General features: G+C 55.4%; 53 protein-coding genes (1 of these 53 running past the window's edge). 22 read left to right on the top strand and 31 right to left on the bottom strand.

What is annotated here, in order from left to right:
• From RDV48_23690 to RDV48_23675, 4 genes are all read left to right on the top strand, one after another.
• Positions 1–2,101: the final stretch of a hypothetical protein gene (locus RDV48_23690; GenBank protein MDQ7825825.1), read on the top strand. Its footprint begins 3,605 nt before the window's first position; 2,101 of the gene's 5,706 nt are visible here — the last part of the coding sequence; its start codon lies off the left edge, out of view; it ends in the stop codon at positions 2,099–2,101.
• Between the two features lie 18 nt (positions 2,102–2,119).
• A complete protein-coding gene (locus RDV48_23685; GenBank protein MDQ7825824.1) occupies positions 2,120–2,269 on the top strand; it encodes a hypothetical protein in 150 nt (49 codons plus the stop codon).
• Positions 2,269–2,445 (top strand): hypothetical protein, encoded by a 177-nt coding sequence (locus RDV48_23680; GenBank protein MDQ7825823.1) that lies wholly within the window; start codon positions 2,269–2,271, stop codon positions 2,443–2,445. The genes RDV48_23685 and RDV48_23680 overlap by 1 nt, the downstream gene beginning before the upstream one ends.
• Before the next feature lie 243 nt (positions 2,446–2,688).
• Positions 2,689–5,229, top strand: coding sequence for an HNH endonuclease signature motif containing protein (locus RDV48_23675; GenBank protein MDQ7825822.1), 2,541 nt, complete (start codon positions 2,689–2,691; stop codon positions 5,227–5,229).
• 88 nt (positions 5,230–5,317) lie between these two features.
• On the opposite strand, the gene RDV48_23670 is transcribed toward RDV48_23675, so the two are convergent.
• Entirely contained in the window at positions 5,318–5,998 is a 681-nt protein-coding gene (locus RDV48_23670) for a hypothetical protein (GenBank protein MDQ7825821.1), read from the bottom strand.
• 208 nt (positions 5,999–6,206) lie between these two features.
• On the opposite strand from RDV48_23670, the gene RDV48_23665 reads away from it, so the two are divergent.
• Positions 6,207–8,441, top strand: a complete 2,235-nt coding sequence (locus tag RDV48_23665) for a tetratricopeptide repeat protein (GenBank protein ID MDQ7825820.1) — start codon at positions 6,207–6,209, stop codon at positions 8,439–8,441.
• Here RDV48_23665 and RDV48_23660 read toward each other — a convergent pair.
• The 5 genes from RDV48_23660 to RDV48_23640 form a co-directional block, all read right to left on the bottom strand.
• The gene (locus RDV48_23660) at positions 8,404–8,949 is read right to left on the bottom strand and encodes a hypothetical protein (protein MDQ7825819.1); all 546 of its coding nucleotides are present in this window, start codon (positions 8,947–8,949) and stop codon (positions 8,404–8,406) included. The genes RDV48_23665 and RDV48_23660 overlap by 38 nt on opposite strands.
• A gap of 67 nt (positions 8,950–9,016) precedes the next feature.
• Positions 9,017–9,400, bottom strand: a complete 384-nt coding sequence (locus RDV48_23655) for a NifB/NifX family molybdenum-iron cluster-binding protein (GenBank protein MDQ7825818.1) — start codon at positions 9,398–9,400, stop codon at positions 9,017–9,019.
• 103 nt (positions 9,401–9,503) lie between these two features.
• Positions 9,504–9,914, bottom strand: coding sequence for a PadR family transcriptional regulator (locus RDV48_23650; protein ID MDQ7825817.1), 411 nt, complete (start codon positions 9,912–9,914; stop codon positions 9,504–9,506).
• A gap of 224 nt (positions 9,915–10,138) precedes the next feature.
• A complete protein-coding gene (locus RDV48_23645; GenBank protein MDQ7825816.1) occupies positions 10,139–10,402 on the bottom strand; it encodes a hypothetical protein in 264 nt (87 codons plus the stop codon).
• Between the two features lie 119 nt (positions 10,403–10,521).
• Positions 10,522–11,142, bottom strand: coding sequence for a hypothetical protein (locus RDV48_23640; GenBank protein ID MDQ7825815.1), 621 nt, complete (start codon positions 11,140–11,142; stop codon positions 10,522–10,524).
• Between the two features lie 307 nt (positions 11,143–11,449).
• On the opposite strand from RDV48_23640, the gene RDV48_23635 reads away from it, so the two are divergent.
• On the top strand, positions 11,450–12,067 hold the full coding sequence (locus RDV48_23635) for a hypothetical protein (protein MDQ7825814.1): 618 nt from the start codon (positions 11,450–11,452) through the stop codon (positions 12,065–12,067).
• Positions 12,068–12,124: 57 nt separating this feature from the next.
• Positions 12,125–12,652 carry a hypothetical protein gene (locus RDV48_23630; protein ID MDQ7825813.1) on the top strand — a complete coding sequence of 176 codons (528 nt, stop codon included), beginning with the start codon at positions 12,125–12,127 and terminating at the stop codon, positions 12,650–12,652.
• On the opposite strand, the gene RDV48_23625 is transcribed toward RDV48_23630, so the two are convergent.
• The 20 genes from RDV48_23625 to RDV48_23530 all read right to left on the bottom strand — a co-directional run bounded on the left by RDV48_23625 (position 12,637) and on the right by RDV48_23530 (position 35,034).
• On the bottom strand, positions 12,637–13,008 hold the full coding sequence (locus RDV48_23625) for a hypothetical protein (GenBank protein MDQ7825812.1): 372 nt from the start codon (positions 13,006–13,008) through the stop codon (positions 12,637–12,639). The two genes, RDV48_23630 and RDV48_23625, sit on opposite strands and share 16 nt — an antisense overlap.
• 63 nt (positions 13,009–13,071) lie before the next feature.
• Positions 13,072–13,875, bottom strand: coding sequence for an NlpC/P60 family protein (locus RDV48_23620; protein MDQ7825811.1), 804 nt, complete (start codon positions 13,873–13,875; stop codon positions 13,072–13,074).
• Between the two features lie 128 nt (positions 13,876–14,003).
• Positions 14,004–16,550 (bottom strand): response regulator, encoded by a 2,547-nt coding sequence (locus tag RDV48_23615; protein ID MDQ7825810.1) that lies wholly within the window; start codon positions 16,548–16,550, stop codon positions 14,004–14,006.
• 8 nt (positions 16,551–16,558) lie between these two features.
• The gene (locus RDV48_23610) at positions 16,559–17,143 is read right to left on the bottom strand and encodes a hypothetical protein (GenBank protein MDQ7825809.1); all 585 of its coding nucleotides are present in this window, start codon (positions 17,141–17,143) and stop codon (positions 16,559–16,561) included.
• A 14-nt stretch (positions 17,144–17,157) separates the two neighbouring features.
• Positions 17,158–19,227 (bottom strand): elongation factor G, encoded by a 2,070-nt coding sequence (gene fusA, locus RDV48_23605; protein MDQ7825808.1) that lies wholly within the window; start codon positions 19,225–19,227, stop codon positions 17,158–17,160.
• 98 nt (positions 19,228–19,325) lie between these two features.
• On the bottom strand, positions 19,326–21,296 hold the full coding sequence (locus RDV48_23600; protein ID MDQ7825807.1) for a tetratricopeptide repeat protein: 1,971 nt from the start codon (positions 21,294–21,296) through the stop codon (positions 19,326–19,328).
• A gap of 119 nt (positions 21,297–21,415) precedes the next feature.
• Positions 21,416–22,234: a hypothetical protein gene (locus RDV48_23595; protein ID MDQ7825806.1), complete on the bottom strand. Its 819-nt coding sequence runs from the start codon at positions 22,232–22,234 to the stop codon at positions 21,416–21,418.
• Positions 22,235–22,293: 59 nt separating this feature from the next.
• On the bottom strand, positions 22,294–24,147 hold the full coding sequence (locus RDV48_23590) for a radical SAM protein (GenBank protein MDQ7825805.1): 1,854 nt from the start codon (positions 24,145–24,147) through the stop codon (positions 22,294–22,296).
• A 5-nt stretch (positions 24,148–24,152) separates the two neighbouring features.
• Positions 24,153–24,437, bottom strand: coding sequence for a hypothetical protein (locus RDV48_23585; GenBank protein MDQ7825804.1), 285 nt, complete (start codon positions 24,435–24,437; stop codon positions 24,153–24,155).
• A gap of 126 nt (positions 24,438–24,563) precedes the next feature.
• Positions 24,564–25,700: a hypothetical protein gene (locus RDV48_23580; protein MDQ7825803.1), complete on the bottom strand. Its 1,137-nt coding sequence runs from the start codon at positions 25,698–25,700 to the stop codon at positions 24,564–24,566.
• A gap of 217 nt (positions 25,701–25,917) precedes the next feature.
• Entirely contained in the window at positions 25,918–26,349 is a 432-nt protein-coding gene (locus tag RDV48_23575) for a hypothetical protein (protein MDQ7825802.1), read from the bottom strand.
• 271 nt (positions 26,350–26,620) lie between these two features.
• Positions 26,621–26,887, bottom strand: a complete 267-nt coding sequence (locus RDV48_23570; protein ID MDQ7825801.1) for a hypothetical protein — start codon at positions 26,885–26,887, stop codon at positions 26,621–26,623.
• A gap of 208 nt (positions 26,888–27,095) precedes the next feature.
• The gene (locus tag RDV48_23565) at positions 27,096–27,626 is read right to left on the bottom strand and encodes a hypothetical protein (protein ID MDQ7825800.1); all 531 of its coding nucleotides are present in this window, start codon (positions 27,624–27,626) and stop codon (positions 27,096–27,098) included.
• A 198-nt stretch (positions 27,627–27,824) separates the two neighbouring features.
• Positions 27,825–28,256 carry a hypothetical protein gene (locus RDV48_23560; protein ID MDQ7825799.1) on the bottom strand — a complete coding sequence of 144 codons (432 nt, stop codon included), beginning with the start codon at positions 28,254–28,256 and terminating at the stop codon, positions 27,825–27,827.
• 133 nt (positions 28,257–28,389) lie between these two features.
• On the bottom strand, positions 28,390–29,160 hold the full coding sequence (locus RDV48_23555; GenBank protein ID MDQ7825798.1) for a hypothetical protein: 771 nt from the start codon (positions 29,158–29,160) through the stop codon (positions 28,390–28,392).
• Between the two features lie 523 nt (positions 29,161–29,683).
• On the bottom strand, positions 29,684–30,211 hold the full coding sequence (locus tag RDV48_23550; GenBank protein ID MDQ7825797.1) for a hypothetical protein: 528 nt from the start codon (positions 30,209–30,211) through the stop codon (positions 29,684–29,686).
• A gap of 153 nt (positions 30,212–30,364) precedes the next feature.
• Positions 30,365–31,507, bottom strand: coding sequence for a hypothetical protein (locus RDV48_23545; GenBank protein MDQ7825796.1), 1,143 nt, complete (start codon positions 31,505–31,507; stop codon positions 30,365–30,367).
• 188 nt (positions 31,508–31,695) lie between these two features.
• Positions 31,696–33,048, bottom strand: a complete 1,353-nt coding sequence (locus RDV48_23540; protein ID MDQ7825795.1) for a hypothetical protein — start codon at positions 33,046–33,048, stop codon at positions 31,696–31,698.
• 48 nt (positions 33,049–33,096) lie between these two features.
• Complete coding sequence (locus tag RDV48_23535; GenBank protein ID MDQ7825794.1) at positions 33,097–34,335, bottom strand: ankyrin repeat domain-containing protein; 1,239 nt, start codon at positions 34,333–34,335, stop codon at positions 33,097–33,099.
• A 174-nt stretch (positions 34,336–34,509) separates the two neighbouring features.
• A complete protein-coding gene (locus RDV48_23530) occupies positions 34,510–35,034 on the bottom strand; it encodes a hypothetical protein (GenBank protein ID MDQ7825793.1) in 525 nt (174 codons plus the stop codon).
• Between the two features lie 171 nt (positions 35,035–35,205).
• Here RDV48_23530 and RDV48_23525 point away from each other — a divergent pair, with 171 nt between their 5' ends.
• Complete coding sequence (locus RDV48_23525; protein MDQ7825792.1) at positions 35,206–37,347, top strand: protein kinase; 2,142 nt, start codon at positions 35,206–35,208, stop codon at positions 37,345–37,347.
• Here the strand turns inward: RDV48_23525 and RDV48_23520 are convergent.
• From RDV48_23520 to RDV48_23510, 3 genes are all read right to left on the bottom strand, one after another.
• A complete protein-coding gene (locus RDV48_23520) occupies positions 37,344–38,393 on the bottom strand; it encodes a zinc ribbon domain-containing protein (protein ID MDQ7825791.1) in 1,050 nt (349 codons plus the stop codon). The two genes, RDV48_23525 and RDV48_23520, sit on opposite strands and share 4 nt — an antisense overlap.
• An 83-nt stretch (positions 38,394–38,476) precedes the next feature.
• Entirely contained in the window at positions 38,477–40,558 is a 2,082-nt protein-coding gene (locus tag RDV48_23515) for a S9 family peptidase (GenBank protein ID MDQ7825790.1), read from the bottom strand.
• Positions 40,559–40,576: 18 nt separating this feature from the next.
• The gene (locus RDV48_23510) at positions 40,577–41,380 is read right to left on the bottom strand and encodes a helix-turn-helix domain-containing protein (GenBank protein MDQ7825789.1); all 804 of its coding nucleotides are present in this window, start codon (positions 41,378–41,380) and stop codon (positions 40,577–40,579) included.
• 134 nt (positions 41,381–41,514) lie between these two features.
• Here RDV48_23510 and RDV48_23505 point away from each other — a divergent pair, with 134 nt between their 5' ends.
• The 4 genes from RDV48_23505 (at position 41,515) to RDV48_23490 (ending at position 45,102) form a co-directional block, all read left to right on the top strand.
• Positions 41,515–41,823 (top strand): helix-turn-helix transcriptional regulator, encoded by a 309-nt coding sequence (locus RDV48_23505; protein MDQ7825788.1) that lies wholly within the window; start codon positions 41,515–41,517, stop codon positions 41,821–41,823.
• Positions 41,813–42,577, top strand: coding sequence for a PilN domain-containing protein (locus RDV48_23500; protein MDQ7825787.1), 765 nt, complete (start codon positions 41,813–41,815; stop codon positions 42,575–42,577). The genes RDV48_23505 and RDV48_23500 overlap by 11 nt, the downstream gene beginning before the upstream one ends.
• Positions 42,578–42,582: 5 nt before the next feature.
• Entirely contained in the window at positions 42,583–43,188 is a 606-nt protein-coding gene (locus RDV48_23495) for a hypothetical protein (GenBank protein MDQ7825786.1), read from the top strand.
• A 216-nt stretch (positions 43,189–43,404) separates the two neighbouring features.
• A complete protein-coding gene (locus RDV48_23490) occupies positions 43,405–45,102 on the top strand; it encodes a diguanylate cyclase (GenBank protein ID MDQ7825785.1) in 1,698 nt (565 codons plus the stop codon).
• 10 nt (positions 45,103–45,112) lie between these two features.
• Here the strand turns inward: RDV48_23490 and RDV48_23485 are convergent, their stop codons facing one another.
• Positions 45,113–46,072, bottom strand: coding sequence for a sugar ABC transporter substrate-binding protein (locus tag RDV48_23485; protein ID MDQ7825784.1), 960 nt, complete (start codon positions 46,070–46,072; stop codon positions 45,113–45,115).
• 149 nt (positions 46,073–46,221) lie between these two features.
• Here RDV48_23485 and RDV48_23480 point away from each other — a divergent pair, with 149 nt between their 5' ends.
• The 5 genes from RDV48_23480 to RDV48_23460 all read left to right on the top strand — a co-directional run bounded on the left by RDV48_23480 (position 46,222) and on the right by RDV48_23460 (position 52,342).
• A complete protein-coding gene (locus RDV48_23480) occupies positions 46,222–46,914 on the top strand; it encodes an ankyrin repeat domain-containing protein (protein ID MDQ7825783.1) in 693 nt (230 codons plus the stop codon).
• Positions 46,915–47,107: 193 nt separating this feature from the next.
• The gene (locus RDV48_23475) at positions 47,108–48,976 is read left to right on the top strand and encodes a hypothetical protein (protein MDQ7825782.1); all 1,869 of its coding nucleotides are present in this window, start codon (positions 47,108–47,110) and stop codon (positions 48,974–48,976) included.
• Positions 48,977–49,083: 107 nt separating this feature from the next.
• Positions 49,084–50,133: an isochorismatase gene (locus RDV48_23470; protein MDQ7825781.1), complete on the top strand. Its 1,050-nt coding sequence runs from the start codon at positions 49,084–49,086 to the stop codon at positions 50,131–50,133.
• 74 nt (positions 50,134–50,207) lie between these two features.
• Positions 50,208–50,996: a hypothetical protein gene (locus tag RDV48_23465; protein MDQ7825780.1), complete on the top strand. Its 789-nt coding sequence runs from the start codon at positions 50,208–50,210 to the stop codon at positions 50,994–50,996.
• A gap of 218 nt (positions 50,997–51,214) precedes the next feature.
• Positions 51,215–52,342 (top strand): ATP-binding protein, encoded by a 1,128-nt coding sequence (locus tag RDV48_23460; GenBank protein MDQ7825779.1) that lies wholly within the window; start codon positions 51,215–51,217, stop codon positions 52,340–52,342.
• A gap of 521 nt (positions 52,343–52,863) precedes the next feature.
• Here RDV48_23460 and RDV48_23455 read toward each other — a convergent pair.
• Positions 52,864–53,757 carry a hypothetical protein gene (locus tag RDV48_23455; GenBank protein MDQ7825778.1) on the bottom strand — a complete coding sequence of 298 codons (894 nt, stop codon included), beginning with the start codon at positions 53,755–53,757 and terminating at the stop codon, positions 52,864–52,866.
• Between the two features lie 184 nt (positions 53,758–53,941).
• Here RDV48_23455 and RDV48_23450 point away from each other — a divergent pair, with 184 nt between their 5' ends.
• From RDV48_23450 to RDV48_23430, 5 genes are all read left to right on the top strand, one after another.
• The gene (locus RDV48_23450; protein MDQ7825777.1) at positions 53,942–54,238 is read left to right on the top strand and encodes a Uma2 family endonuclease; all 297 of its coding nucleotides are present in this window, start codon (positions 53,942–53,944) and stop codon (positions 54,236–54,238) included.
• 231 nt (positions 54,239–54,469) lie between these two features.
• Positions 54,470–54,652, top strand: a complete 183-nt coding sequence (locus RDV48_23445) for a type II toxin-antitoxin system HicA family toxin (protein MDQ7825776.1) — start codon at positions 54,470–54,472, stop codon at positions 54,650–54,652.
• Positions 54,653–55,078 (top strand): type II toxin-antitoxin system HicB family antitoxin, encoded by a 426-nt coding sequence (locus RDV48_23440; protein MDQ7825775.1) that lies wholly within the window; start codon positions 54,653–54,655, stop codon positions 55,076–55,078.
• A gap of 152 nt (positions 55,079–55,230) precedes the next feature.
• Positions 55,231–55,791 carry a Uma2 family endonuclease gene (locus RDV48_23435; GenBank protein ID MDQ7825774.1) on the top strand — a complete coding sequence of 187 codons (561 nt, stop codon included), beginning with the start codon at positions 55,231–55,233 and terminating at the stop codon, positions 55,789–55,791.
• A gap of 527 nt (positions 55,792–56,318) precedes the next feature.
• Entirely contained in the window at positions 56,319–57,491 is a 1,173-nt protein-coding gene (locus RDV48_23430; protein ID MDQ7825773.1) for a hypothetical protein, read from the top strand.
• Positions 57,492–57,671: the final 180 nt, after the last annotated feature.

The following is a 57,671-nucleotide window of genomic DNA, read 5'->3' as shown; positions in this document are numbered from 1 at the left end:
CGGCGGGAACATGACAGCGACTTCCGTCACCACCGCAGGGGCGGGAAGCGACATCGACCTCACCACCACCGCAGGCGGCACCATGAACGCCACCAGCGTCACCACGGCCGACGGCAATATCACTCTCAATTCGGCTGGGCAGGCCGACCTTGCCACCGTCACGGCAGGCTCACCCGGAGGAAGCGGCGACGGCAACATCTCTGTCACCACCGCCTCTGGCGACATCAACGTGAACGGCATGGTCACCGCCGAAAATGACGGCGTGTGCCTGAACGCCGCGGGCTCCATCACCAACGGCGGCGGCCAGGTCACCTCGTCCATCCTGGGCGCCACGGCAGGTACCGGCGTGGGAAGCGGCATCGCGCCTCTCATAGTGGACATCACCACCCTTGCCGCTGATGGCGGCACTGGCGGCGTCTTTGTCAATGACATCGATCTCGCGGGCAACGGCCTCACGATAACGGCCACGACCTGCATCCCCGCAGGCGGCGTCACGGCAGGTACCGACATCGAGATCGCCACGGGCGGCACACTCACCATCGACACCGCAGTGTCGGCAGGGAACGCGGTGCCCGGAGGAAACGGCGATGTCACCCTTACGACCAACGCAGGCGGCGACATTGACGTGAACAACTCTATCACCGCAGGAGCAGGCGGAGGAACCGGCAACGTGACCCTGAACTCCGATGCGAACGTGACCCTGGGCGGCAGCATCACCGCCGAAGGCGACACCGTCACCATCAACGCCGATGACTCCATCACCCAGGACAATGCCGCCGCTGCTATCACAACAGACACGGTGCACCTTAACGCCACCAACGGCGATGTCGGCACGGTAGCGAACCATATCAACACCAACGTGAACATCCTCACGGCAAACGCAAACGGCGTCCCCGGAACCCCCGGCACCGTCTTTGTCGATGAAGCCGACGGCCTTACCATCGGCGACGGTAGCACCGGCATCACCGCCAGCGGGGACGTGGGCATCAACTGCACCTTGGGCGATATCACGCTCACCAACGAGATAAGCGCCGCAGGGCAGACCGTGAGCCTCCACGCCTTCGGCGGTTCGATTGTTGACGGGAACGGCGACGCGGTGAACGTGACGGCCGCCGATGTGACCTTCGAGGCGCAGAACGATATAGGCACTCCCGGCGATGACGTCACGCCCGCTGATCCTATCGAGACCGATGTGACCAACATGGCGGCTGTGGCCACGACAGGGAGCGTCTACACCAACGAGCTGGACACCACGACCGGTGACGGCCTCACCGTAGGCCCTGTGGTCATGACCTCCTGGAACTACCCTCTGGGCGGTGTCACCGCCGGCACCGACATCAACCTTGCGGCGGAAAGCGGAGATCTCACGATAAGCGACCTCAACGCCAATCACGACGTGACGGTGACGACGCAGAACGGCTCCATCCTGAACGCCACGCCGGGCCAGATAGCCATCAATTCCGATCATCACGTGAACAATATCACCCTCGAGGCCAATGGCGGCTCAGTGGGCACGGCAGCACAGCCCATGATCGTCTATATCCCCGGCGGCACTGTCACGGCCACGTCAGACGGCGGAACAGGCAATGTCTATCTCGTGATTGTCGCACCAGGCCCAGGGCCGGGACCCATTCCTCCCGAGCCGCCGACGCCCACCCCGCCGGTGCCTCCCACTCCGAACCCGCCGGAGCCCACTCCGCCGGTACCGCCCACTCCGAACCCGCCGGAGCCCATCCCGCCGGTGCCGCCCACGCCTGTGCCCGACAACGGGAACCTGAACCCGTTCCCCTACCCGCTTGAGCAGCTCATCATCACGCTCTCGACGATTGAGTACGAGATCAACCAGCTCCTCTACCCGACCGATCTCCTCAACACCGGCGACTACGTCCAGTATATGATAACGACCCTCTACGGCAGCGAGGCCAATTACAGCGCCTATGCAGGGACGGTCCTCTCGGCGGGAAACATGCCCTTCGTGATTATCCCGCTTGTCGATAAGTCGCAGGTCCACGACGGTGACTACTCGATCTACAAAGACTTCCTCCTCAGGAAGAGAACAATCCCCAAGGAAGCGGAGAACACGCAGACCTCGGGGAGGTAAGGAGCGAAGAAAAGATACATGAAGAGGAGCCCGGGAGGCTCTTCTTTTTTTTTGCCGCCGCACCAGGCATCTTCCGCCAGGGAGCAGCGTCTTTCACTCACCCTCCGGCATGAGAAGCGGGGCGGGAAAAGCGGCGCCTTTACCAGCGCGAGGGAGGTTGAGTTCTGATGGGCCGGGGGAAAGTGGTATCGGTGAATATCAGTGAAGCCAAGGTGCTTGCCGTGGGCCCCGGGGAGAAAGCCCTTTTTGATGACATAGCAATTGACGTGAATTATGCCTGCGTAACTCACGGGAAACGCTGGCATGCCGGGGGCAGGTTAAAGATATCTGACATCTCCACGTAGATTAAAAGATATCGGAAGTTTTAGCATGGAGGCTCCCGGCGGCAGACGGGAGCTGAAGCCCATGGAAAGGGGCCCGGTCCTTCGCTGGCTTGAGCCTAAGGGCCTTCAGAGTCATTTTTACCCTCTTCGCCCCTTCCAGGCCCTCAGGAGGCCATCCTGCGACGTCGTTTTATCTTTGCGGTGAATGGGTTTTTGATGGGTGACCTGTTTGATATTTTTTCTTTGATATGATACAATGGGGTTATGGATACACATGAGACCCAAACAATCTGTGATCTGTTTCTCCCCGATGAAGAGGAGCTTCTTTACTTCAATGATTCTTTGTCTTCTCAGGACTGCGAGGATATGCTCCTCCTCCCGGAGCCTTATGAGTTCCCCGAGAAAACCTCATGCAGGCCGGAGCACCTGGTCAAGATCACAAGGGAAGGCCTCATCCCCGAAGCCGAAAAGCTCACGGAGGAGATCTCCTTCGGCTCCATCGACAGGGATGAGCGGGCAGAGCGCATCGATTTTCTACTTTGTGAGGCAGTCCGCGGCCGCCTGGCGCTTGACCTTACACTCGGTGGCCTTCTCGTCACTCTGAAAACGAAAGGGGTTGGGGAGTTGGGATACCGCTCCATGGGGACCTTCGCCACGGAGCATCTCTCGTTCTCGGGGCGCACCGCGTCGGAGCTGATGCACAATTATGAGCTTCTTCGGAACCTGCCTCTCACCCGGGAGGCTTATCTGCAGGGAAAAATCGCGAAGAGCGCCTTAAGGCAGCTCTCAAGGGTCATCACCCCTGAGAATGAGTCCTGGTGGCTCGCCATTGCAGAGGGGCGCTCACTCTGCGGCCTCGAGAGGGAGGTGAAGAAGTCGCTCGCCGAAGGGAAAGCCGGCTCGACTGCCCCTTCCGGCGTGAGCATGGCGGGCGGGCAGGCCTTCGAGGCCGGTGAGAATACTGCAGCGGCTCATGGCTCTTGTGCTGAGGGAGCGATGGATTCAGCATCAGGCGCGGCGGATTCCGCTTGCGGCCCACTGAGCGATGAATCGCAATGCACCGGGGACGAGGGCACGATGATGCATTTCAGCGTGTCACCATCACTTGCCCTCACCTGGGACTTCGCCCTCTCGCTTTTCCGGGACAGGGAGCACTATGACGGGCCCCTTTCTGGGTTTGTCGAGGCGCTCCTCGCGAACTTCATGGCCTCAGGGAAAATCGCTCCAGAGCTTCCGGCGCTTGATGCCGAGGGGAGCCGCCCCCTCTTCTCCCGGGTGCCTCTTTTAAAGAAGCGGATGGGCAACCGCCGCATCAGCGATCCCGACGAGATCACCGGGCAGGGCGGCGAGGGAGGGGCCGGTGAGACTCCGTGGTCATCACCCTGGAGCATCTTCTTCCCGTCGTGGCTGGAAGAGGCCCGGCCGGGAAGAGGCGCCGGGGTCTCCGCCAGGGCTGTTGCGGACCGCCTCATCAAGGCCGCCTCAATCCGCCAGAGGCTCGACGTGGCCACGGGGATGCTCCTGCGGGCGATGGATGCGAGGCAGCTCCAACGCCTTCTCGGCTATGAGTTCATCGAGGACTACGCCGGGGAGCGGTGCGGCTTCTCGATGGCCCAGACCCGCCAGCTCATTAAGCTCGCCGAGGGCTTCCGCCGCCATTCCCTCACCGAGGATGCCTTCAAGCAAGGCGTCATCACCAGGGAGCAGGCCCGCCTCATCCTCCCCGTGGTGGACTCCAGAAACGAATCCCAGTGGATTGCCTATGCGGCGAGCGTCCCCACCGTTGACCTCAGGGAAGAGGCGGGGCGCATCGCCAGGATCCTGGAGTATGACTGCCTTGCCTCACACAATTATAAGATTCTTCCCGGATTCCGCTATGTCACCGACGAGAGATTCCATGACCTCTCTTCGGAGGTGCAGGTCCTCATAATGAGCGGGTCCTGGTACACAGGCCCCTCGCTCAATCCTTCGTGGCCTCTTCGGGCAGACGATGAGGAGCTCGTCGCTTCCCGGGACAGGCGCTTTGAGAAGCCCTGGAAATATTTCGGCGATGTGGAAGAGATGATGGCCTCCGAGGCCCAGATGAAAATTGAAAAAAATTCGCGCCTGTGTGCGGGCCTCGGAGACCAGGCGGGGAGTGATCATCGGTATGCAGGGGCATGCAATGGGAAGGAGCAGGCACCCCATGGGTGCCAGAATCCCATGTGCTCCTGCCATCAGTCACTGGAAAAAGCCCTGCGGATCTGCACCATTCCTCGCGGCGAGAGCCCCGAGGAGGTATTTCTCAGGGACGTCATCTCTTCACTGGACCCCTCCCGTGCAGTGAAGGGCGCCATGACGATCAAGTTCTTCCTCCCCCGGGAGCTCTATGAGGTCTGGAACCTCGCGGCCCATGCCTTTCTCAGCCGCCTCTCCCAGGCGGAAGGCGCCGGGAGCCTCATCAGCCCTGAAGAGAAATTTCTTGCCGCCCTCCTGGCGGACTACCTTGTCACTGAGGGAAGCTTGAAAAAAGCGGCACATCATCACAGGATCCTCAAGCGTGACCGGTTCCGCTGCCAGGCCCCGGGCTGCCGCTGCCGCAAAAACCTCCATGTGCACCATATCATCAGGCGCTCCCAGGGGGGCACCGATGACGAGTGGAACCTCATCGTGCTCTGCGAGGCCTGCCACCTCCACCTTCTCCACGGCCTTCGGACCCTCACCGTGCGGGGCAGGGCGCCCCATGACCTTACCTTCACCTTCGGCTCCCCCTCGGAAGGGACGCCCTTCCTGGTGTATGGGAACGGCACAAGAAAGCGGCTCTGAGCAAAAGCCCGTATTGCATGGGACTATGCCGCGCTCTTGAGGAAGGCTTCCCAGCAGGAGGCCAGGGGAAAAGGGGAGCGGTCACTCTTCACAGGCCTTCGGCGAGGGCCCTTATCGCTTTCCTGGCGCACTCACTCTGCGAGGACCTTATTGCCACGCGGCTCCGTGAGCGCCTCATTATCTCCTCGGCTTCCTCTATGTTCTTCGCGGCGCCCTTCAGGACCATGATGACGGCGGCGCACATCGCTGAGCGGCCGTAGCCTTCCGCGCAGTGGACCAGCATGGCCCCCCCGGCCGGCAGGACATGCCTCATGGCTGCCACGAAATGATCGGTCCCCGGCGCAGAGCCGTCAAGCGTGGGTATCAGAATATACTCTCTTCCCTTCATCACCTCGGCATGCTCATAATGCTCCGCCGTCATATCGACGATGACCCTGACCTCCTCAGGCACCTCGCCGGGGAGCGGAAGCCTCCCCAGGAACAGGCCGGGAGCCACCTCGTGGCAGGGCGGCTCGGGCCGCAGTGCCCTGAGGATATGCCACATGAGCCAGATAGTGAGCAGAAAGGGAAGAAGCACGATAACCCTGAAAGCACCGAGCCTCCCGTCGCGCCTCTTGCCGAATATGAAGCCGTTTCTCGTGAAATATGCCACTGCGACGGTCATGAACGATGCGGAAGGCCACAGGAGAAGCATCGAGACGCCGCCGGGATTGAAGGCATAGACTGCGCAGAGAAGAGAGACCGCGGCGAAAAAGACTCCGTAAAGCATGGCACCGCCACCCCAAAGGTCATGTTTCATGGAGTGTTCGACAGAAAACCGGCCTTACCTGGAACGAGGCTCCCGCCGTATTCACAAAAATGCATCTTTCTGCTACAATATACTCCGGAGCAGAAATGACCCATCATTATATCCCCCGGTATAAGGTGCGTCGTGCTCCCGTTGGAATGCAAGCAATCCCTCACGCTTCCAGGAGGCCATGAAACACCGCGGAATAGTGCTCGCCCTTCTGCTCCTCGTCCTTGTGAACTTCATCGCCTTTTCGCCGTCGCTGGGCAACGGGTTCATCAACTGGGACGACGAGTTCCTTGTCACCGAGAACCCCCTCATCAGGGATCTCTCCCTGAAAAACATCACCGCCCTCTTCACTCCCATGGCAGGGCAGCACTACATCCCCATGATCCTTCTCTCTTTCTCTGTTGAGCATCATTTTTTCGGGCTGAATCCCTTTTATTACCATCTCACGAACGTGATCCTGCACCTGATCAACATCGTGCTCGTCTTTTTCCTGATCTGGCTGCTCGACGGCAGAGTCCTCACGGCTTTCCTTGCCGCCATGCTCTTCGGCATCCATCCCCTCCGCGTCGAGTCGGTAGCCTGGGTCTCGGAGAGAAAGGACCTCCTTTACGGCCTGTTTTTCCTGGCCTCCCTGATCTGGTACGTCCTCTGGCTGAAGGAGCAGAAAGGGATCTGGTATGCCCTCTCGCTGGTATTTTTTCTTTTCTCCCTTCTTTCCAAGACCATGAGCGTCACGCTCCCTTTCCTGCTGCTGCTGCTGGATTACCTGTTCCAGAGAAAGATCGGGAGAAAAACCCTTGTGGAGAAAATCCCCTACCTCGTGCTGGCAGGGGCCCTGGCGGCACTTCTGGTCCATTCCCTCTATTCCGGCAGTGCGGTGAAGGAGAAAATGGTCTTTAACGCGGCCCATAATATGCTGCTTGCCGGCTACCTTCTGCTTTTCTATCTCGGGAAGATCATGCTCCCCCTGGGGCTCTCCCCCGTGTATCCCTATCATGAAAGCATAGAGCAGATTCTTCCCCCTCACTGCGGCCTTTATTTCGCCATCTCATTGTCAGCCACCGTGCTGATCCTCATCGCGGCGGGACGTTCCAGGCGCCTGGTCTTCGGGTGGCTCTTTTTCCTCATCACCATCTTTCCCGTCCTCCAGCTCGTGCCCACCCTGGGCCGCGAGCTCACGGCCGACAGGAATACCTATATCCCCTCAATCGGGATTATCTACCTTGCATGCGAGGGCCTTACATGGCTTTATGCCACCGCAGCTCCACGGGGCAGAGCCCTCAGGGCGGCCCTTACGATTGCGGTACTCGCGGTGATTTGCCTCTTCGGATCCATGACCTGGCACATGTGCGCGGTCTGGAAGAACGGCCTCACCCTCTGGTCCGAAGTGGTGCGCTGCTATCCCCGGAGCTTCATAGGCCATCACTTCCGCGGTACCTGGCATGTGAACCAGGGGAACCTCGATGAGGCGCTGAAAGATTTCGATAATGCCGTGGCGGTGGCACCTGCCAACCCTGAGCCGTTCCTTGCCCGCGGGAAGGTATACGTGATGAAGGGAGACAGCGCCAGGGCCCTCGCGGACTTCAATGAGGCAATAACGCTCAGGCCGGATTTCGCCGAGGCATATTTCGAGAGGGGGAATCTCCTCTCACGGCAGGGAGAAGGGGAAAAGGCCCTGGAGGACTTCAGCAGGATCATCGCCATTGCCCCCCGCAGGCCCGAGGGATACTGCATCCGGGGCGACTGCCTGAGAAGCCTGGCGAGGCATGATGAAGCCCTCGTCGATTACGGGAAAGCCCTTGAGCTTGACCCGTCATTCCCTGCAGCCCTCAAGAGCCGCGGGAATCTCTTCTATGGGAGGGGCGAATATGACAGGGCCCTCTCTGACTACGAAAAGGCCATAGCCTTGGGAAAAGATGAAGCGGAGGTGCATTTCAACTGCGGGAATATCTGCCTTGCAGGAGGCAGGCCTGAAAAAGCTCTCAGCCACTATTCCGCCGTGATAAAACTGGAACCGGAGTCCGCCATTGCCTTTACAAGGCGCGGTGATGCGTGGAGAGCGGCAGGCGACGCCGAAGCTGCCCTTACAGACTATGCGAGGGCCCTCGCACTTGATCCCCGTAGGGCCGAGGCATACAACGGCAGGGGTACAGTCCATGGCGCCCGGAAGAACTATCGCCCGGCTATCGATGACTTCAGCAAAGCCCTGGAGCTCAATCCCCGCCTGGCCGATGCCTTCAGGAACCGCGCCATCACCTATTTCCAGGTCGGGGATTTTACGCGGGCCCATGAGGATATCGCCGCATTCATAAAGCTTGGCGGCAAGGCGGACCCCCGTCTCCTCAGAGACATTGAAAGCAACCTGAAGAAAAGCCGCCCTACTTTGGAGGCACCACCAGGTAAACATGGCCCGTGATCGCGGTGAACATCACGTAAGTCCCTGCAGGGAAGGTCTCGGGAACCCATCTCCTGGCCGGGTTGGGAAGTGACAGGCTCTCAGCCAGCGTGCCGCAGAGGAGGCCCGAATCGCCGAATATGACCTTGCAGCCCCCCTTGAACCTGATGGACTGACCGGTCCCTTCCACCTTGAGCACCGCGTCATCAGCGAGGGTCCCCTCTTTCACAATACCCTGCCAGGCGAAAGTGACCTTGGTGCCCTTTTTGAAGGTAGGGCCCGGGGCTATCCCGGGAACACCGAGGGCCGTATCCTGTGCAATTACTCCCTGTTCGACCTGCCTCTCCCCATTGAGTTTCACTTTCGTGCCGCCGGCGAACATCAGCTTCGTGCCTTTCCCCGCTATGGGAAGGGCCGTGTCCTTGTCAAGCTTGAGATCCTCTGCAGCGGCGGGACAGGCACGGGCAAGTCCAAGCCATAACAATGCAAAGGAAAGTGCCACAAAGAGAAAAAAGGTTCTGCTCCTCATCTCACACCTCCCGTTTATCCTTTTATTCGGCGGTCCCCCGGGAGGTCCTCCAGTGGTGATTATGTCGTCAGTTATGCTCTGGCGTATGATGATGGCCGCAGCCATGGTGATTATGGCCGCCACATCCGAGACCGGAATCCTCGGCCTTGCCCTGGAGCCAGGCTTCCGTCACATGGCGCACGTCGCCTGAGAGACCCCGCACCACGCTGATCCCATGGCGCTCGAGGATCATGCGGGCTCCTTCTCCCATGTTGCCTGCCAGCATGACTTTAACGCCCCTTTCGACAAGATGAGGCACAAGCTCGCTCTTGCAGCCGCACCCCGGCGGGGGAACAAGATTCTCCTCGCCCGTGATGACTTTCTTTTCGTCAATAGTGAAAATGGTGAATTGCTCGCAGTGGCCGAAATGGCTGTCCACCTCGTGTCCTGCAGTGGGAAGTGCTATTTTCATTACAGTGCTCCTTTCATGTGCTTTGCTGATTCAATGGAATCACCCGTCGGACTTTTCATAACCTGCATTCTTCTCCTTGCCTTCGCACCAGCCTGTCCTCAGGTCAGGCACCTCTCTCGGCCCGGCCCCGGCAGGCAGCAGCACAGCCTGACTGTAACCTTTTCAGTGAGAGGGCAATATCTGAAAGAAGGGCGCTCCACTCGGCAAGGTGCTCCCACCCTGACTCGGTGAGCCGGTAGATATGCCGTGCCGGGCCCGTACCCTCCATATCCCATGACGAATCTATCCTGCCGGCGGCCTCAAGCCTCTGGAGCGTCCTGTACACTACCGCCACATCCAGACCGCCATGGGTCACCGCATGCTTCTGTGACTCCCTCGCGATGACATATCCATGAGCTTCACCCAGCGTAGCCAGCGAGAGAAGTATGATGGGCTCGGCATACCGGTAAAGGTTCCCCATCTCGCACGAACAGTGACGGCCTTCATTTCTTGCCCTGCACTGGCGCCTGCCCATCAATCTTTTTCTCCATATATATGTTAGTTGCATATATTTTACCACAAGAGCATCGTCATGTCAAGAAAAAGACAGATACCCTCGATGCCCTTCAGGAAAGCCTTTAAAGCCGGGCCCTCTGCAGGAATGAAAACAGGAAGGCCCTTCAATATTTCTTGAGAAGGACCTTCCTTCGCTGCACTCTCCGGTTCTCCGCCTTGTGTCAAGGCGGCACCCGCCTGTTCCTAGCCCTGGCCCCCATTCTGTGCCGGGTTCTGCTGTGCCTGCTGGAGAAGTTGCATAATCACCATGAGAAGTTCCGCTGTCTGAGAATCCGAGCCTCCTGAAGAGGACTTGCTTCCGCCCGTAAGCGAATCAATGCCATTTGTGCCTCCCAGGCCTGAGAGGGCCGAGGCAGAACCGCATGAACTCCCGGCGCAGCTTCCTGCGCTGCACCCTCCGGAGCCCATTGCCCCGATTTCACCAATCCCGTCAAATAATCCTGACATTTCCATGCCTCCCTTTCTGGCTGTTAAACTTCACTCCTTATTGCGCCAATCGTTGAAATCTGCAGACTCAAAAAGGGTCCGAGGAACCCAAAGCCGGTAAACCTCGAACCCCTGAAGCCTTAATCCTTCTTCGGCGGAGGAGGGGGTCCGCCACCGGGGCCGCCCTTAGGGCCAGGAGGGTTGCCATGGCCGGGACCGCCCTTGGGGCCCGGAGGATTGCCGTGGCCGGGGCCGCCTGCGGGACCCGGAGGATTGCCGTGGCCGGGGCCTCCCGCGGGACCCGGAGGATTGCCGTGGCCGGGGCCTCCCGCGGGACCCGGAGGATTACCGCGCCCGGGACCTTCGCCGGGTTTGTCTCCGGCGGGGCCAGGAGGGCCGTCATCGCCTGCAGGACCCTGCGGGCCATTATCACCAGGCCGCGAGCACTCGGGCGGCTGTGAGCCTGCTTCCCCCACCGGCGCCGCGCCGCCCGACTCTCCGCCGCCTCCTCCGCCTGATTCCCCGCCGCCTCCGCCTGAGCCTGAAGGCTGCTGCTGCTGCATCTGCATAAGCATCTGGAGCAGCATCATGAGAAGCTCGTTCTCGCTGCCGCCCTGCTTCCCCGAGGAGCCGAGAAGTGAATCGAGGCCGCTCATTCCGCCTCCCATCCCCATGGAGCCCATGCCTGAGAGGGAGCCGAGGCCTGAAGGCATGCCGCTCGTGAACCCGCCGCCCGAACCTACCAGTTTGATTGCATCCATTTTACCATTACCTCCTTATTTTAAAGCTTGCTTGTCCTCTATCCACCTCAATAATACCAGGGTCTGCTTACAAAAAGCCCAAAAAGAGCCCATATAATTCTCAAAAATGTGTCCGGGAGAGAAACTTTTTTGCCATTCTGTTAAATTTCTCCCTCCAGGGGGGATACCCCAGGGAGAAACAGAATGGCAACATTTTTTACACACCAGTGCAATATTTTTGAGAAATGTTTGAGATCGCTTTGAGATCGTTATGGTCCCGCTCCGCTACAATAGGTACAAGAGACATATAAGGAGGAGAAGGGTATTCATGGAGAGCCACCACATCGATCTTACCTATTCCTATCACCCGTCGTACGGCACAGAGACGCCTGACCAGAAAAAAAAGGCAGGCACCAGGAAAAAGCATCTCAAGACTTACTGTGCCGCCGACTTCTTCGAGCCTGAAGAAAGCCCGCCAGGCAGCATGCACTCTTCACCGAAGCCTCATCTCTGCAGGAGCCGCAGCCTCTGGGCAGGTACTGACAGAGGCCAGGCAGATCCAAGGCACTCCACAATCATGCCGGCGTATGACAGTACTGCACAATGCGACGCGTACTTCCTCACGACGAAAAACCCTGAAAAACATAAGAATATCGGTGCCGCACCCCTTCCGAAAAGCACCTTGAGATGCATGGAGCTCATGAAGAGCCTGAAGAAAATGATGAGCATCGAATTTCGCCAGTATAAATCCCGCGAGGGACTCTATTCCAAGGCTCACCTTGCCGGAATCCTCGGTCTAATTGAGGAATCTGAAAAAAACGCCGAGCAGTTGAGCCTTATGGCCAGGGGCGAAGAAAACGGGGCTTCACCGGCGGTAAGCCAGGAAACGCCCGAGATGAGGAAGCTCAGTGAGCTCATAAGGTGCATGAACCACTTCCTGTCATAAGAACTGCCATTGATTGCCGGCCTTGCCCTGCCGGTCCCTGAAGGTATAACGGGATGCATGGAGAAAAGCTTCCGTGAGATTGATCAGGCGGAGGGCAGGATGATCTGTATCAGGTGCGGCACTGAAAACCCCGGCGATCGCCGCTTCTGTTCCTGCTGCAACTGCCGTCTCCCCCAGGTCATCGAAGAAGTTATAGTAAAGCCCGCCACAGCCCTTCTCACCTTTCTCAGGAGCGTGAGATCAGGAATTCTTACAGGAGTGATTGCCGGCGAGAACATTGAGCTCTCTTTCAGCAAGGTGACAGGCCATCTTGAAGGTATCAGGGAGAAGTTTCTCGCCCAGAGCCAGGTCCAGGCTGCTCCGGGCGCCGAGGATCAGCAGAAGGGAACTCTCGAGGCCATTGACGAGTTCCTTGAGGGCGTCTATGAAATGAAGCGCTTCCTGGAAGACGGGGACCCCTCTCACCTTGAGAGAGGAATGGAAATCGCAGAAGGTGCGGATATTAAATTCCAGGCTGCCCTCAGCGATGTGGAAAACAAAATAGTCCACGTTTACAAAAAGATAGACTTCTACGTGGACCCCTGATGATGCCTCATTGACTCATAGCCTCTCAGGGTGAGATCGACATTGTCAGTGACGGCAAGAACGAAATGCTGCCTTATCATATCCTCTACGGTCTCCGGATCGTTTATATCGTGAGGCCTGAGGGGAGCCAGGGCATACTCAAGGGTCTGGTCGTCATAGGTGCTTTCCCTTATGGAGGTTTTCCCGTCTCTCATCATGTCCGGCACAAGGGTGTACTCGACGTAATCAAGGCCCTCCCTGCTCCATGCCCCGGGCGTCCCCTTACTGCCCTCTTCGACATTGACACGGGAGAAAAACTCCTCGACTATCTTGAAACCGTTCACCGCGAGGTTTTCTGCCGATATCCCTGTATTCATTGTTTTCTCCCCTGCATGCACTTTTCCATAAGGCTTCACTCCTGAAAGGGGCTGCCCCGGGCGTCACTGGAGGCGCCGCCCCCCGGAGAAACGGCTCGCATAGTAGCGGTCGCTTATGTTGTCTATTCTCACAGGCTTATTGGCAGTGGGGCGGTGCACGAACTGCCCGTTCCCCAGGTAGATGCCCGTGTGGGTGTACTTTCCGCGCCGGTAGGTGTTCCCGAAAAAGACCACGTCGCCTGGCCTCAACTCCGACCTCCCCACGGGCGCTCCAAACTTCTGGAGCTGATCGCAGCTCGTGGGGTGGTTGAATCCTCTTGGCGCCATCCCTGACTGCTCTATCATGGTGCTTACGAAATCAGCGCAGCGTTTGGTCTGCCCCGGCTTGAAGCTTCTTCCGCCCCAGCGTGCCGCAGTGTCCGCGAGGCCTGACGTACCCTGGCTGGAAGGATCGCTCATTCCCGAAGCCTGGGGACCACCGAATCCACCGGACTCTCCCGGGGCACATCCCTGCCCCCCTCCTGCTCCAGGGCAGCCCATTCCCTGGCCGCCGCCCATGCCGCATTGCTGCAGCATCTGCATCATCTGCTGCAGCATCTGCATCATCATCTGGAGAAGCGGTGCCATCATGGCCTGCTGATTCCCCGTCATAGAAGGATTCATTCCGGCAGGGCCGCCGGGGCCGCCAAAATCGGCAAGCTCCCGCATGAGGTTATAGGGCTCCAGGCCGGCGCTTCCCTGGCCTTCACACCCTGCGCCCTGCCGCTGGTTGAACTGTAATGCCGGCTGCATCACAGGGGCGGGGAGCGGGGCATTCACCGCGCCGTTTATGACAATCCTTATGGCTGTGAGGTTCACGTTTCCCATGGATCATGCTCCTTTCAGGCTTCTCTCTTTATGATAACCCACAGGAACCATCAAAGGCTCAAAAAGCGCTCAGGGAAAAGTCAAGAAAGTAACATTATTGTGAACCGGAAAGGCCGAAGCGGGATCGCTCACATCGTGAGGGGCACCGTCTGCCCCTCCATGAGGTGGAGGTAAATCTCGGCAGCCTTTGCAGGCACAGGGAGGTCCAGCTCCGCCTGGAGGGTCCTGGCGCACTGGCGGTATGCTCTTACCGCCTCATTCTTCCTGTCCATGGCCACATAGCAGAGCATGAGGCCGATATAGGCATCTTCGCAGCAGTTGTCACAGGCAAGGAGCTTTTTCCAATAGTCGATACTCACCTCGTGCTTGCCCTTCCTGAAGAAATACTTGCCCAGGAGCGTGAGAAGCTCGATATAACGGTTCCTCAGGGCCAGGCGGAGCTCGTCGCTCCATTCATCATAAGAGCCCTCCATGAAATCACCCATATAGAGCCGCTCGGCATTCTGCAGGCTCGCAAGGCCCTCGTCCCACCTGTTCTGCTCAAAAAAAGTCCTCCCCCTGTGGAAGAGCTCTTCAAAATCCGCCACGTCCACCTGGCAGCCCAGAGCGCTGTTGAAATAATAGCTGGCTTTCCTGTGAAGGACGATATTCTTTGCCAGTGGCCCCAGAAAGGGAGTGAGTATCTTTCTTATGACAGAAACGCTGTTATGGAGGGAATGGAGGGCTTTCTGCCCCCCCTTGAGCCAGAAGATATCCATCAGTCTCTCCTCGCTCACCTCCTCGCCGCCGCGGCTCACGAGATAGGCAAAAAGGCTCTTTGCCTTCCTGGTGACCCACGCCTCCTCGTCAACAGGAGTCTCACCGGCCATTACCCTGAACTTGCCGAAGAAAAATATCCTGACGGGAGGCGCCGCCCCGGGTGCTTCGGCCGGAGCCTCATCGGCAGAGTCCTTCCTGCCTTCGGCGGCGGGGATCCTGGCTTCCCTTCCCCTCGCCTCATTGAGAATATCAAGGACCCGGAGCCTCACGGCGCGGTCCTCGTCGTTGGCAAGTCCCTCGAGAATTGAAAGGGGCGCCCTTTTCTGGTCCCTGAAAAGGGCCGTGATCTCCCCGATGAGAAGCCCATGTTCTATGGAGTGCCTGATGAGCCTCCTGACAAAAACCGTGGAAAAATCAGGGTATTTCTGAAGGATGTCAAAAAAGCGCCTCGAGAGGATCGCCTGGAGAAAAGAATTGAAGGCCGCGATTGACCCTGGTGAGCGGTCATCTCCCCTGAGGCAGTGAAGATTCGAGAGAAGAAAGTCCGCCTCGCACATATGATATGCCGACTCCCAGACTTCAAAGATCTCCCTCGCCGAGAGAATCTCTCCCTCCACCCCTTCATACTGCCCCAGCACCATTGCTGAATAGCCTGCCTGAAGGGCGGCCTGGGCCCTCACGAAAGAGAGCGCATGGCTTTTTGCATATTCTATCAGGTCACGGGCCTTCCGGAGAGCCTCTTCGTGCAATCCCCTCCCTGAAAGGACCTGCACCTTGCCGAGCTCCCCGCGGGCTTTCAGCTCGTGGGCTTCACTTCCTTCGAGGAGCTCAAGGGCTTTTTCGTAAGCTTCCCAGGCCACATCGAGGTTTTTCTGCTCCCTCTGGATGTCGGCAAGGTTGAGAAGCACCGACGTTCTTCTTTCCCGGTCATCAGTTTCTGAGGCAGCAGGGGAAAAGGGCTTCTCCTCATAGACTTCTATCACCGAGGGAAGGAGCTTCACAATCCGCGGATCGAAATATGAGCCGCTGCCGCTTTCAATCCGGCCGAGGGCTTCTTTCACTGCCTTCCTTGAGCGGTGGGGACGGTCGCTCACAAGGCTGTCATAAGCTTCCGCCACGGCGATTATCCTCGACTCGAGGGGAATCATGTCGCCGCCGAGAGCCGAAGGATAGCCGGTACCATCCCAGCGCTCGTGGTGGTATGAGATCACCGTGGCGATTTCCTTAAGCTCCTTGAAGGGCTCAAGGAGATCGCGGGCAAGGGCAGGGTGGTTCTTCACAAGGTCAAAATCCTCGGGCCTGAACTCCTTCTTCTCCATGAGCTGTGCGGGAAGATCAAAATAGCCCACGTCGTGGAGGAGCGCCGCGATATAGAGGTTCTGGAGGCGCACCGGCGAAAGCCCCAGGCTCCTGCCGACCTGAAGAGCGAGATGGGCCACCCTCTCGGAATGCCCGATGAGGTGGGAGACCTTCCCTTCGAATAGAATCCCCGTGATGAGCTTCAGGAAATTCCTCCGGTACCGTGCCACGCCCTCGCTTTGAGAGACACTCTGCCTGAGTCTCACCAGCGTCGAGCGTATGCTCCGGAGAAGCTCCTCGCCGGAAAAGGGCTTCATGAGATAGTCATCAACCCTGAGCCTGAGAGCTGCAATGGGAGTATCATGGCTTGCATAGCCCGTGATGATGATGCTCCGCGTGCCCGGCTGCACATCCCTGATGGCGGAGATGGTTTCAATGCCGCTCAACCCCGGCATCCGCACATCGCAGAGAATGAGGTCGAAGGCGCTGTTTTTTGCCATCTCTATGGCCTGCGTGCCGTTTTCCGCGACAGAGACCTCAAAACCGTCGGATTCCAGCTCTATCTGCAGACTACTCCGCATGTACTCGTCATCATCAACGATGAGAATGCGCTCCATGGCATCCCTCACTTTGTCTTGAGCTCAAGTGTCTGCAGCGTCTTGCTGATTTCAGGATTTTGAAAGACTTTCTGAATTTCCGGCTCGGTATCCCTCATCGAAGCCGCCACGCCGCAGAAGATTACCATCGATGCGAGACCTTCACCTTCGGCAGGGATCGGTATCGCGATCCAGTTCCCCCTGGCAGGGCCGGTGCCGGCAATGAAGGGTAAAGCCATATACTGGCTCCCCTTCAGGTCTATGTCCCGGATTCTCCCCATGATGAGGGGTGTCGTGCTGTGTGCCTTAAAGCGGGATTCTATGGCGCTTTTCAGGGATGCTTCGGTTTCCCCATTGTCCCGGTAAGGTATGAAAGCAATGTTCAGCACTCCTCCCGGGGGGCCGCTCAGCATCAAGTACGTCGCTTTATCGGGAAACCTGCTGGCGATGAAGGCACCTCCCTGAGGGGTGATGCTGAAGCTGACAGGTGGAAGCTTGTGGACCTTGCAGGCCTGGGCAGTGATGGTAATCTTCCCCTCAGCTGACACTGGCGGACCACTCCAGGCCATCATAAGGATTATCATGATGCTGCAGAACAGGACAGTGCGTTCCATTCCGTGCTCTCCTTTCAAGCGACGTCTTCCAGGCGCCTCCTGTGCTCGCTCAGGATCTGCTCCTCTGTCTCAGCGGGGAGGCGCGCATAGCTCATGAACTCCATCGAGAAGTTGGCCCTCCCGCTCGACTGGGTGCGCAGCATCGTGGCATACCCGAACATCTCCCTCAGGGGCACCAGGCCCTCAATCTTCTGCGAGCCTTTCCTGAAGCGCCGCATGGCGTGTATCTTGCCGCGCCTCCTTGATATGTCGCCCAGGATATCCCCCAGGTACTCGTCAGGAGAGTTGACTTCAAGCTTCATCATCGGCTCAAGCAGCACAGGGCCCGCTTTGCGGAAAGCCTCCTTGAAAGCCATGGATCCTGCAATCCTGAAGGCCATCTCCGAGGAGTCAACATCGTGGGCAGACCCGTCCAGCAGCGTGCAGCGCACGTCCACCACGGGGAACCGGGCCAGCACTCCTTCCTCGATGGCGTCGCGCACCCCTTTTTCTATGGCAGGAATGTATTCGCGCGGGATGGCGCCGCCCTTGACGCGCTCTCCGAACTCGAAGCCTCCGCCGGGATTCGGCTCAATCCGGAGCACGCAGTGGGCATAGTGGCCCTTCCCTCCCGACTGTTTCACATACCTCATGTCGGAAGAAGCCGCACTCGTGATGGTCTCACGGTACGAGATGGAAGGGGCGCCTGTCTCGGCCCTCACGCCGAACTCTGTCCTGAGCCTGTCAACGGCTATCTCGAGGTGAAGCTCCCCCATACCGGAGATGATGACCTCCCGCGTCTCCTCGTCAGTGCGGAAGCGCATCGAGGGATCTTCCATGGAGAGCTTCTTGAGGGAGATCATGAGCTTGTCGCGCTCATCGCGTGAGGACACCGTGGCCTTGAGACTGATGACCGACTCCGGCACTCTTATCTTTTCGAGGAGAACGGGGCCATCGGGGGCACAGAGCGTGTCGCCGGTGGTAGTGTACTTCATCCCTATCAGGGCCACGATATCGCCTGCCGAGGCCTCGGAGATATCGGTCCGCTCCTTGGCGTGAATGCGCAGGATTCTTCCTGCGCGCTCCTTTTTCTCCTTGATGGAGTTGAAGACATGATCCCCGCTCCTGAGGGTCCCCGAATAGATCCTCACGAAGGTCTGCTGTCCCACGTACGGGTCATGGATGATCTTGAAGGCAAGGCTGGAAAAGGGCTCGCCAGGCGAGGCACTTCTCACTATGGGCTCGCCTTCGGGAGAGAGTCCTTCCACGGAGCCCCTGTCAAGCGGCGAAGGGAGATAATGGACTACGGCGTCAAGGAGAGCCTCGATTCCCTTGTTTTTATAGGCAGCGCCGCAGAACACCGGCGTGATGAGTGTCTTCAGGACAGCACCGCGGGCCGCCTTATAGAGCCTTCCGGCGTCAATCTCCCTGTCGCTCAGGTAATCTTCAAGAAGGCTCTCATCGCATTCCGCCAGGGCCTCCAGGAGCTTTCCCCTTGCTCCGGTAAACTCTTCCATGGAGGAGGGAGGGATGGGCGCCTCTTCGAGTCCGCTTTCAGCGAAAAGCCAGGCTTTGGCAGTGATGAGATCGACCACGCCGACAAATTCATCATCACGGAAAAGGGGGACCTGGAATTTCACCGGCCTTGCATCAAGGCGCTCCGCCATGGTATCGACACATGCGGAAAAATCTGCGCCGGCCATATCCATCTTGTTCACGAAGGCTATCCGCGGGACGTTGTGGCGCTCGGCCTGGTTCCACACGGTCTCCGACTGGGGCTCGACGCCGTTCACGGCGCAGAAGACTGCCACCACGCCGTCAAGGACTCTGAGGGAGCGCTCCACTTCCACCATGAAGTCCACGTGGCCCGGCGTATCAATGAGGTTAATCCGGTGGTCTCTCCATTGGCATGAGATAGCAGCCGAGGCGATGGTGATCCCCCGCTCCTGCTCCTGCTTCATGAAGTCCATGGTCGCCTCGCCATCGTGGACCTCGCCCATGGTCCTGATGTTTCCCGTGTAAAAGAGGATTCTCTCTGTCACCGTGGTCTTGCCGGCGTCAATATGGGCAATGATGCCTATGTTCCTGAGTTTCTGTAGCTCCATGTGAGTCTCCTTGCGCCTTCACCGCGGATTCAGACTATTGCTGCGTGTGATGAAGTGCTTCATTATAAGGGATGAAGGGGCACTCTGTCAAGGGGGTCTCACTCCCTTGCCGATATGAAAAGGCCGCCCACGATGACAAGAGCGCCGGGAAGTGCCAGGAGCAGGGCACCCCAGTTCAGGCCGCGCAGAAATTCACCGGCAAGGTCATTTTCCTTGATATAGGCAGCCCGTGAAGAAGCCGCCATGATCACCAGGGGTTTCTGCAGAGGCCCTTTGAAATAGTTGATATCAGGCAAAAGCTCACTGATGCCGTTTATGGGGCCCATGCTTCCCTTGTAAAGGCCGCTCAGAGCCCGGGGTGCCGTCCCTGAAGTCGCAAGTCCCCTGTATGCCAGCCACAGTGTTTTCCCCGTGCCCTTCACGGGGACCCAGGTCTCGATGCGCTGCGGCTTCTTTGTCTCCACGGCCGGGCTTTTATCGGGAATGATCGCCACGCCCATATAGGGAAGGTTCATGCCATACCTGGAGCTGTACCAGCGCCCCATGTCGGCAGTGGCGAAAGAGATTACCAGGAGACCCCGGTAATTTTCCTGGGCGAGGAACTCCTTGAGAGGAGGATCGAGCGGGGAAGTGACGGGCTTTGACAGCACCCATACCCTGCCATTGGCCTCGGGAACGGCGGCAAAGTAGCGTTTTTCATAGTCCTTTTCCTTTGTCCCCTTGTCAGTGAATGAATATTCGAGCTGGCTCCCTTCAATCACCGTCGGTGAGACCCTGACGGCCGCAAGCGTCACAATCTTCCCTGCAAGCTCCTCCCGGCGCTCCCAGAGCTCATCGGCCTTGCTGATGACAATACCCATCTCAGGGTTATAACGGGTAAACTCGTAATGGTCCTTGTATACCAGGCGGTAAATCGCCCATTCCCACTCAAGCGAGTCATTCTCCAGGGTCACGTAAGAATCATATCCCATGCTGCGGGTGATGAGCTGGTCCGCCTTCACTTTCTTCTCGCTCCCCATGGCTGCGGTGAGCTCTGAAAGTGCAGTCCATGGGATGAGCATATGGGCGCCTGTCATGAAGACAAGCCCTCCTCCCATCAGGAGCATTGCCACCAGGTTGGAGTATCCGAGGAATATCCCGCAGGGTATCTTCTGATATCTCAATATGAGGAGAAGGGCCGAAGCTGCAAGGGCAATGAGGATAATAATGGTGGCAACCGTTGAGCGCAGGGCAAAGAGAAGAATTATGAATCCGTCAACGGCAAGGAGCACGAAGTCAATTCTTCCCCACCTTTTGGCCGTGATGAAGTTGATGAGAAGGGAAGGCACCATGACGGGAAGGGAGAGGAAGAGCAGGATGACCTCGAGAGGGATGGAGAAGAGGGAGGTTTTCCCCCGGGGCCGGGGCTCCAGAGGGACTCCCTGGGCTTTCAGCCTTTCGGCGGCATCGATGAATGCCCTGGCGTCCTGTGCATCTCCGTGGGCCAGGCGCCCGAGCCACGTCTCCGATTCGGTTCCCGGCGGGCCTGCCGGGGGAAGGGCCGATCCCCGGGCTCGGCCGAGGCGCTGCCTCGCGTAGTCGGCCTGGGGCTTGAGCTCAGGCCCGGGATTAAGATCAATGAAAGCCTTCCATGAGCGCATTGCCTCGTCAATGAGGCCAAGCTTTTCCTCCACGAGGGCTTTATGAAACCATGTGAGAGGGAAATCCTTCTTTATCTCCAGGGATTTCTGATAACACTGGAGTGATTCCCTGAGGCTTCTCTCTTCAGGAGATCCCTTGGCAGCGGGAGGATCGGGATTGAGGGCATCGAGGGCATTGGCCTTGAGAAACCAGATGATATGATTCTTTCCTCCGCTGCGGGCAGCCTTCTCAAGCAGCGCAAGGCTTTCATTCCACAGGCTGTATTGCTGTAGGAGCGCCACGGCCGTCTCGCAGGCTTTATCCCCGTCATCGGATTTTTCCACAGAGTCCCCGATGAACTGCACTGCCCTCTCAACCTGTCCTTGCTCAAGAAGGGCTTCGGCTTCATGTATCCACTTTTCAGGAGAGCCCCCGTTCATTGATTCCACCCCTCATTCCTCATATAATAATCCTCTTTTCCATTATAGCATATTATTAAATATTGTCAACACAACACTATCTATGGCTATTCTTTTATCGCCATCGCTCATTGGGTTGATGATGCCTCTCAGTACTTGAGGTGGCGGATCAGCTTTCCGTCCCTGTCATACCAGCGCTCCTCGAGGACATTCCCCACCTCGTCGCGGAAAAACTCCTGCCTGGAGCGGATCTTCCCTTCCCCGTCCTGGATGGTCACCCTGGTGACCTCTTCCGCATCATCATATTCGTAGAGATAGGTGCTGCTGGTAATTCCCCTGCTGTTCTGCCACTTCCGCTCCACAAGGAGTCCCCTGTCATCATAGGCAAAACGGTTTATCCCCTTGAAGATCCCCCCGCTTCCGAAGAGGCGCTCCTCCGTCATCCTCCCCTGCCCGTCATACTGGTAGAGCATGTCCTTGAGCACCGTTCCCTTTAGATCATTCCAGATTTCCTGGACGAGGAGGGGAGGATCGGACCTGTCGTATTTCGAGGTGATGGTATAGAATATCCGGCCTTCCTTGGTATACTCGGCCCTGCCGACCATGAGGCCCGCGGCCTTGTCGTAAAGATAGCGGTGAATGTTGTCTATCCTGTCGTAACGGTCAAACCATACCGACTCCGCCACATGGGGATCATCGCCGGCATAAAAGTAAATCCTCTTTGTGGGCTTGGAAAAATCGTTCTCATATTTTTCCATCTTGATGACCCGGCCTTTTTCGTCATAAAAATGGTCCTGGTGCACAAAAGGCACCTTCCCCTCGGGGCACTCCTTTATTCCCACCACATGGCCGTAGTAGTCCATCTTTCCCGTCCTGAAATGGCGGACCTTCACGGTGAGCCTCTCGATTTCCCTGAAAAGATCCTCGATGCTTTCAATGTGAACGCTTGATTTAAGATTGCTGTCCATACGCTGCGCCGGGCGTGCTCCCGGCTCCCTCCCTTCTCTTGCAGAAATATTGCTCGCGGTTACCAGGCCTCCACTTCCGTGCCCCTTGGAGCCTCCAGGCTGAAATCTCTCACGTATTCAAGGCCATGCCTTGCCAGGTAGAGGTGAATATTCTCCCTCAGGCGGAGATAATACCACAGGGTATAGCCGTAACTGGCGGCACAGATGCTGGTGCACCGCTTCATCAGGGCATGTATCTCGTCGCTCTCCATTCCCCCTCTGCTCCTGTAAGTCGTGAAGGTTGAAAGCTCCTCCCCCTCCTCAGTCACGTCGAATATGCCGTATTTTTCTGCATCAAGGTAGAGAAGGCTGTGTCTCCCAAGCGTGAAGACTGACCGTCCGTATGAATGGATAATGTCCTTGTGATCGCATATGGCCCTGATGGTCTCCATGGCCTCTTCCTCTGTCTCAGTAGGAAAGCCGAAGAAGAGGTAGGCGAAGTTCCAGATGGAGGCCTCACTCGAGTTCTTCAAGACCTCGTACCTTTTCACTGCATCGACGCCCTTGTTGATGAGCTCCAGGATGCGCTCACAGCCTGATTCAAATCCCCAGAGGATCATGGTAATGCCTGACTGGTGCAGGCGCTCCAGCAGAGGCCCGTCAAAGGCCTCCTCAAGCCGACCGTTGCTGAACCAGCGTATCTCGAGCTTCTCATCGATGAACCTTTCCGCCATTGCCTTCATGGTAACGGGCTTTATTGACTCATCGATGAATTCATAGTGGAGTATGCCGAACCTGCCACTCAGGTGCTTTATCTCTGCCACAAGCCTGTCAAGGGACTTCACATCTTTGTGGACTCCAAAGTCGGAATCACAGAAAGTGCATTTGCCCCAGTAGCATCCCTTGCTTGACTGTATGCAGCATACAAGCTCCGGCGTGAAGTATTTTTTCAGTGGAAGGCCCTCATAGTCCTGAAAGCCGAGGCTGTCAAGCTTTTCAGGCTGCTCCTCAAAGGAATGGCGGACTTTTCCATCCTTGTGATAGAGAATGCTGGGCACCTTTGCAAGGCTTTTCCCCTCCTGCCGGCAGGCAACAAGGTGCTCCATGGTCTTCTCGCCCTCACCCAGGGCCACGACATCGGCGAAATTCTCGAAAAATTCGGGGCGCTTCAGAAGTGCGTCCTTGACCCTTGTGAAGAAGTTACCCCCGATGGCGACGAGGCTTCCAGGTGGCAGCCCGGATTTCATCATCATGGCGAGCGTAAGGCCCGGGAGCACCTGGGAGAAGGAGTTGATGGAGATGGCCACAAGAGAAGGCTCAGGCTTCATCAGCTCCGGGAGCTTCTGCCTGAAATAGTGATAAAACATGTTGAGCCCGGGGGTCTTTGCATGGACGATGAGGCTGTGGGTGGCAAAGAGGCAGTGGGGCTGATCGAAGCCGCTGAAGGTGAGTTTTGCTGGGTAATAAGGGAGCGACACGATCTCCAGTGCTCTGTCTATTATGGAGAAGGCTTCAATGAGGTACTGGGGATTATAGAACCGCCTTCTGTCCCTGAAAGTCTCCTTTGCGTCAAGTACGCCCCTTATGACGGCATCGGAATTTTTCAGCTCTTTCTCCTGGAACTCCTTGAGCCTCTCGAGCTTCATCTTCTCAATCCTGTGTATTGCCGATGCGGTGCTTCCGACAAGGGGAGCCAGCATGCGCTTTGAGACAAGGTGCTGATGGTTCATGGCGATTTTCCTGAGGGACTGGCCCAGGTATTCAGGGGTGAGGATGTCATCATAGAACTCGACATTCAGATCTTTGAGGATGACCGCGTGGCCTTTACTCCGCAGGTGCCCGCCAAGGCCGGTCAGTACATAATGGGGGTTCTGCGGCGTCCACTGGGGAGGGAAGACAAGGAGCGTGGTAAATCCGGTGCTTTTTCCGCTCATCTCCTTCAAGGGCTTCCCTTGCCGCCTGAATCTGCCCGCTCCTTTTCTATCCTGCGGCATTCTTTGATAAACTGGGCCATCTCTCTCATGATCGGCATGACCTGGTTCATGCGGATTTCCCTGATCTCGGCGATTATCTCGTTGTGGCGCTTCAGGTTTCTTTTCACCGTCTCGGCATCGCCATGGAGGTTAAGGGACAGGAGCTCCTCCTGCAGGTTTTTCTCGCGGGAGAGCAAAGCCTGGTATTCCACGATTTTTTTCTGTATTTCTTCCCGTCGGTAGAGTTTCATCTTGGCACCGGTCCCTCTCATAGATCTTGCTCTAATGAAATTCTCTCATTTTTCCTCTATCCCTCTCCACGCAAAAAAAAGGAGAGGTGCTGCCCTCTCCTTCTCTTCTGCTCAGTGCCTCACCTCTTAATTGTATCCATACTGCTCCATCATCATTGAGTAGTATATCGCCATGGCGAAGATTTTGGCCTGCTGCTCCATCTGCTGCGAGTTCCCCATGATGCCCCCGTAACCCGAGGACTCGAAGGGATTGGAGCCGATGGAGCTCATCCCGCTTTCATCGATGCCCATCCTGGAAAGGAGCCGCTCAAGGTCTTCCTGCCCCTCTTCCCCCTGGTAATCCTCTATATTGAGGCCCAGTTCCTCGAAGGCCGAGGTAAAGTCCATGTCTGTTGACTCCATGAGGTTATTGCCATTTGAATCGGAGATAATGGTGTTGCCCGTTGACTTGTTCACCAGGGTCTGCATGCCGGTCTCTTCATCGGTCTTTATTTCCGCCTCTATGCCGTACTCATCGAGGAGATCCTCCTGCATGTCCTCGAGGCTCAGGCTTGTCTCCCCTTCATTGGTCGCCTCGTTGAGGACAGAATAGACGGCGAGCATCTCGCCGGGAAGCATCTTGTAGCTTTTGTCCTGGCCCATCCCCGTGCCTGCCACCTCTATAGTGTTGTCATCCATGGCGATGGAGCCCGAGCCCGACATTCCCACGACGCCCATGGCGAAAGGCCCCGGCATACCGAGATAGGAGGCCGCTCCCAGCATCCCCAGGCCCTGCGACGATGAGTCATCCATGTAGATATTGATGATGTTGTTGATGATATCGACATCATTGCTGAAGGAGAGCTGGTTGGAGAAAGAGCTGCCTCCCAGGGAACTGGAGAGACCTTCAAGCCCCGACGAGACGCCCCATCCGTCGAGGCCGCTGAAGCCCAGCGATGAGCCGAAGCCGGAATTCCCGAAAAGGCTTGAATAATCGGAGAGCCCCGTAAAGCCGCTCCCCAGACCGGAAGCGCCGCTCCCCCATCCGTCGAGGCCGCTGAAGCCCATGGGCATTCCGAAGCCTGTCCCCTGGAGGCCTCCCATCGACGCCGAGGACTGGAACATCTTGGCCAGCAGCATGAAATTCATCATGGCCATTCTCTGGGAAAAATACGATGAAGCCCCCGAAGCGCCGCCGCCCGATCCTGTGAGCGCTGGGGAAGCGCTGCTGTAATATGAGCTGTAGCTCGAGCTTGAAAGGAACTGGCTGATATTGATTGACATCGCTTACTCCTCCCTTGTCGCCTTTTTCTTTGGTATAAGTATACCATATCTATCTCATGAATTTCTCAATGAGCGGTCAAAGAAAACTCAAAAAAATTAAAATACTGTGCACAAATGGGCTTTCATGGCAAAAAAAAGGCCCCTTGGCGGGGCCTGCTCTTTATCTTATTCTGCAGCATATCTTGTCAAATACACCGCAGGAGGAGGGCTGTTTTTCTTACTGGGGCTGGTATTCGCCCGGGGCATCGCCTTCCGCCCCCTCGGGCCCGTCATCGGTGTTGTTGAACTCGGGGCGCGGCCCGTTGGCATCTTCGGCCATCTGGTCTTCAATATCGGTATCATCGGTAGTATCATCGACAGTCTCTGTATCGTCTATAGTGTCGGTGGCATCATCGGTATATGAGGTATCTGAATCATCGGAAGTTGAGTCTGTCTCTATTCCTTCAAGAAGGCTCTCAAGGGTTTCGTCATCGTTATCTTCGGCAAGGCTGTCCAGCAGCTCGAGGATCTGGGCGTCGTCGTAGCCCTGCTCATCCTTCATCTCCTTGAGGTCATAGCCATACTTGGACTCCACATAAGAGGCAATGACCTGCTTCATCCCGTTGTCCTGTCCTATGGCACCTGTTGCACCTGCATAATTGTTTGACATTTCTGTTTCCTCCTCGCTTGTATTTTGTTCTCTGGCTCCATTATAGGTGACGGAACTCATGAAAAAGTGAAATATCCCTCAAGGGAAGCTCAAATAGGTGAACGGAAGGTAACATTTTTCCATGCTCTTGTAATTTTTTCGAGAGGCCCCGGAACACCGGGGAAAACTGGGAACGGCTGCCTGCCTGCCGGGAGCATATCCCCAGGACTCACTCTCCAATAAAAAAGCCAGGCATTTCTGCCTGGCTCCCGGTCTTCTCGTCTTCCTCTGCTTACGTCTCGGTGTCAAGGTAGTTATAAAACTGCCAGGTGTCCCCTTCTCCTTCGGAGTCACCAGCCTCTTCCTGCTGGGGCTCCAGGCATTCCATGAAGGCATCGAGGGTCTCATCGTCGCCTTCATCGATGATGCTGTCCAGGAGCTCCGCAAGGGAGCCTTCATTATAACTTCTTTCCAGGCGGGCGTTGTTTTCTGTACCGAGGCCCTGGAGGGCATCGCCTCCGGGCCGGCCTCCGATTGCTCCTATTCTTTCCATCGACATTGCAGTCCCCTCCTCGAAATCCTGTAACTCTCTATATTCCTATTATAGCCTGCCTGGCTCATGAATTATCCTAAAATCTCTCAGAGAAAACCAAAAAAACTGAACATCAGGTAAATTTTTCCTGACGATCAGCTTTTTTGCTGCAGGATGCCCGCAGGGGGGGCTGCCTTCACGGCAGCCCCCTCAAGAACAAGCCGGACTGAAGATCTTACATGCTGCCCATCATCGAGCCACCCATCATGGACCCGCCCATGAAGCGGCAGATATCGCCAAGCATCTTCATCAGGAACATCATCGGGTTCTGCTGGCCATTCATGCCATTCATGCCGTTCATGCCGTTCATCCCGTTCATGCCTCCCATTGGCGGGCCTTCCTCGGGGCTCCAGCCGCAGTTCGGGCAGTCAGGCCCTCCCTCGGGGCCCTGGAGCTCCTGGCCATGGCGGCCATAAACTTCCGGCTCCCATGGTGCATCGCCAGCCGGCCCTTTGGGGCCTTGATCACCGGGGCGGGGATCTATAGGCGGCTTGCCATGATGATTACCAGGGCGCGGGCCGTGGCCTGGGCCTTCCCAGGGGGCATCGCCGCGGGGGCCGCGAGGGCCGTCATCGCCGCGGGGTCCGATAGGGCCGTGATCGCCGGGGCGGCGGGGGCCGTGCTGGGGATGGTGGGGATGGGGAAGCGGCGGCGCGCCTCCATTGATGCTTATGCTCGAATATGACCACTGGATTGACGTTGACATTTCTTGTTACCTCCTCTGTTCTCTTGGCTTGCTTTCATGATACCGGGCTTTCTCCATAAAATACTAAAAAAGCGCTCAAAAGAAATTCAAAGAAGTAACAGTGTCGTTAATTTTCAGGGGTGATTTATTAAATTCCCGCTGCTTCCCCGGCAGTGCCCGGTGAAAGATTATGGGAAGGGGGGGCAGGGATACATGAAATCATATCGAGAAATTCAGCTCATCATCGGTCTCTTCGGTATATTTCTTCCCCAGGCGCTCTGTCTCCTTGACATGGAGATCACCTTCGTGGAGGGATGCGAAGGCATCGGGCAGAGGGGAAAGGTCATCTCTTTTCAGGCAGTCTATCAGAGCCGTAAGGCCCTGGTGGTAAAGTGAAAAGCCCGTCATAAAATGCCCGAGCACCTCCTCAGTGCCGGGCATCCGGGGAGCCTGCTCGTACTGCACCAGAAGCTGCTCCACCTCGGCGATGCGCCCGGAGATTGCTGCCAGCACTTTCTCCAGGCCCCCCTCTTCGCCTATGGCGCCTTCACTGAGAAGCCTGTGCATCTTCGTGGAGAGATAGAGCTTGTTTCCCAGGGTAATCTGCGCTGCAACAGCCTCAAGGGCATTCCTCAGTTCTTCTCTTTCCATGATGGTCCTCCCGCTCTCTAGTTCACCTTGATATATTCTCCGAAGGTCCTCCCACACCTCTGTAAGGCCCGGGCTCATAAAAAGAGCCCCTCTCCCGCCGGGAAGGGGCTCTTTCTTTTGGCAGGGCTTCAGGCTATGCCACCATGTTCAGCTGCATCCTGTGGGCCGGTTTCTCAAAAAGGGAAAGGGCATTTGCCAGGAGCCCCATGCTGAAACGATCCACGGGCATTTCCGAAGACTCCTTTTCATTTTCTTCCCTCTCCCATATGCTGTGGACATCTTCATTCCTGGTCTTCTTCGCAATGGGATTCTGCCAGGGACCCAGCTCGGAGCTCAGCATGGCAAGCTGGACCTTTGAATAGGGAAGGGCCCCCTTGTTATACTGAGCGAGATCGATGTCTATCATTTTCTTGAGGTTGTCGAGCTGGAGCTTCTGCAGTATGCTCTCCTTCACCGGCGGCTGCTGGAGTGCCTGGCCTTCAGGCCTGCCAGCCAGAAGCCTGGTAAATTTTGCGTTGATGAGGGTCGTGGTGTCGTAAAAGAGTTTGCCCAGCTTTCCGTAATAAGGAGTCTCCTCACTCTCGCCCGGCGTCTCGGCGTTCCCCCCTATCTCAGCGCCTTCGGCTCCCGTCTCACTCTCCTCGCTGACATAACGGCGGCTGAGAGCTTCAGCCTGCTCATGATATGCCTCTCTGGTTCCGCGGTTACCGCCGGTATGGTGGAGCGCTTTCGCGGAGTCATCAAAAAGCGCTGCCGTTTCCTGGGTGTCGCAGAGCTCAGCGAAAGCCCGATCACTCTGTGCTTCCCTGAGGGGCTTCCGGTGCTGCTGAGGCTGCTGCTGGCTGATACCGGCGATGGAGGAGTTGAGAAGAAACTTGTTCTGCAGGTTCATGCTCATATTCATTGTTCTCCCCCCTTTCTCTTTTGTATATGAAGCCGGGCGCCTGGACCCTTGCTTCTGATTTCATGATAGACGGCGCCCTTCAAAGGGATCTCAAATACCTCTCAAGAGAATCTCAAATTAGTAAGTTTCATGTTAAAGATCTTTTCACTTCTGTAAATCTTTATTCACACATGTAACATCTGGGTTTCTCTGTTAACATTTCGGTCCTGGCTTATACAGAGAGGTGAGAAGGGATTCAAAAGAAGCTTTCCACCTGCGGGTGAAGGATTGAATAGAAAAAGACCTCATTCATGGCACGGCAGAGACCATGAATGCCATTTTTAAGCCTCATGGAAGAGCCAAGGGAGGCCTCCTTTGTTTACAAACGGGTAACATGGCGGACATAATCTGGAAACATGGGCACCTCCAGGCCATTCAACAATGAGAATTACCGTGATGCCCATGAAAGTGCATAACCGTGAAGGGGACTGGATACAGGAGGAGAAGGGCGGTGAGGGGTTTATGTTTCAGAGGGATAAGGTGGCTAGGCGGCTTCTTTCTCATCCCATCCCTGGGAGAACCAGCCTGCAGCGTCACTGGTGAGGGTGTCAAATTCTCCGCTGAAGCCCACGGGAGCGCCGAAGCCAAGGCTGTTGAAATAATCAGCATAGGTGCTCATATAGCGGGAGAACTCTGAGAGCCCTGAGGTATCCATGGTACCTTCCCAGCCGGGAAGGCCGCTGAATCCCACAGAAGCGCCAAAGCCTGAATCTTCCTGGAAGCCCCGGTCATCGTCTGAGTCCTGGTATTCGCCCGGCTCGCTGTTCTCTCCCCGAAGACCGCTGAAAGCGAGGAGCGTCCCGAAAGTGGCCGTTCCTTCATTACTGCCGAACATCCCGCCCAGGTTCGCGAATGATTCGGCCAGCGATACAAGCTCCCGCATGAGGGCGCCCTGGTCAGCCGCCGCTGATCCCGGGGAAGCTGAAGATTCCTGAAATCCCGCGGGGACGGCGGAGGTCCCCTGGAGATATGAGCCTTGCGGTGTGAAGCTGCTGAGCGCTATTGCTGACATTCTGAACTCCTCCCTGGAATCTCTCTTTCTCTCTATAGTAGCGTGAAGTATTCAGAAAAATCTCACGGGGAAATCAAATAAAACAAAAAAAGGTAACCACGAGGTTACCTTTTTTCACACTACCTGACTGCTCCTCAGATTATTGACTATGCATTATTTTAAAACCGGCGGCCGGAAGAACATCGAATAGAAGAACTCCTTCTTGAATTCCGGGAACTGCTCTATTTTCTTGTTCAGCACACCTTCAAGATCTCTGTCGGGATAATATCCCATACAGAAGGTGGCTGTTTTCATATAGGCGGAAAATTCATCAAGATGCTTTTCTCTCTTGGCTACCATTGCCCGTGAGAGATATTCCAGCGTCTGGAAGGTGCTCGCGGTGACAAAGATATTGATCAGCTTGTAATAGTCATCAAGTATGAACTCTATCATGTGCTGGCTGGTGACCACATTGACGCCCTTTGAGAACTTCCTGAGCTGGGCCTTCTGGTACCCCGACGGCAGCAGGAACTTCTCCCTTTCCCCTTCTATGAAGACTTCCCACTCCAGCACGTCAAATTCCTCGGCAAATTTACTTACCTCCCCCGTTATTTTCTCATAGCGGGGAACTTTGAATCTGCTGGTGACTTTTCTCCCGGAAAAGTCGGAGACAATATCGATGCGGAGAATTTTCCGGGCTTCATTGAGGGATGATCCTGAAGACATGAAAGATATTTCATCCTTGTGCAGCGCATAATTATGGAGCGCCCCGAATGCATAGCCCGTGGTCTCCGCAATGTGATGGCAGATATAATTGGAGTTTATCAGCTTGTAAACAAGCTGCTGGAGGGGCATCGGGGCACTCTCAGGGTTCTTGAACAACTTCTGTGCAAAGTCATTGAATTTGTCACGGATGCATAACGGCCCCTTGCTGCCGCAATAATGCCTGCCAAGATAATATTCTTCTATGGAAATCAGTAATTCCTTGAAACTATGCTGGAAAACCATGTGTTTGCTGTGTATTCTCACCGTGAGGAGAAGGGGGGTAACGAACCGGGTAATGGAATCGGTGAAAATATCCTTGCCAAAGGAGTTCACCTGGAATGCCACCAGCTGGAAAAGCCCCTTGCCGATCCTGTTGATGTAAGCAAAGCCGTCTCGGCAGTATATCTTGCCGTCAAGGTCAAATGACCTGTCAGCCATAAGGCTTTCGGTAAACTGATCCAGCTTATCCTCGGTAATCTTCTTACCCTTTTTAAAAATATGGAGCTTGTTTCTCACGGCTGTCCTGAACTTATTGTACTTTGCAGAAATCATGGATACCTCGCTTGCATTCAGTTGATTCTAGGAGAGCTGCGGGGCAGAACGATAAGTGTGATGTGCTTTTCTCTTCGGGCTATTATAGCATATAAAGGCGTTTCTGGCAATAATTCCTGAAAATGGTTCCCTGCCAGGCGTGCCTGGGAAGCTGCTATTTCCAGACGGTACTGAAACAGGCATCGGGCTCACTCCTCAATGGAAAAGGCCCTCACGGGCTTTTCCCTGGGAGCCTCGTCCTGGGTGGCGACAATGTCCTTCCAGATATTATCGGAGAACTTGTCAACCTGTACCTGGGGAATGTTATCTTTGCGCATGCGCTCCATTTCAAAGAAGAGATCCTCAAGTATGATTTCCCTGGTATGGGGCCTTTTTGAGAGCTTCTGGTTCTCTCTCCAGATGGTGCGTTGTATGACAATGGTGTCATACTGGGCCGGCGGAAAGACTGCCGGCTGATACTTTTTCTCAATTGAGAGCCTCGCCCCAGCGCGGAGGATCTCGATGAGAGGGACGTATTTTTCAAAGCGGGAGACAAATTGATATTTTATCTCGCTCTTGGGAGGCAGGGGTTTTTCATATTCCAGGCAGAAGGCTCTTACAGTCCTGCTGAAGACCTCGCCGGGGGCAAGAGTTATCTTCTCGTCTTCATTGAGCATGAGGCCCATCTGCTGGCTCTTGTCATCTTCAGGCGTCACGACCATTCCTTTAATAAGCCAGAAGACGACAGGCCTGGAACCTGTGTTCTCCACGCGCAGGTCAAGGGCTTCGCCGGCGGCAATGCCTTTTCCACGCCATGACACGGCAAGCTCGCTCTCAAGGGGAATCCCCGTCTCCCCGGCCTTTATTCCCGGGAGGCCGGCAGGAATGGTGCCAGTTTTCTCACCTTCAGCCAGCAGATCATCAAGCCCCTTGGCTCCCAGCGCGGCGCCCTTTGCATCAGTGAGGGAGATATCACCACACTTCGCGGCCATGAAGGCTGTCACGAGAGTACGGCAGCCAGTTAAAAGCTCTTTACGCTCCGATGCGTTAAGAGAAGATGATTGAAGCCATTTCAGAACCGCGCAGGCCGTCCGGGCAACGGCATCAGGCTCGGCCATGTGAGGGCCGCCGTACGCATAGGAGACTGCACTTGCTGAACGCACTACAGGAGCCTGCATTGAGCGCATCAGCTTGTGATAAAGTGCGACTGCCAGCGGGGCGATCCTCTTGAAATCTTTCGAATCGGAGCGCTTCAGGCCGACTTTCCCATCAGCGGAGCCGACGAGAATGGGAGATATGGCAATCTGCAGGCCGAAAACCTCTATATCCTTCTCCCGGCCGAGGCATATGAGGCCTCCCTTCAGTTTTTCCTCAAGGATCAATGCACTTCCGGAATCACCCATCTCTCCGATCAGCAGAATAGCTGTTTTTATATCCTTCCATGGGGCAGTGCCCTCTTCTATTCTATCAAGAGTCCAGCCCTTCACTGCCAGGGAAAAGAAAAAAAGCGCCAGAAGTGAGAAAAACCTCAGGAGCATTGTTCTGGACGGGTTGAATATCATAGTTTTATCTCTCTTTCAGGATAATACTGCTTCATGGCCTCAAGGTCTTCAACGAGCACCGCTTTTTTTGAGTAGTTCCGCCATGGTCCTGGACTTTTTTCCCAGGGCTGCCTCGAGAGGCGAAATCCCGCTCCTGTTGCTCCTGTTGTTGAGATCGGCTCCGAGGGAAATGAGGTACTCCACCATGCCGTATCTCCCTGCCTGGATGGCCCAGAAAAGAGGGGTGTACCCTTCAAAGCCGTCACCTGCATTGATATCGGCACCTTTCTTCACCAGCAGTGCCAGTGTTTCCCTGGTGCCTGCCGCTGCGGCCTTGTGGAGCACCGGCAGGCCGTCGGTGCACCGTACGGCAGGGCTGGCGCCGCTCTCAATCAGGAACTCCGCCACGTCCCACTTATGCCCCGAGGCGGCAAGGGCAAGGGGGGTGTACCCCTCCCTGTTCTTCGCCTCAAGAAGGGCACCCCTTGCGGCCAGAAGCTTTGCGGAGCCGAGGCTCCCCGAGAGGGCCGCAATGTGGAGAGGCCTGAGATCCGCTCCCGTCGCCGCATTTACATCGGCATTCCGCGAGAGCAGGAGGGCTACGATACCCTCCTTTCCCCCTTCAACGGCGCAGTGAAGAGGGGTTACACCGTCATATGCCCGGGCATTCACCATTGCGCCATTTTTTACCAGCAGCGCCACAAACCCCTCATCGCCTGAGGAAGCCGCATCATGGAGAGGGGTTCTTCCACACTCATCCTCGGCGTTCACGTCAGCTCCGCGGCTTATGAGTAATAGGGAGACATCGGTCTTTCCTCCCCTGATAGCATTGTGGAGAGGGGTATGGCCGTCCTCAGCCTTGATATTGAGGCTTTCACCAAGAGAGATCAGCTTACGGACCATCTCAAGGTCTCCCCTCATTGCCGCTGAGTGAAGGGGCGTCTCCCCGCTCCCGTCCTTGGCGTTAAGGGAGGCTCCAAAGGAGGCAAGCTTTCCGGCGACATCGGGGCAGGAGGTAACATGAAGGGCTGTCATCCCCTTTTCATCCCTGAGAGCCAGCTTCGCGCCTTTTGAGATAAGAAGAGCCGCCACATCGGCATTGCCTGCATAAAAAATGGCCGTTCTCCCATGCCTGTCCCTCGCGTTCACATCGGCGCCTTCGACGAGAAGGTATTTCACGAGGGGCAGTGAACCGCTCCGCGATGCGTCATGGAGCAGGGTGGAATCCTTTTCATTGAGAAGCCGGGGCTTTTTAGAGAGGAGAGCCTTCACCTTTTCGAGATCGCCGGACTGTGCGGCTTGATGCATATCACTTCCCCAGGCGGCTAAAAGAGTGGCGGACCAGAGAAGGAGGAGGAAAAAAACTGCCTTGTTCACGCCGAGAGCTCCAGGGAGCAGGATAGGAACCTCATAAATAAATCAAGAGAGAATTCGTGGTAACGAACTTCTCTCCTGCCTTTATGCCTGATTATGTGCCGTCTCTTACTGGGGTGTCCAGATCTGGCTGGGAACCTCTTCGATTACCGTCACTGACTGGGATCCCTCGTTCACAAAGACCTGAAGCCTGCCGTTGAGCTCGGGCTTTTTCGTGTAAGGATTGACGATACCGTCTGCCAGGGTGCAGAGCATGCCCTGTTCTTTTTTCCCATCACCATCGGCATCAAAGGCCGCGTCGTTCTGAAGGGCCATCATGGAGAACTGGCCGCTGCTGCGATCGACGGCCTTCATCTCGAATGATTCCACGTTCCTGAGCTCAAAGGTCTTTTTATCGGGATCCTTGATGGACATCTTTTGCATCATGACAGTGCTGTCCTTCTGGCCTGCCATCTCGATCTTTCCTTTTTCCGGGTTCAGATCCACGCCGTCCACATTGTCGGCAGGATAAATGGACCTCGCAATGGCGGAAACCATGCTGGCGCTTTCGTGGGAGCGCTCAAGAAGGTCCTTCTGCTCCTCGGTGAGCCGGGAGTATTTTGTATCGGGGGTGACGGTAAGCCTGTTGATCATGGTGCACCTCTCATCATTGATTTTCTTCCAGTATGCACCATGGGAGAGATTTTATAAATCCATGACCGCCAACAGGTAATTTTGGGGCGGTAAGATGCACAGGGGAGGGAGAGCTTTTATTATTGAATAAATTCTATTATAATAGGGGGAGCACCCATTCAGGAGATCGCTATGGCATTCCGCGTACCTGCACCGGACGGCACCAAGGGCTCTGACGGCCTCCCCCTGCTCGTGCTCCCCGAAGGGACACCCCTTAAGGGAATCTACGACGTGGCACGCTTTCTTGACTCGGGAGGAATGAGCATTGTCTATGTGGGCTTGCGACGCGGCCAGAAATTCCTCCTCAAGGAGGTAGAGGCGGGCGATTCCCGGAAGGTTATCGCTCTCACGCAGGAAAAAGCCATACTGGAGCGCCTCAGCCACCCCTTCATAGTAAAATGCTATGATCTATTCGAGGAAGATGGGTTTTACTATCTGGTCCTTGACTTTATCGAGGGAACGAGCATGGATAAGCTCATATCGCCCTTCCCGGGGACTTTCATCCAGGAGAAGGTGATTCTGGGCTGGGCACTGCAGATCTGCGATATCTTTGAATACCTCCACCGCCAGAATCCTCCCATTATTTACAGGGACCTCAAGCCGAGAAACCTCGTGAAGAGCACGGAAGGGAAGATCCACCTCATTGATTTCGGCATCGCACGCATTTATAAAGAGGGAAAGTCCAGGGATACGGAAGCCCTGGGCTCGGCCCTCACGGCATCACCCGAGCATTACGGCGGCGCTCAGACCGATCAGCGCTCCGACATCTACACCCTGGGCGCCACGCTCCACTATCTTATAACCAACGGGCAGGGCCAGAGCGATGAGCCTTTTTCATTTGCGCCGGTCCGCTCCATCAACCCGAAGGTTTCAGAGAACATAGAGCGCGTGGTGAAGAAATCCCTGGAGTTCGACGCCAGGGAGCGGTACCAGAATATCTCGGAGATGAGGCAGGCCCTTCTCAATACAAGGGAAGTGCCTCTCCCCGTCATCGAGCCTTTTGGAAACGGAAAAGCCGCTCCGGCGCCGGACACTTCGAAGGCTCAAAAGACAAGGGACCTCGAGGAGGGAGCTTCGCAGGGCCCCTCCCGGGCAGGAGCCCAGGGGGGGTCACAGGTAACCAACAGGCTTGAAGAAGAGGGTGCAGGCACCTCACCGCCCCAGGGCAGGAAGGATTACATTCCCGTCGCGGCTGCAGCCCTTGTAAGCCTTTTTATTGTCATTGGGGGATTTTTCCTGGTGAACAGGATTCTCGGGCATGATTCGGGCACGGCCCGCCTGGGCCCGTCGCCATCTCTTATGACTCCCATGGCAGCCTCACCTTCTCAGGAAGAGCCTTTTGCAGCCCTTATCACCCTCACGCCTTCCTCAACACATGGCGGGAAGCCTTCACCAAAGCCCACCAAGGTGGAGGCCGCGGCTCACAAAAATCCTGTGCCCTCGGCTTCCCTGGCGGCTGCTTCCCCTTCTGAGCCTTCCCTGCTGCAGGCCTCGCAGCCCGCCAGTATCCCTGAGCCTTCGCCGCCGCAGCCCACCGCCCGCGTGCAATCTTCTCCTCCCGCGTCAACAGAGGCGCCTCCCCCCCCTGCAGCAATCCTGCCGACGGATGCGCCCCAGGTGATTCCCACCAGGAATGCGCCTGAGCTGCCGGGAGCCACAAGGGCTCACGGTGAAGGCCGAAGCAAGCCCGCCTTCGTAAACGATGGAACCCTGCCCACCATAACCCCCGGCGAGGGAGTCCCCCATGAACTGCTCCCCAAGACAAAACTTTACCGCGATGAACAGCACAATTACCAGCTTGTCCTCACCAAGGGATGGACTGTCGATCCTTACGCCCTCCAGAAGGCATCAGCAGAGGACTCCCAGACTGTAGGCGTCTTTGCACACATGCCCCCTCCCCAGAAGAAATCGCGCTATCCCGATGCCTATGTGATAGTGAAAATCAGCCCGCAGACTCCAGGAAAGCAAGACGCTTCTGCATATCTTGAAGAATGGATCTCCCGCGACGAGAGAAAAAACGTGAGTATTACCCGCTTGCAGCAGGCTCCCCTTATACTGAGCCGCTGCGAAGCCGCCATCGAAGTGAAAGCCAGGAAAGCGAGCGATACGGAAGTGACACAGCTGAGGGTCGTCCTCCTGGGCGAAAAGGAGAGCGATATGGCCTACCTCAAGGGGATGTATGGCGCCTCGCCCCGCAGCGGGTTTGAAGACAGCGACGAGATATTCAAGGGGAAACTCCGCGAGGTGATAACCTCTTTCCAGTTCATCCGCTAGGGAGCGCTGTCTTTTACCAGCTCCAGGTGGTTGTCACTGATGCGCCACTCCCCATCCTCTTTCACCAGCAGAAACCATCCCTCGTAATCCTCGGTGACCTCGGCGCCCTTCACCTCGTCGGTAAAGCGTGCCACGATGTTCACCCTTGCCTCGCTCTCGCCAAGTACCTGCACGCCCTTTTCCAGCAGATCGACCGACATGTTGTTTTTATAAATATTCTCGTAATACTGGGCGGTTTTTCCGCTTTTCACGGCGGCGGCGCGCAGCTCGAGAAGCTCCTGATAGTTCTTGTTCTGAATGGCCCTGAAATTCTTTTCGACCACATCGATGGCAGGGTGGTATTCCGTCGCGTCAGCGCTGTCAGGCGGCGGGGGCTCACCAGTGGAGTCACCGCCGGGGGTGGCGGTCACCTCGTTACCCGGGGTGCCGGTCACCTCGTCGCCGGGGGTTTCAGTCACATCGGGCAGAGGCCATGAGGACTCTGACGGGGACGGCTCCGCTGAGGAGCTGACTGCTCCTGGCGACGGGCGGGGCTTAAATATCTTTATGTGAGGCGCCACAATAAAATATAGAATTGCGAGGACTCCTGCCGCAATGAAAACTGGAACTGCTGCCGGGCGGGGCTTTGCAGCCTCCTTTTCCCTTGAGCCCGCGCCATTGGAAGGGGTAGCAGGAGGCAGAACGGAGGGCTGAGCAGGGGGCTGCATGGCAGGCTGAGCAGGGGGCTGCATGGCAGGCTGCAAGGCTTTTCCGCATCCATCACAGAACTGTGCATCCCCTTCAAGCTCTTTCCCGCAGGCGCTGCAGCGAGGTCCCCTGCCCTGCGGGCCGGTCACCGAGACTGTTGTGCCGCACCCGTCACAGAACCTGGAATCTCCCTCAAGCTTCTTCCCGCATACAGCACAGGAAAGAGAGGGCTGCGCATCGGGATGCTCCGTATCGGCCGTTACCGGAGCGCCGCATTCGCCGCAGAACTGCGCGTCAGCCATGACAGGCTTCCCGCAGGCTATGCAGAACAGTGATGTATCATCTGAGCTCTTGCCCATGGCCTCCCCCTCTCAGCAGATGCAGGCACTCCCCCGAAACCTTCCATGAAATTCTCTATGAGAGAATTTAATCCTCCGGGCCTTCAGGCGGGAATCGCCATCACTTTGAAGAGAAAAGCAAACTCGAAGGCAATCTCCCTGAGCAGGTCATATCTCCCCGAGGCGCCCCCATGGCCCGAAGTGCAGTCAATCTTGATGAGAAGAAGATGGTCATCCTCTTTGAGGGTGCGCAGCTTTGCCACGAACTTGAGGGGCTCCCAGTACATCACCCTGGTATCGTGAAGGCCCGTAAACACAAGTACGTGAGGATACTCTGCCGGCTTCAGATTGTCATAGGGCGAGTATGATTTCATATACTCGTAATATTCCCTCTCCTTCGGATTTCCCCACTCGGCATATTCTATCGTGGTGAGGGGAATAGTCTCATCAAGCATGGTGGTCAGGACATCCACAAAGGGGACATAAGTCACCATGGCATGGCAGAGATCGGGTCTCATGGCCATTACGGCGCCCATAAGAAGCCCTCCGGCACTCCTGCCTGAGATGACAAGCGATTCTTTTACCGTGTAGCGCTCCTTTACCAGGTGCTCCGCGCAGGCGATAAAATCGAGAAAGGTATTTTTTTTCCTGAGGAGCTTACCCTCTTCATACCATGGCCTTCCCAGGTCCTCACCGCCGCGGATATGAGCGATGGCGAAGATAAATCCCCTGTCCAGAAGGGTGAGACGGTTCGGGGAGAAGACAGGCTCCAGGCAGATGCCATAGGAGCCGTAACCCAGCAGGTACAGAGGATTCCCCCCCTCCCGCCGGCTGTCCTTCCGGTAAACAAGCGACAGGGGCACCAGGGTGCCGTCATGGGAGACGGCGTTGATTCTTTCGGAAGCATAAAGGCTCTTGTCATAACCCTTGACTTCCTTCTGCTTCAAGACCTGCAGCTCGCGGGTATTCATCCCGTAAAGGCACGTCGATTCAGGCGTGACCATTGACTCGTAAGTGAACCGAAGGCTCTGGCTCCCGTATTCTCTGTTCCCTTCAGGCCTGAAGGTATAGACAGGCTCAGGGAAGTCAATATAATGCTCCTCATGGTTCTCCATAGAGATTATCCTTATAAGCCTGAGGCCTGCTTTTCGCTCATAGACGACCAGGTGCCCCTTGAAGGCGTCAAGGTCCTCTACCAGCACGTCCTCCCTGTGGGCTATGAACTCTTTCCAGTGCTCCCCCGGGGGGGCGTCAAGGGGCGCCTCCATGACCCTGAAGTTCTTCGCATTGTCATTGGTCCTGATGAAGAAGCGGTCCTCCCAGTGCTCCGCAAAGTATTCTATGCCCTTTCTTCTCGGGGCAAGCAGGGCCGGTGCCTTCCCCGGCTGCAAAAAGTCAATGTAACGGGTCTCGGAGGTGTCATTGGCGGCAATATCCAGCAGCAGGAACCTCCCGCTCCTTGACCGTGATATGAACAGGTTGAAAGCCTTCTCGCCCTCTTCGTAAAGAAGCTCATCATCTGCGCGGGGTGTTCCCAGGAAGTGGCGGTAAAGCCTGAAGGGGCGGTGGGCGTCATCATGGACCGTGTAATAGAAAGAGCCTCCATCGCCGCCCCACTGGCAGTTTCCCGCCGTGGCCTCAAGCTCATCGGGAAGCAGGACGCCTCTCTCGAGGTCTTTCACGCAGATCGTATAGGTCTCGTTGCCGCTGAAATCCACGGAATAAAGGAGCTTTGAGTGATCCGGTGAGGGCTCGTAGGCCCCCAGGGCGCAGAACGAACGGCCTTCGGCAAGGCTGTTCATGTCAAGAAGCACCTCCTCTCCGGCAAGAAGCGACTCCTTTTTCCTGCAGTAGACAGGGTAGCTTTTGCCCTCCTCGGTGAGGTAATAATAATAATACCCGCCGCGCTTCACCGGCGCCGAGACATCGGTCTCCCTGATTCTCCCCACAAGCTCCCGGTAAAGCGATTCCTGCAAGGCCGACGTATCTTCCATCACCGCCCCGGTATAGCGGTTTTCCGCCTCGATATAACCGGTCACCGCGGGATTCTCCCGGTCCCTGAGCCAGTAATAGTCATCAATGCGCCTGTCCCCGTGGAGGAGCAGCTCTCTGGGGGTCCTGCCGGCCGCGGGAACGGGGGCCCTGCTGCCTGACTGGGATGTCGTGTGCTGCTGTTGATGTGTCATGATGAAAAATATGTCCTCTCATTTATGGTGGGGGCTGCGGGGCTCAAGGTTCTCAATGAGAGCCTTTATGGCCTTTTTCTCCGTCTCCGTGCCGATTACCTTGCCTTCACAGGTGATGATTTCAGGGACAAAGTGATACCAGTCGGTCCCGGGGGGATTGAAAGAGCGGAGGCCCACGTTGAGCTTCTGCTGCACCCGGTGAAAAAAGGCCTGCCTTATGGTGGTGATTTTTTTCTCCTTGAGGTGAAAGACTGCCACGTCATCATCCTTGACCATTCCAGGCTCAAATGCCCTCACCATCACGAGGGCGCCGTCCCCCACAAAAGGCTCCATGGCATTTCCCTTGACTTCAAAGATATAATCAACTTTTTCATGGTACACCATGTTGATATGGCCCCTTATATGCTCCTCGGAGATATCGGACAGGTCCACTTCCCCCCCGTCAAGCGGCACATCCAGCAGAATGGGGTAATAGGGCCTTTCCTTCATGGCATGGTCTATGCGGGCCTTCTTCAGCCTTGCAGAGACTTCCTTGAAATCATGGAGCACCTCCTTGAGCTGCTGCACCTTGAGGGGTTTCTCCACCTTGATGGAAGTATGGCCCGCCTTTTTCTTCGAGGGATCATCGGTGGCCCCCAGCAGGTAGAACACGTCAACATCCAGAGCCTGGGCAAGATGCTCAATAGTTGACAGGTTGGGGTTTTTGATCTTCTCCGTCTCTATCTTGTAGATAGTGGTCTGATCGATTCCCGATAATTCCGAAAGGTCTCTCCTTGAGTGGCCGAGCCGCTCTCTTGAAAATCTCAGCCTTGATCCCAGCATGGGCTCTCCTCGCCTTCTTTATGGATTGTATGAATTATATCACAAATTATGCATCTATGCAAGTATTATACTCTTGACTTTATGATTTTATTCATTTATAATTAAAGTATCAAATTTAGGATTATAATCATAAAATGTTCAACTGCGAAAAACTTCTCAACTGGCTCGATGAAAAAGGAATTACTCAGTACCGCTTCGCGAGGATGTCCGGCATTGAGCAGTCAACCGTCAGCAGGATTATAAGCGGGCTCATCGACCCCGGAGCCCGCACTATCGCCAGGATATGCCAGGCGACGAGGCTCAGCCCCGATGAGCTTATAATCCTTCCCGGACCACTGAGGAAAGGAGGTGAAGAGAAAGAAGGGTCACCGTGCCTGTGCCGCAGGGCACTGGTGACAGCAGCGGGCGGCAGAAAAAAAGGAGGTGAACCATATGGCAATTAAAGTGGACCTGCTCCCCACGGAGCGCAAGAAATTCGGCTTTGATCCCGTCATCGCGATCATGATTGTGCTCATCGCCGCTTCGGTGGTAGTATTTTACTATTTCGGCATCAAGCTGGACAAGGACATCGAAGTGAAGCGCCAGGAGATCACACGCGTCGAACAGGACATCCAGGGCCTTCAGAGCCAGCTTCCCATCATAGACAAGCTCAAGAAGGAGAACCAGGACATTGAGACGCAGATCAACACCGTGAAGAGTCTCCGCTATGACCCAATCCGCTACAGTAACCTGCTTGACGAGCTCTCGACACTGATGCCGTCGAACATGTGGGTAAGCAGCATCTCCATTGAGCCGGGCCAGGCAAAGGTAGCCCTTTCAGGCACCGCTACGGAGATGCCGGGTATAAGGCCTTTGGAATCCATTTCGGGATTCATGAAAAATGTCCAGAAATCCAAGTATTTCAGAGGTGCGACCCTCTCGAGCACTTCCAGGGGAACCACAAGCGTGAACGGGACGAGCTACGTAAGTTACTCATGGGGCATTGATCTCACCTATGATCCCAAGGCTGCGGAACAGTCTTCACCAGGAACCTCAGGTCCCGAGAAAGGCCCCACAGGCCTCAATTTCATGAAAAGCCCCGCAGGCCTCAATCTCACGAAAAGTCCCGCAGGGCATAATCTCACAAAAGGCCCCACCGGCATCAATCCCAAGAAAGGCCCCACAGGCTTCTTGACAAATGCCGGGAAGAGGAGCTGAATCTTATGAAGGCGCCGGTAAAAGCCATAACCGCTCTGCTTACAGTCCTGGCAATCTGCTGCGCATGCTTTCAGAGCAGCCTCATAAGGGAAAAGTCCTCGGAATGCAGCCAGCTTGAAGCCGCAAAGAGCGACAGGCTGAAGCAGCTTGCAAGGATAAAGGACTGCGCAGGTGAGCTTGCAGATATGCAGCTTATGGTAGAGAGCCGGAAAAGGGAGCTCCGTATTCTTCTGCTGGAAGATCTTACTCCGGAAAGGGAAGCTGAGCTCATCCCTTCCCATATCGCCGCCGTTGAAAGAGAGGCTGCGCGCCTCAGGGGAATCACCGGGGCCCGTCATCTCCTTGTTTCCCGGGTATCAGAAGGCACAATGATTCCAGGCGCCCAAAGGGAGAGCAAAGAGGCCTTTCTCGCAGAGTACCCCGCATGCTCTTTTCAGGTGCAGCTTACAGGCACCTGGGAGTCTCTGCTTGAGTTCCTCAAGCATTTCGGAAAGCAGGAAAGGCTCGTCACCATAGAAAGGCTCTCGCTCTCACCGGCAAGGTGGAAAAAAGCGGGGTTTGGCCCCCTCGTTCGCGCAACTATCCCAGTGACGGCATACCTGAGGCAGTAGAATGCCGGCGCTTCGTTGCACAATCTGCAGCATGCACAGCACGGATGAAAAATTCCGTGCTCTTTTATTGCATCGGCAACAGAAAAATCTCCCGTTTAATCCCATGGCCTGGCCCCACTCCATAACATTGGAGGAAAGGTCTGCCACCTGGTTGAATAAAAGGAGGGGACCCGCGGTCCGTACCAGGAAAGTGGATGTTGAGCAGAGACGATAAAAATGATGCCTATGATTACCGGTGAAAATCAGGAAGAGCAATTCAGGAAAGAGCTTGACGAGCTGAGGAAGAAGAACGAGGAGCTCTGTGCCCTCGCCGCCGAGAGAACCCGCATCGAGGAGATGATAAAAAGGCGCCTGGAGTTTGAGAAGACTGTCTCAATGATCTCGGCACGTTTTCTCGGCGACTGCGACATCGACAATGCAATTGAGCAGTCTCTCCAGGAGATGGCGGTACTCCGCAATGCAGTGAGGGCTTACATTTTCATGTTCAGCGAAGACGGAGCTCTTGTGAGCAACACCCACGAGTGGTGCGCTCCCGACAATCCCCCCCAGAAGGAGAAGATGCAGAACCTCCCCACCAATTTTTTTGTCATAGGTCTTGACAAGCTCAGGCGCGGAGAGCCTGTCCATATCAAGACCGCGTCGAAGCTCCCCAGCGAAAGCGACAGGGAAGCCCTGGAAAAACAGGGGATTAAATCCCTCCTCCTCCTTCCCCTGAGGCTGAACCAGAGCCTGGCAGGCTTTATCGGCTTTGACAGCGCCGTGCGCACCACCGAGTGGACCGAAGACGACGTCTCTATCCTCCGTGTCGCCTCTGAAGTGATTGGAAGGGCCATTGAGCGTAAAAAGCAGGACAGCGAGCTTGCCAAGCAGATGCACAACCTTTCAATACTTTACGACGTGGGGCGGGCCCTCAACTTCATAGATGACCTCACGAAGCTCCTCAAGATGATTCTGGACAGGGCAATCGATATCGCACAGAGCCAGAAAGGCTCCCTTATGCTCTATGACGAAAACACCGATGAGCTCGTGGTGAGAGTGGTGAGAGGTCTTGACAGCGCCACCGAGGAAAGGATCCTCCATGGCGAGATACAATGCGTCCGCATCAAGCCCGGCGACGGCATCGCCGGCCGCGTGTTCGAGAGCGGGCAGCCCCTCATCATCAATAACACCAGGGAAGACACCCGTTTCATAGCACCCATGGACTCCTATGTGGCCAACATACTCTGCGTGCCCCTCAGGGTTTTTGATGAAACCATCGGCGTCATCAATATCACCAACAAGAAAAACGACGAGCCCTTCAACGAGAACGACGTGCATATCGTGGCGGCCCTTTCCAACCAGGCTGCCGTGGCGATCAACAACGCCAGGCTCTACGAGCTGGCAGTCACCGACAGCATCACCAAGCTCCTCATCAGGAGGCATTTCATGCAGCGTCTCGAAGACGAGGTCAGGAGAGCCAAGCGCTACGGCCATAAATTCTCCCTCGTCATGGTGGATTTTGATCATTTCAAGGAGATCAATGACACCTACGGCCATCCTGCTGGTGACAAGGTCCTTATGGATGTGGGGAGAATCTTCAAGAAGTTCGTGAGAAGCTCTGATTTTGTAGGACGCTACGGCGGCGAGGAGTTTTCCTTTGCCCTCCCCGAAACGGGGCTTGCAGGGGCCTCGGTGTTCTGTGAGCGCCTGAGGAAAAAGATCGAAGACTATGAATTCACTTACAAGGACATCCTCATCAGAAAAACCATAAGCCTCGGGATAGCCACCTTCCCCGACCATGCCGACGACATGCAGGAGCTGATCAGGAGGGCCGACCTCTCCCTTTACAAGGCGAAGCGCGACGGGAGAAACAAGTCATGCTCCTTTGATGACGTGATGCGCTACGAAAAAGCCCACAACGAGGAGCCCGCATAAGTGGTCCCCCTTAATGGCCGAAGGGGAGATCAAGGCTCTGCCTGCTGATAAGCTCGGTCCTGGTGTAAATCCTGGGGGGGACCTTCTCACCTTTGAGCACTTTCAACACTGATTCTACGCCAATCTGCCCAATCTCATAGGGGCTCTGATCCACCGTGGCATCTATCCTGTCTTCCTTGATGGCCTTTATCCCTTCCTCTGTGCCATCAAAACCTACCATGACGGGCCTCTTGATCCTTGAGAACTGCACCGCGTCGGAGGCTCCTAAAATCATGAGATCGTTGTAGGCAAAAACCGCCGCGATATCGGTATTATTTTTTATCACGTCCCTTGTCACCTGGAAGGCATTGTCGCGCTGCCATTTTGCATGGGGAGCGGTGAGCAGCTCAATGCCGGGATATTTTGCCAGGGCATCCATGAATCCACCTCCCCTCAGCTTGCTGGAAAGGCTCGCACTGTCTCCCTCCAGCATCAGCACCTTGCCCCTGGCGCCGATATTCTTGGCAATATAATCAGCGGCAAGCCCGCCGCCCTTGCTGTTGTCGCACGACACGACAGTCTCGACTTTTGCGCCGCTTTCTTTGATAAGCTCATCTTCCATGAGGCCATGGATGAAAACCACGGGTATCTTGAGGCGGTTGGCCTGAAGTATAATGGGGATCAGGTATTTCTTCGCCCGATCCCGGTTCTCGGGGACCACAAGGAGGGCCTTGATCTTGTAATCCACGAGCCTCTTGAATACAAGCTCCTTCTCATGGTCGCGGTACTCCTCCGTCTCAAGAATGATTACCTTGGCCTTGTGCTTTTGCGCAGTCTCCCTTATGCCTTGCTCCATGATCTTGAAATAGGGGTTGTATTGGACGCGGAACATCACCGCGATGCTCACCTCGCGGGCTGTTCCGCCGCAGCCCCACGAGAGGGCAAGGAGCGCAACGGCCGTAAAAAAAAGGAAAAGACTTTTTGCTTTCATGGCATCCCCCGGAAAAGATGGACCCCTCCTTATATTACCAGAAGTCACCCCTCCTTTCAATGCCCCGGGTTATTCAGGTAAAAGGGGATTTCTTTCCTGCGGATAACTCTTATCATATCACGTACGCCACGAAAAGGAGGTGAAAGGCAATGAAGGAATGCCCTTTTTGCAGGGAAATGCTCCATGAAGATACCCTGAGATGCTATTACTGCGGGAAAATCCTTATCGACATCCCCTCCGGAAGCCGCGATACCGCCGAGAGCTATCAGAACATCTTCAAGGCTGTTGACAACAGCAATGAGGACGCGGTAAAAGCCTTTATCCGGAAAGGGATTGATCTGAATGCCAGGGAGGACAAGTACGGCGCCACTCCCCTCCATCACGCCGCAAGAATCGGGAAGACTGCCATGGTGGAGCTCCTCATCTCCTCCGGTGCAGACAAGAATGCAAAAGATTATTTTGGCTCCACACCCCTTCTCATGGCATCAAATTTCGGGAGAGACGAGGTTGTCGATCTGCTCATCAAAAGCAGGGCCGACATCAACCTGAACAACAGCGAGGGAAACACACCTCTCCACACTGCCTGCTATGAAGGCTATTTCCATATCGCCGAGAGCCTCCTCGGGAACGGTGCCGATCCCGATGCCTCCAACAACTGGGGCTGGACTCCCCTTCATAACGCCGCCTGGAAAGGGAGAAAGGAGATTATCTCCCTTCTTCTCTCTCATGGAGCCGATGCCGCCCTGGAAACCATTGACGGAGAGAGCCCTATGAGGTTCGCCCTGCAGGAGCGCCACATGGACGCCGTGGAAGTCCTCATGCTCCACGGTCTCAGACCATGATTCTCCCACTGGCCGTTTCCCCCTGATCAATCTCCCTCCTGCCGCTCCCTTGCCTTGTATTTCAAGACAGGCCGCCTCAATAATTTCCCTTGACATTTCATATTTTTTATGCTAGTATGTGTATAGAAGACACTTACTAATCTGAAGTAAAATAAAAAATGCTCATTATTGGAGCATAAAGAGGTGGCAAGACATGAACGTCCTTGTCAACGGTCACCAGGTAGCCCTGAACGGCATGAAGTGCATCGGGAAAGGCGGTGAGGCCGATGTGTATGATATCGGCTCGGGCCTGGCCCTCAAGCTCTTCAAGGATCCTTCCCATCCCGACTACGACGGTCTGCCGATGGAACAGGAAGCAGCAAGAATGAGGCTTCTTCTCCACCAGCAGAAGCTCCCCTCTTTTCCCCAGGGACTCCCCGAGTCTGTCGTGTCCCCCGGTGACCTTGTAAGTGACCCCTTAACAGGATTTATTTTCGGTTACACCATGAAGCTTATCAATGACGCCCTGCCCCTCAAAAGATTCTCCTCACGGGCATCGCTTCCCCCGGGGACAGACCGGCGCTCTCTCATTGAAATCTTCACGGGACTCCATCGCGCAGTGGCGGCAATCCACCGGGCCGGGATAATCATAGGGGACTTCAACGATCTGAACGTTCTCGTGAAAGGTGACAAGGCCTTTATTATCGACGCTGACAGCTTTCAGTACGGGCCCTTCCCCTGCACGGTTTTCACCTCAAGGTTTGTCGATCCCCTTATTTGCGACCCTCTGAAATCATCGCTATTCCCCGTGAAGCCCTTCACGGTATCATCGGACTGGTATGCCTATTCGGTCCTTCTCTTCCAGTCACTGCTTCTTGTCGATCCTTACGGGGGCGTCTATACCCCTGCCGATCCTTCAATGCGCCTCTCCCAGGATGCCCGGCCTCTCAAGCGGATCACCGTCTTCGACCCTGAAGTGCGCTATCCCAGGTCCTCCATCCACTACTCGGCCCTTCCCGACGAGGTGGTACAATACTTCCAGCAGGTCTTTCTCTTTGACCGCCGCGGCGAGTTCCCGCTGGGGCTCCTCAGAGCCCTGGAATGGAAACAATGCCCTTCCTGCGGAATGGAGCACGCAAGGACAGCATGCCCGCAGTGCATGCACTCTCCAGGCGCAGCTTCACAGCCTGCAGTGACAGTCCGCGGCGACGTGACAGTCACCCGCCTTTTCTCCACCAGGGGCGAGCTGCTCGCTGCAGTGTCTTTCGACGGCCGCCTCCTGTGGCTCTGCCACGAGGCCGGCCGGTTCGTCAGAGAAGAGGGGAAGGGAGTCACGGAGGGAACAGTGGCGCCGACGATGCGCTTCGGCCTCTGCAGGGAGACTACCGTCATAGGGCAGGGAAACAGGGTGATTCTGCTTGCCCAGGGGAAAAAACCTGAGCAGATCGTGGCAGACGTGGGCCAGTGGGGGCCCACATTTGCCACCAACGGGAAATCTCTCTTCTGGTGCTCCCATGGACAGCTTCTGAGGAAAAGGGAGGAAGGCCACCAGTACCTCGGCGATGTCCTTGAGGGCGGCACCGACTTCTGGGCAGGGCCCTCCTTCGGCTTCGGCTTCTACAGGGCCGGCACCTTGTCGGTGGCCTTCGTTTTTGACACCGAGAAGCCCGGCATCAATGACAGGGTGAAAATACCCTTCCTGAGAGGGAAAATCATCGACGCAAGGTGCTATTTCACCGACGAGCGCTGCTGGTTCATTGTGGCAAGGCAGGAAGGCGGAAAAACCGTGAACAGCTGCGCCGTAATCTTACGAAACGGCGACATTGAGGCACTTGCAGAGGCAGAGAGCGGTGACGGCTCCTGGCTCTCCGGCATATACGGGAAATGCGCGTATGGCTCTTTCCTGCTCTCTCCCACCGACGATGGCATTGTCAGGTGCGAGCCCCGCCACGGCGGCATTGCAATGACCAGGGAATTCCCCGACACCGAGGGCGCCCTTGATGATGAGTCATCGCTCTTTTCTGGCAAGGGAGGCATCTTCGTGGTGAGCAGGCACTCTGTGTCATTCATAAGGATCAGGTAGGAGAAAGCGCCTCAGAAAGGGGGAAGGTCCCGATAGTAAAGGATTGATGAAAATCCGGGTTTACCGCGAGGAGTCATTCCTCATAGAAAATGAAAGGAGCAAATAAAATGAGAAAGAGCGTGTTACCACTCCCCTCGCACTTTGACAGGAACAAGGTAGGCGAAGTATGGAGAGTCCCTTACCAGCAGCGCTTTACCGAGGCACTCGAGTGGGCCCGGAGGCACCATGTGGACCCGGCGGCAAAAGACAGGTTCCGCATCTGCCTCATGGTCATTGATGCCCAGAACACCTTCTGCATTCCTGGTTTTGAGCTCTTCGTGGGCGGGCGCTCAGGCAGCGGCGCTGTTGACGACAACGTAAGGCTCTGCGAGTTCATTTACCGCAACCTCCCTTTCATCACCGAAATCGCGCCGACACTCGACACTCACACGGCCATGCAGATTTTTCACCCTTTCTTCCTCGTCAACGATGAAGGGAAAAATCCCGCGCCTATGACGGCCATATCAGTTGAGGACATTGAAAAAGGCCTGTGGAAGGTGAATCCCGCCATCGCCCACAGCGTGGCGAAAGGCAACTACCTGGCCCTCCAGAGGCATCTCCTCCATTATGCGAGGAAGCTCAGCGAGGGGGGAAAATACCAGCTCATGATATGGCCCTATCACGCAATGCTCGGGGGGATCGGCCATTGCCTCGTGGCATCGCTTGAGGAAGCCTTGTTTTTCCATGCCGTGGCCCGGGGAAGCCAGACGGGCTTCGAGATCAAGGGAGGAAACCCTCTCACGGAAAACTACTCGGTGCTCCGCCCCGAAGTGCTTGACGGCGCCGACGGGAGCTCCGTTGCCCAGAAAAACGCCAGGTTCATCAAGAAGCTCCTGGAATTCGACGCCGTAATCATCGCGGGGCAGGCAAAAAGCCACTGCGTCGCCTGGACCATTGACGACCTCCTGGGCGAGCTGGTCCTCCAGGATGAAAAACTCGCCCGCAAGGTCTACCTGCTTGAGGACTGCACCTCGCCGGTGGTGGTGCCCGGCATCGTGGATTTCTCGGACGAGGCCGACGCGGCCTTCCGCCGCTTCCGTGACGCCGGGATGAATATTGTGCGCTCCACCGAGGACATTGCCGCGTGGCCCGGCATCTCACTTCCCGCTGCAGCCTAGAAGCCCGGATCCGCCTTTGGAAAAAATGATGGCATTTAAAATAATGATGAGAAAGCAGGGAAAGGAGGCTTACAATGAGTGAATCAGTGAATATCAACGATCTCTTTCAGAACGCAAAAAATGAGGGACGGCTCTCGCAGGCTTCGTCACAGGCCCTTGACGTGGTGGACATCGGGGAGCAGATTGCCGCCGCCATGGGCGTCACCCTCACGCAGGTGCCGGCAAGCGAGATCGTGCTTGTCACCATGCTCGTCGATGACTCAGGCTCCATCAGATTCAGCCAGAATGCCCAGCTCATAAGGGACGGGCACAACATGACCCTCGAGGCCCTCGAGAGGACCCAGACCAGGGACAGCATCCTGGTCCACACGCGCTACCTGAACGGCTATGTGCTCTACCCCTACTGCCCCGTGGAAAAGGCAAAAAGAATGAACAACAAGAATTACGATCCCTCGCTGGGCACGCCCCTTTATGACCAGGCCGTCGTGGTCCTCGGCACCGTCATCGCTAAAGCCCAGTCCTTCATCGACAACGGCATCCCCGCAAGAACCGTCACGCTCATCCTTACCGACGGCGCCGATGCGCACTCCACAAGGGCCACGGAAAAGACGGTGAAATCCCTCGTGAAGGACATGCTTGTCACGGAGAACCACATCATAGCCGCTCTCGGAGTCGATGACGGCAGCACCGACTTCAGAAAGGTCTTCAAAAGCATGGGCATCGAGGACCGCTGGATCCTCACCGCGGGCAACAGCCAGGAGGAGATCAGGAGAGCCTTCAACCTCTTCTCCCGCTCGGTAGTCGCCGCAAGCAAGGCTTCGGGGTCCTTCGGCCAGGTCTCCCTGGGCGGCTTTGCCGCATAATCGGGGACAGACTCTCATATTTACAAAATGGTAACCATCGCAGAAGCGTCAGGGACAGATCTTCCGGTCTGTCCCTGATTTTTCAAGCAGTCCTGACTCGCAGACCATACGAATACTCATATGGATGATTCACCCATCTGGCAGATGGTTCAGGCAAATGTTTATTGTATTGCAAAAATGTCTTGACTATTTTGCAAAATCGTGCAATAATTACAGATATGAAAAGATACCTCTATGAAGCCATACTCAAAGATTTAACCAGGAAAATGGTCTTTGTGACAGGTCCCCGTCAGGTGGGAAAGACCTTTCTTGCCAGAGATATTGAAAAGAACTTCAACAGGTCAATATATCTGAACAATGATGATATCGATGATGCGAGAGCCATTAGAAACCGTGAATGGCCATTAAACACGGAACTGATAGTCCTCGACGAGATTCACAAGCTGAAGGACTGGAAAAACTACCTGAAGGGCACTTTTGACACAAGAAGAGACATACAGAAATTTCTTGTCACAGGAAGCGCCAGATTGGATACTTTCAGACAAACCGGCGATTCACTCGCTGGCAGATACTTTCTCTACCATCTCAACCCTCTTTCGGTAAAGGAACTGTCGGGCAGCATGGCGCCTTATGAGATCGTCTCTGCATTGAACAGGCTGGGAGGCTTTCCCGAACCATTTCTTTCGGCATCCGACGATCACGCCGGACGCTGGCGAAAGCAATATTACACAGATATTGTGCGGGAAGATATAATGGATTTCAGCCGTATAAATGAAATCCGCTCAATCCGCCTCATGCTTGAAATGCTCAGAAGGCGTGTCGGTTCCCCGGTATCTTATTCCTCACTGGCAGAAGATCTCCAGCTGGCACCGAATACGGTCCGGAAATATATCGATGTTCTGGAAAGCCTGAATATTATTTTCATCATCAGGCCCCTGCACCGCAATATCGCACGTTCACTCCTGAAGGAACCGAAAATATATTTTTTTGACAGCGGCTATGTTGACGGAGATGAGGGCGTACGCCTTGAAAATACAGTGGCTGTGTGCCTGCTTAAACATGTGCAGTATCTCCAAGATGCAAAAGGCACGGAAACAGCTCTCCATTATATTCGCACCAGGGATGGAAAGGAAGTCGATTTCGCACTGGCCGAGAACGGTGTTGCATCTTGTTTCATTGAAGTGAAGCTCTCTGAGGGTTCACCGGGGCGATTTCTGAAATATTTCAAAGAGAGATATCCCTCAATTCATTCAGTGCAGTTGGTGCACAATCTCCACTATGACAGAGAAATAAATGATATTCAAATAGTGAGAGCCGGGGAATGGCTGTCACAACTGAGCGCATAATGCCGGAGCCCTGACGGTTCTCCGCGTGACCGCTTTCCCTGCAGAAACCTGCACCAAGGGTTCCTGCAGGCGATTTCAATTCTCCACGGAGAAGGGACAGAGACGTCCGGAGAGTTCTCCGGCGGTTTTCTTGCTGTGAAAAAGTCACAGACTCTTCTCCGGTCAGCCCTTATAATAAGGGTATGGGGACTGTCAATCTGATCTTTTTGCTTCTCTCCCTCGCGGCATAGATACTGTTGCTCCTCTCCCCTTTCCTTGTGCTGATTCTTGCGGTCAGGGCGGCCTCTTGTTGCCTTGCAGAGGATGAAACCAATGCGTGAGGCACGCTCATCTCTCTCAATGAGGGAAGGGAGATGAACGAGATGATTAACAGGATTTACGCGGGAGACTGTAACGGCGTCGGCAGCAATACGTGCTTCTGGCACTGCCTGGCCAACGTTTTCGTCGCGGCAATCACCAAAACAACCTAACGGAGAGAGTATCTGAATCAGCACGGGAGGAGCGTCGGCTTCCCCCGTCACTCATGCTCCGGAGTGTAAATGCAGGCTTTTGCGGGCCTTTGCAAGGACGCTTTTCAGCTTGTCCCCGAGACTCCCCGGGGATTTCTTTTCCTTCCTGCTCTGAAGGCCATCGACGAGCCGCCGTGCTTCTTCCAGGGAGAGCGGGGCCCATTTCCTCAGGAATTCTGGCGTTCTGACGCTGAGGGGGAGGGTCTGAAAGAGCCGGATTTTCATTGCGCGCTCATCGTCACTCATGGTCCGGCTTTTCAGGATAAGGTGATCATACCGATCGAGAATCTCCCTTTCTGTTCCCTCAAGATCCAGGCGGACGAAATTCGAGTGCTTCTCGCCATCGATATTGTTCAGGCAGACCGTGCGCCCGTCAATTTTTATGCTGCCCTGTGCCGAAAGCATTTCATGGATCACGGCCACTGTGTCCTTCACATCACCGCTGATCGCATAGGGCTGAATATCGAGTATTTTCACCGATTCGGGCCTTTTTTTGCTGCCGAGGATAAAATCGCCTATCTGTGCTGCGGCATCCTTGGAATCCTGAGTGCCGAAACTGTGAAATATTATGAAGTAACTCGATTCTCCGCAATCGACAAAGATCTTGATCGCCCCGCAGCCGGCCGTTTCGATTATATAGGAGGTGTTATCCTCTCCGACGAGCCATTCATTAATCTCGACAGTGACACTTTTCTTTTCCGGCGCCTCCGGGGATTGAAGAGACGAGCGGACTGCAGGTCCCCCCGCGAAGCGCGCCCTTGGCGGGATGAGGCCGCAACTGTCAGAGCTTGACGCCTGTGAGAGCTCCACAGAGTCCTGCACTGAAAAGGACGGGGACGATTCCGACGACAGGCGCGCTTTTTCAAATACAGGCCGCGCCACCGGGGGAATACTCTGAATCGGCATCGTGTCCTCCTGCTCTCCACAACGACGCCTGAGGGGAGCGCCGTCATTACTTTTTCTCATTATACCGCAGAAGAGCCTGTAAAAAAAGAGACAATGGGCGCGGAGTTGTAACAAGTATGTAAACTGTCGTCAGGATCGGCAACCCCGCAGAAGGATGTGCCTTACTCCTCGAAGCCGGAACTCATTGACCTGCGGCTCGGTCTCAAAGCGCGGCATAGAAGGCGCCCCTGATCTCCTGATAGAGATACTCTCAGAGAGCACTGCCAGGTACGACAGGGTGGGCAAGATGCAGCTCTATGCCAGGTTCGGCGTGGAGTGGTACTGGATAGCGGACCCCCGGGAGAAGACCCTGGAAGAGTTTCATAATGAAAATGGCTCTTTCGTGCTCATCGAGAAAGCTTCAGGTGACAGTGAGTTTTCCCCCAAGCTTTTCCACGGGCTTGTGATTCCCCTCTCGAAGGTGTGGGAGGGGAGGCACTAGAATCTTACCTGCACTGAATGATAGAAATCCATGCACTTGTTTGATCAAATTATTTACAATAATGCGCCCTTATTTAACACGGGGGACATCCCGCTGCAACAGTAACCCTCTATACTTGAATTACTGAAGGTGAGACAGCGTTTCTGCCGTTTCGAGCCCGCGCTGATACCTGAAAGAAATTATTGACAATACAGCATAAATACTGTATCATTGAAGAGGGAGCACTTTCTCATGACCGGCAAGCAGATGAAAAAACTGTTTGAAGAAAATAGATGGGAGCTTGACAGGATCAAAGGAAGCCACCATATCATGAGGAAGGGTGAGCACACGGAATCGATCCCTGTTCACGGAAGCAGAGAACTTAAAAAGGGCATGGAGAAGGCGCTTCTTAAAAGGCTGAAGGAGGTCGATTAAATGCTGAGGTATCCTGCCCGTTTCATTCCCGCAGAGGAAGGCGGCTTTATCGTTGAATTTCCCGATCTTCCAGGATGCCACACGGAAGGCGACACATTGGAGGAAGCAAAGGCTATGGCGAAGGAGGCCCTCACGGGATGGCTTGAATCAGTTTACAGCAGGGAGCTTAAAATACCCGATCCCTCTGATATCAAAGGGAATGGCATCTATTATGTAGCCCCTGAGCCAGAAATAGAGATTCCCATAATGATTCGCAAAATAAGGATTGATAAAGGGCTCTCTCAGAAGGAAATAGCCGATGCCATCGGGATTAAGTATCAAACATACCAGAGGTTCGAAAACCCCGGGAAGTTCAATGCCACGGTGAAAAACCTGAAGCGCATAAGCAGGGCGCTCGGGAAAGAGCTTGAAATAGTGATAAAATAGAGAACCGGAATCGTGAAGCAGGATAAGCTTCTTCACTTCTCTCATGTTCCTGTGCCATAAGAGCACTCAGGGGAAAGTGAATCACCTCTCACGCATCAAAAACATTGACCTTATCGAAGCTTCTGTAGTACAATGAAGGGAAGGTGGACTATATGGCAGACTCCGTAAAGCACGACAGAATTGTGCTCACCTACGAGGACTATCTCACGCTCCCCAACGACAGGAACCGCTATGAAATCCTGGAAGGAGAGCTTGTCATGACGCCTTCGCCCACGACTGTCCACCAGAAAGTCTCTCAGAATCTTGAATTTATCATCATATCATACTTGAGGGAGCACCCTGTCGGGTCCTTGTATCATGCTCCTGTAGACGTGCTGCTCAGCGACATTTCGGTGGTGGTGCCGGACATACTCTTTGTCGCTCAGCAGAGAGCCTCCCTTATCTCTGAAAGAGGCATAGAAGGAGCCCCCGATCTCATTGTGGAGATCCTTTCTCCCGGTACCGCAAAGTACGACAGGGTGAGCAAAATGCAGATCTACGGGAAGCGCGGCGTAGAGTGGTACTGGATAGTGGATCACAAGGAAAAGACCATTGAAGAGTACCACAACGAAAAAGGCTCATTCAGGCTTGTCAGGAAAGCATCAGCAGACGAAGACTTTCACCCCGGGCTCTTCCCCGGCCTCGTGATCCCCCTCTCGAAGGTGTGGGAGTAAAACCTCCGGAATCTTCTGAAATTGAATAAAACAGTCTATTTATGCTCAGGAGCATACCTCACGCCATCACAGTGCAATGCTCACTTATGTCATATAATGTTAACAAAATTCTCACTCTTTTGTAATATAATTCTCCTTTTGCAGCATAATGTTCATAACTTTTGAGCCTGAAGCAGATATAATTAAAGTGGAGAAGAAGGCTCTTTTCAGAGGGGGTTGGCACCATGGCAGATTCTGATGACAGCGTTCAGGAGATAAGAGGAAGCAGAGACCGGTCCACTCCTGCTCAAATCAGTCCGGCAGAGACCGGAAAGATCTCCGAAAGCCAAAAGGCTTCCAAGACCTCGCAGAAGCAGGAACCGACCCTGACTCTGCCTCAAAATGAATCAAAATATTCCCCCGGCAGAGAGGCAGAAGATGCAAAAAGCGGCAGGGAGCCTTCCAAGGATGCGAAGCTCTCAGACTTCGCGTCGGCCTGGCAGGGTGCAGTACAACAGCATAATGGAAATAAGAAGCCTCCGTCAGACTTGAACACTCAAAGTACAGAAAAAGATGACCCCCGGGAATCCCCCGATGATCCTGACAGGACCTCGAAGTCAGAGGGGAAGAAAGCTTACAGCTCCCATAGCAAAGACCCATCCCGCAATAATCAAAAGGGGGCAGCCAGTGAGAATGAAAATGGCGGCGGAGCCATAAATTCCGGGGAAAAGCAGGATGACAGGGAGGCGGCACCCTGGAGCAGGGATGATATCAATGGAAAGATAGATTCTTTTCAGGAAGCAGTAAAAACGTCGGCCAATGCGAAGAAAACAGTGGAATTCGGGAAGAAGAGCTATGATGCTGCAAAGCAGGCTCTCGCGGGAAATGGGGGGAGCACCACTGAAGCTGCAGCAGATGCCGGAAATGCTCTCAAGGAAGGTGCAGAGGCAGGTAAGTTTGGAAGTGCCATGCGAAACCTCAATAAAGGGCTGGGACCGGCAGCTGTGGTTGCAGGATCCCTGGGTATAGCACAGGGAGTAGATAAGCTGAGTAATGGGAATATCGTGGAAGGCTCCCTTGATATAGTGGGAGGAACCGGTGCAACGGTGAGTGGCGCCGCTACAACCGCTTCTGCCTATACCTCTGCGACGTCAGTGGCGGGAGTCGGTCTCTCCACAGTGGCCGGTGTGGGAGGAGGAGTGGTTGCCCTGGCCGATGGCGCCGGAGATATTTACCAGGGCATCAAGGAGAAAAATCTTGAGAAGGGTGTGGTAGGCGGCATCAAAGCAGGAGCGGGTGCGGCGATGATTGCCGGAGCGTGCACCGGCAATCCATTTCTTGTTGCAGGAGGTGCGGCAGCATATACCGGCGCTCTTGTCTATGAGAACCGGGAGGCAATCGCGGATTTCGGCAGACAAGCCTGTAATACCGCAGCGGATGGTATCAAGACCGGGGTCAGGGCCACGAAAGAATTCGCCGGTAATGTCGCAGATAAGGTAAGTGAGAAAGCAGCCCAGATAAAGGAAAAGACAGGGCAGCTTATCGATTCGGGAATGCAGAAAGCCTCGGAAATCAAGGATGCGGTGCTCGAGAAGGCACAAAGCGTCAAAAAGGCCGTGTCAGAGAATATCGACAAGGCAAAAGAGAACGTCGCGGCAGCAGCGTCGTCGGTGGCAAATGCCGCGAAAGGCACCTGGAGCTGGGCTGCTTCCTGGTTCTGATGATGGAGAAAAGGATAGGCCGGCCTGCGCCCGATGCTCCTGCCATGAATTCCGCAGGCTGCTCCGGATTCCACAGGAGGGGCCTTACCCTGGTGCATATAAATTGGAGCACTCCCTCCGCTGAATGCGTATTCCAGAGATAATCGATCGCCAATTCCAGGGCAAGCCGATCACTGATTC

It is taken from the genome of Candidatus Eremiobacterota bacterium (genome assembly GCA_031082125.1).
Lineage (GTDB): Bacteria > Vulcanimicrobiota > CADAWZ01 > CADAWZ01 > Ess09-12 > Ess09-12.
Note: the sequence above shows the minus strand (reverse complement) of the source record. Positions and strands in the feature narration are given on the sequence as shown.

What these genes read in the sequence shown, in the direction of transcription:
- RDV48_23685 (MDQ7825824.1), top strand. Translation starts at nt 2,120, where the DNA reads ATGAAGAGGAGCCCGGGAGGCTCTTCTTTTTTTTTGCCGCCGCACCAG.
- RDV48_23680 (MDQ7825823.1), top strand. Translation starts at nt 2,269, where the DNA reads ATGGGCCGGGGGAAAGTGGTATCGGTGAATATCAGTGAAGCCAAGGTG.
- RDV48_23675 (MDQ7825822.1), top strand. Translation starts at nt 2,689, where the DNA reads ATGGATACACATGAGACCCAAACAATCTGTGATCTGTTTCTCCCCGAT.
- RDV48_23670 (MDQ7825821.1), bottom strand. Translation starts at nt 5,998, where the DNA reads ATGCTTTACGGAGTCTTTTTCGCCGCGGTCTCTCTTCTCTGCGCAGTC.
- RDV48_23665 (MDQ7825820.1), top strand. Translation starts at nt 6,207, where the DNA reads ATGAAACACCGCGGAATAGTGCTCGCCCTTCTGCTCCTCGTCCTTGTG.
- RDV48_23660 (MDQ7825819.1), bottom strand. Translation starts at nt 8,949, where the DNA reads ATGAGGAGCAGAACCTTTTTTCTCTTTGTGGCACTTTCCTTTGCATTG.
- RDV48_23655 (MDQ7825818.1), bottom strand. Translation starts at nt 9,400, where the DNA reads ATGAAAATAGCACTTCCCACTGCAGGACACGAGGTGGACAGCCATTTC.
- RDV48_23650 (MDQ7825817.1), bottom strand. Translation starts at nt 9,914, where the DNA reads ATGGGCAGGCGCCAGTGCAGGGCAAGAAATGAAGGCCGTCACTGTTCG.
- RDV48_23645 (MDQ7825816.1), bottom strand. Translation starts at nt 10,402, where the DNA reads ATGTCAGGATTATTTGACGGGATTGGTGAAATCGGGGCAATGGGCTCC.
- RDV48_23640 (MDQ7825815.1), bottom strand. Translation starts at nt 11,142, where the DNA reads ATGGATGCAATCAAACTGGTAGGTTCGGGCGGCGGGTTCACGAGCGGC.
- RDV48_23635 (MDQ7825814.1), top strand. Translation starts at nt 11,450, where the DNA reads ATGGAGAGCCACCACATCGATCTTACCTATTCCTATCACCCGTCGTAC.
- RDV48_23630 (MDQ7825813.1), top strand. Translation starts at nt 12,125, where the DNA reads ATGGAGAAAAGCTTCCGTGAGATTGATCAGGCGGAGGGCAGGATGATC.
- RDV48_23625 (MDQ7825812.1), bottom strand. Translation starts at nt 13,008, where the DNA reads ATGAATACAGGGATATCGGCAGAAAACCTCGCGGTGAACGGTTTCAAG.
- RDV48_23620 (MDQ7825811.1), bottom strand. Translation starts at nt 13,875, where the DNA reads ATGGGAAACGTGAACCTCACAGCCATAAGGATTGTCATAAACGGCGCG.
- RDV48_23615 (MDQ7825810.1), bottom strand. Translation starts at nt 16,550, where the DNA reads ATGGAGCGCATTCTCATCGTTGATGATGACGAGTACATGCGGAGTAGT.
- RDV48_23610 (MDQ7825809.1), bottom strand. Translation starts at nt 17,143, where the DNA reads ATGGAACGCACTGTCCTGTTCTGCAGCATCATGATAATCCTTATGATG.
- fusA (MDQ7825808.1), bottom strand. Translation starts at nt 19,227, where the DNA reads ATGGAGCTACAGAAACTCAGGAACATAGGCATCATTGCCCATATTGAC.
- RDV48_23595 (MDQ7825806.1), bottom strand. Translation starts at nt 22,234, where the DNA reads ATGGACAGCAATCTTAAATCAAGCGTTCACATTGAAAGCATCGAGGAT.
- RDV48_23590 (MDQ7825805.1), bottom strand. Translation starts at nt 24,147, where the DNA reads ATGAGCGGAAAAAGCACCGGATTTACCACGCTCCTTGTCTTCCCTCCC.
- RDV48_23585 (MDQ7825804.1), bottom strand. Translation starts at nt 24,437, where the DNA reads ATGAAACTCTACCGACGGGAAGAAATACAGAAAAAAATCGTGGAATAC.
- RDV48_23580 (MDQ7825803.1), bottom strand. Translation starts at nt 25,700, where the DNA reads ATGTCAATCAATATCAGCCAGTTCCTTTCAAGCTCGAGCTACAGCTCA.
- RDV48_23575 (MDQ7825802.1), bottom strand. Translation starts at nt 26,349, where the DNA reads ATGTCAAACAATTATGCAGGTGCAACAGGTGCCATAGGACAGGACAAC.
- RDV48_23570 (MDQ7825801.1), bottom strand. Translation starts at nt 26,887, where the DNA reads ATGTCGATGGAAAGAATAGGAGCAATCGGAGGCCGGCCCGGAGGCGAT.
- RDV48_23565 (MDQ7825800.1), bottom strand. Translation starts at nt 27,626, where the DNA reads ATGTCAACGTCAATCCAGTGGTCATATTCGAGCATAAGCATCAATGGA.
- RDV48_23560 (MDQ7825799.1), bottom strand. Translation starts at nt 28,256, where the DNA reads ATGGAAAGAGAAGAACTGAGGAATGCCCTTGAGGCTGTTGCAGCGCAG.
- RDV48_23555 (MDQ7825798.1), bottom strand. Translation starts at nt 29,160, where the DNA reads ATGAATATGAGCATGAACCTGCAGAACAAGTTTCTTCTCAACTCCTCC.
- RDV48_23550 (MDQ7825797.1), bottom strand. Translation starts at nt 30,211, where the DNA reads ATGTCAGCAATAGCGCTCAGCAGCTTCACACCGCAAGGCTCATATCTC.
- RDV48_23545 (MDQ7825796.1), bottom strand. Translation starts at nt 31,507, where the DNA reads ATGATTTCTGCAAAGTACAATAAGTTCAGGACAGCCGTGAGAAACAAG.
- RDV48_23540 (MDQ7825795.1), bottom strand. Translation starts at nt 33,048, where the DNA reads ATGATATTCAACCCGTCCAGAACAATGCTCCTGAGGTTTTTCTCACTT.
- RDV48_23535 (MDQ7825794.1), bottom strand. Translation starts at nt 34,335, where the DNA reads ATGCATCAAGCCGCACAGTCCGGCGATCTCGAAAAGGTGAAGGCTCTC.
- RDV48_23530 (MDQ7825793.1), bottom strand. Translation starts at nt 35,034, where the DNA reads ATGATCAACAGGCTTACCGTCACCCCCGATACAAAATACTCCCGGCTC.
- RDV48_23525 (MDQ7825792.1), top strand. Translation starts at nt 35,206, where the DNA reads ATGGCATTCCGCGTACCTGCACCGGACGGCACCAAGGGCTCTGACGGC.
- RDV48_23520 (MDQ7825791.1), bottom strand. Translation starts at nt 38,393, where the DNA reads ATGGGCAAGAGCTCAGATGATACATCACTGTTCTGCATAGCCTGCGGG.
- RDV48_23515 (MDQ7825790.1), bottom strand. Translation starts at nt 40,558, where the DNA reads ATGACACATCAACAGCAGCACACGACATCCCAGTCAGGCAGCAGGGCC.
- RDV48_23510 (MDQ7825789.1), bottom strand. Translation starts at nt 41,380, where the DNA reads ATGCTGGGATCAAGGCTGAGATTTTCAAGAGAGCGGCTCGGCCACTCA.
- RDV48_23505 (MDQ7825788.1), top strand. Translation starts at nt 41,515, where the DNA reads ATGTTCAACTGCGAAAAACTTCTCAACTGGCTCGATGAAAAAGGAATT.
- RDV48_23500 (MDQ7825787.1), top strand. Translation starts at nt 41,813, where the DNA reads ATGGCAATTAAAGTGGACCTGCTCCCCACGGAGCGCAAGAAATTCGGC.
- RDV48_23495 (MDQ7825786.1), top strand. Translation starts at nt 42,583, where the DNA reads ATGAAGGCGCCGGTAAAAGCCATAACCGCTCTGCTTACAGTCCTGGCA.
- RDV48_23490 (MDQ7825785.1), top strand. Translation starts at nt 43,405, where the DNA reads ATGATGCCTATGATTACCGGTGAAAATCAGGAAGAGCAATTCAGGAAA.
- RDV48_23485 (MDQ7825784.1), bottom strand. Translation starts at nt 46,072, where the DNA reads ATGAAAGCAAAAAGTCTTTTCCTTTTTTTTACGGCCGTTGCGCTCCTT.
- RDV48_23480 (MDQ7825783.1), top strand. Translation starts at nt 46,222, where the DNA reads ATGAAGGAATGCCCTTTTTGCAGGGAAATGCTCCATGAAGATACCCTG.
- RDV48_23475 (MDQ7825782.1), top strand. Translation starts at nt 47,108, where the DNA reads ATGAACGTCCTTGTCAACGGTCACCAGGTAGCCCTGAACGGCATGAAG.
- RDV48_23470 (MDQ7825781.1), top strand. Translation starts at nt 49,084, where the DNA reads ATGAGAAAGAGCGTGTTACCACTCCCCTCGCACTTTGACAGGAACAAG.
- RDV48_23465 (MDQ7825780.1), top strand. Translation starts at nt 50,208, where the DNA reads ATGAGTGAATCAGTGAATATCAACGATCTCTTTCAGAACGCAAAAAAT.
- RDV48_23460 (MDQ7825779.1), top strand. Translation starts at nt 51,215, where the DNA reads ATGAAAAGATACCTCTATGAAGCCATACTCAAAGATTTAACCAGGAAA.
- RDV48_23455 (MDQ7825778.1), bottom strand. Translation starts at nt 53,757, where the DNA reads ATGCCGATTCAGAGTATTCCCCCGGTGGCGCGGCCTGTATTTGAAAAA.
- RDV48_23445 (MDQ7825776.1), top strand. Translation starts at nt 54,470, where the DNA reads ATGACCGGCAAGCAGATGAAAAAACTGTTTGAAGAAAATAGATGGGAG.
- RDV48_23440 (MDQ7825775.1), top strand. Translation starts at nt 54,653, where the DNA reads ATGCTGAGGTATCCTGCCCGTTTCATTCCCGCAGAGGAAGGCGGCTTT.
- RDV48_23435 (MDQ7825774.1), top strand. Translation starts at nt 55,231, where the DNA reads ATGGCAGACTCCGTAAAGCACGACAGAATTGTGCTCACCTACGAGGAC.